At 41.0% G+C, this 51,398-nt stretch carries 33 protein-coding genes; 20 read left to right on the top strand and 13 right to left on the bottom strand.

Features of this window, described 5'->3' with window-relative positions; all coding sequences use genetic code 11:
* Window positions 1-121: 121 nt before the first annotated feature.
* The 3 genes from HMPREF9420_RS04125 to glmM all read left to right on the top strand — a co-directional run bounded on the left by HMPREF9420_RS04125 (window position 122) and on the right by glmM (window position 3,285).
* Entirely contained in the window at window positions 122-1,159 is a 1,038-nt protein-coding gene (locus HMPREF9420_RS04125; protein ID WP_007134195.1) for a DHH family phosphoesterase, read from the top strand.
* Between the two features lie 99 nt (window positions 1,160-1,258).
* The gene (locus HMPREF9420_RS04120) at window positions 1,259-1,885 is read left to right on the top strand and encodes a DUF4827 domain-containing protein (RefSeq protein ID WP_007134194.1); all 627 of its coding nucleotides are present in this window, start codon (window positions 1,259-1,261) and stop codon (window positions 1,883-1,885) included.
* Between the two features lie 11 nt (window positions 1,886-1,896).
* Entirely contained in the window at window positions 1,897-3,285 is a 1,389-nt protein-coding gene (gene glmM / locus HMPREF9420_RS04115; protein ID WP_007134193.1) for a phosphoglucosamine mutase, read from the top strand.
* Between the two features lie 141 nt (window positions 3,286-3,426).
* Here glmM and HMPREF9420_RS04110 read toward each other — a convergent pair whose 3' ends face one another.
* From HMPREF9420_RS04110 to epsC, 12 genes are all read right to left on the bottom strand, one after another.
* Window positions 3,427-3,903 carry a DUF4112 domain-containing protein gene (locus HMPREF9420_RS04110; RefSeq protein ID WP_007134192.1) on the bottom strand — a complete coding sequence of 159 codons (477 nt, stop codon included), beginning with the start codon at window positions 3,901-3,903 and terminating at the stop codon, window positions 3,427-3,429.
* Entirely contained in the window at window positions 3,887-4,633 is a 747-nt protein-coding gene (locus HMPREF9420_RS04105; RefSeq protein ID WP_007134191.1) for a hypothetical protein, read from the bottom strand. Before HMPREF9420_RS04105 ends, HMPREF9420_RS04110 begins: the two co-directional genes overlap by 17 nt.
* Window positions 4,614-5,636 (bottom strand): tRNA epoxyqueuosine(34) reductase QueG, encoded by a 1,023-nt coding sequence (queG, locus tag HMPREF9420_RS04100; RefSeq protein ID WP_007134190.1) that lies wholly within the window; start codon window positions 5,634-5,636, stop codon window positions 4,614-4,616. The genes HMPREF9420_RS04105 and queG overlap by 20 nt, the downstream gene beginning before the upstream one ends.
* The gene (locus tag HMPREF9420_RS04095; protein WP_007134189.1) at window positions 5,614-6,225 is read right to left on the bottom strand and encodes a polysaccharide deacetylase family protein; all 612 of its coding nucleotides are present in this window, start codon (window positions 6,223-6,225) and stop codon (window positions 5,614-5,616) included. Before HMPREF9420_RS04095 ends, queG begins: the two co-directional genes overlap by 23 nt.
* A 22-nt stretch (window positions 6,226-6,247) precedes the next feature.
* Window positions 6,248-9,598 (bottom strand): glycosyltransferase family 117 protein, encoded by a 3,351-nt coding sequence (locus HMPREF9420_RS04090; protein ID WP_007134188.1) that lies wholly within the window; start codon window positions 9,596-9,598, stop codon window positions 6,248-6,250.
* Window positions 9,599-10,451: 853 nt separating this feature from the next.
* Window positions 10,452-11,150 carry a metal ABC transporter ATP-binding protein gene (locus HMPREF9420_RS04085; protein WP_007134186.1) on the bottom strand — a complete coding sequence of 233 codons (699 nt, stop codon included), beginning with the start codon at window positions 11,148-11,150 and terminating at the stop codon, window positions 10,452-10,454.
* The gene (locus HMPREF9420_RS04080; protein ID WP_007134185.1) at window positions 11,147-12,376 is read right to left on the bottom strand and encodes a metal ABC transporter solute-binding protein, Zn/Mn family; all 1,230 of its coding nucleotides are present in this window, start codon (window positions 12,374-12,376) and stop codon (window positions 11,147-11,149) included. Before HMPREF9420_RS04080 ends, HMPREF9420_RS04085 begins: the two co-directional genes overlap by 4 nt.
* Window positions 12,352-13,293, bottom strand: a complete 942-nt coding sequence (locus HMPREF9420_RS04075) for a hypothetical protein (protein WP_007134184.1) — start codon at window positions 13,291-13,293, stop codon at window positions 12,352-12,354. The genes HMPREF9420_RS04080 and HMPREF9420_RS04075 overlap by 25 nt, the downstream gene beginning before the upstream one ends.
* The gene (gene purD, locus HMPREF9420_RS04070) at window positions 13,294-14,562 is read right to left on the bottom strand and encodes a phosphoribosylamine--glycine ligase (protein WP_007134183.1); all 1,269 of its coding nucleotides are present in this window, start codon (window positions 14,560-14,562) and stop codon (window positions 13,294-13,296) included.
* Between the two features lie 9 nt (window positions 14,563-14,571).
* Window positions 14,572-16,749 (bottom strand): S9 family peptidase, encoded by a 2,178-nt coding sequence (locus tag HMPREF9420_RS04065; protein ID WP_007134182.1) that lies wholly within the window; start codon window positions 16,747-16,749, stop codon window positions 14,572-14,574.
* 3 nt (window positions 16,750-16,752) lie between these two features.
* Window positions 16,753-18,246, bottom strand: a complete 1,494-nt coding sequence (locus HMPREF9420_RS04060; protein WP_007134181.1) for a THUMP domain-containing class I SAM-dependent RNA methyltransferase — start codon at window positions 18,244-18,246, stop codon at window positions 16,753-16,755.
* Complete coding sequence (gene epsC / locus HMPREF9420_RS04055) at window positions 18,230-19,171, bottom strand: serine O-acetyltransferase EpsC (RefSeq protein ID WP_007134180.1); 942 nt, start codon at window positions 19,169-19,171, stop codon at window positions 18,230-18,232. The genes HMPREF9420_RS04060 and epsC overlap by 17 nt, the downstream gene beginning before the upstream one ends.
* Before the next feature lie 869 nt (window positions 19,172-20,040).
* Here epsC and HMPREF9420_RS04045 point away from each other — a divergent pair.
* On the top strand, window positions 20,041-20,820 hold the full coding sequence (locus HMPREF9420_RS04045) for a GIN domain-containing protein (protein WP_147625610.1): 780 nt from the start codon (window positions 20,041-20,043) through the stop codon (window positions 20,818-20,820).
* A gap of 110 nt (window positions 20,821-20,930) precedes the next feature.
* Entirely contained in the window at window positions 20,931-21,368 is a 438-nt protein-coding gene (locus tag HMPREF9420_RS04040) for a GatB/YqeY domain-containing protein (RefSeq protein WP_007134176.1), read from the top strand.
* Between the two features lie 94 nt (window positions 21,369-21,462).
* On the opposite strand, the gene HMPREF9420_RS04035 is transcribed toward HMPREF9420_RS04040, so the two are convergent.
* The gene (locus HMPREF9420_RS04035; protein ID WP_147625608.1) at window positions 21,463-21,960 is read right to left on the bottom strand and encodes an RNA-binding protein; all 498 of its coding nucleotides are present in this window, start codon (window positions 21,958-21,960) and stop codon (window positions 21,463-21,465) included.
* A 351-nt stretch (window positions 21,961-22,311) separates the two neighbouring features.
* On the opposite strand from HMPREF9420_RS04035, the gene HMPREF9420_RS04030 reads away from it, so the two are divergent.
* The 15 genes from HMPREF9420_RS04030 to HMPREF9420_RS03960 all read left to right on the top strand — a co-directional run bounded on the left by HMPREF9420_RS04030 (window position 22,312) and on the right by HMPREF9420_RS03960 (window position 51,396).
* Window positions 22,312-23,034 carry a nucleotidyltransferase family protein gene (locus HMPREF9420_RS04030; RefSeq protein WP_007134173.1) on the top strand — a complete coding sequence of 241 codons (723 nt, stop codon included), beginning with the start codon at window positions 22,312-22,314 and terminating at the stop codon, window positions 23,032-23,034.
* On the top strand, window positions 23,031-23,825 hold the full coding sequence (locus HMPREF9420_RS04025) for an ATP-grasp domain-containing protein (protein ID WP_007134172.1): 795 nt from the start codon (window positions 23,031-23,033) through the stop codon (window positions 23,823-23,825). The genes HMPREF9420_RS04030 and HMPREF9420_RS04025 overlap by 4 nt, the downstream gene beginning before the upstream one ends.
* Window positions 23,822-24,742 carry a CDP-alcohol phosphatidyltransferase family protein gene (locus HMPREF9420_RS04020; RefSeq protein WP_007134171.1) on the top strand — a complete coding sequence of 307 codons (921 nt, stop codon included), beginning with the start codon at window positions 23,822-23,824 and terminating at the stop codon, window positions 24,740-24,742. Before HMPREF9420_RS04025 ends, HMPREF9420_RS04020 begins: the two co-directional genes overlap by 4 nt.
* Before the next feature lie 41 nt (window positions 24,743-24,783).
* Window positions 24,784-25,482, top strand: coding sequence for an HAD family hydrolase (locus HMPREF9420_RS04015; protein ID WP_007134170.1), 699 nt, complete (start codon window positions 24,784-24,786; stop codon window positions 25,480-25,482).
* A 31-nt stretch (window positions 25,483-25,513) separates the two neighbouring features.
* Window positions 25,514-28,039, top strand: a complete 2,526-nt coding sequence (locus tag HMPREF9420_RS04010; protein WP_007134169.1) for a DUF5686 family protein — start codon at window positions 25,514-25,516, stop codon at window positions 28,037-28,039.
* A 112-nt stretch (window positions 28,040-28,151) separates the two neighbouring features.
* Window positions 28,152-28,790 (top strand): helix-turn-helix transcriptional regulator, encoded by a 639-nt coding sequence (locus HMPREF9420_RS04005; protein ID WP_007134168.1) that lies wholly within the window; start codon window positions 28,152-28,154, stop codon window positions 28,788-28,790.
* Between the two features lie 777 nt (window positions 28,791-29,567).
* Entirely contained in the window at window positions 29,568-30,578 is a 1,011-nt protein-coding gene (locus HMPREF9420_RS04000) for a LacI family DNA-binding transcriptional regulator (protein ID WP_007134167.1), read from the top strand.
* A 203-nt stretch (window positions 30,579-30,781) separates the two neighbouring features.
* Window positions 30,782-33,931, top strand: a complete 3,150-nt coding sequence (locus tag HMPREF9420_RS03995) for a SusC/RagA family TonB-linked outer membrane protein (protein WP_007134166.1) — start codon at window positions 30,782-30,784, stop codon at window positions 33,929-33,931.
* A 19-nt stretch (window positions 33,932-33,950) separates the two neighbouring features.
* Window positions 33,951-35,663 carry a RagB/SusD family nutrient uptake outer membrane protein gene (locus HMPREF9420_RS03990; protein WP_007134165.1) on the top strand — a complete coding sequence of 571 codons (1,713 nt, stop codon included), beginning with the start codon at window positions 33,951-33,953 and terminating at the stop codon, window positions 35,661-35,663.
* Between the two features lie 43 nt (window positions 35,664-35,706).
* Complete coding sequence (locus tag HMPREF9420_RS03985) at window positions 35,707-37,542, top strand: hypothetical protein (RefSeq protein ID WP_044079085.1); 1,836 nt, start codon at window positions 35,707-35,709, stop codon at window positions 37,540-37,542.
* A gap of 42 nt (window positions 37,543-37,584) precedes the next feature.
* Complete coding sequence (locus HMPREF9420_RS03980) at window positions 37,585-39,267, top strand: hypothetical protein (RefSeq protein ID WP_007134163.1); 1,683 nt, start codon at window positions 37,585-37,587, stop codon at window positions 39,265-39,267.
* 107 nt (window positions 39,268-39,374) lie between these two features.
* A complete protein-coding gene (locus HMPREF9420_RS03975) occupies window positions 39,375-41,105 on the top strand; it encodes a cellulase family glycosylhydrolase (RefSeq protein WP_044078754.1) in 1,731 nt (576 codons plus the stop codon).
* Between the two features lie 619 nt (window positions 41,106-41,724).
* Window positions 41,725-45,843 carry a hybrid sensor histidine kinase/response regulator transcription factor gene (locus HMPREF9420_RS03970; RefSeq protein WP_007134161.1) on the top strand — a complete coding sequence of 1,373 codons (4,119 nt, stop codon included), beginning with the start codon at window positions 41,725-41,727 and terminating at the stop codon, window positions 45,841-45,843.
* 135 nt (window positions 45,844-45,978) lie between these two features.
* The gene (locus tag HMPREF9420_RS03965; RefSeq protein WP_007134159.1) at window positions 45,979-48,924 is read left to right on the top strand and encodes a TIM-barrel domain-containing protein; all 2,946 of its coding nucleotides are present in this window, start codon (window positions 45,979-45,981) and stop codon (window positions 48,922-48,924) included.
* Window positions 48,925-51,396, top strand: coding sequence for a glycoside hydrolase family 2 TIM barrel-domain containing protein (locus HMPREF9420_RS03960; protein ID WP_007134158.1), 2,472 nt, complete (start codon window positions 48,925-48,927; stop codon window positions 51,394-51,396).
* The last annotated feature ends 2 nt before the right edge of the window (window positions 51,397-51,398 follow it).

The raw sequence follows: 51,398 nt of genomic DNA, 5'->3' as shown, positions 1-51,398 counted from the left end.
AAAGTGGTGGTGCAGCGCTGTTGAGATAACAGCGCTGCACCCTTTTTTGCTTTCATCTTTCATTTAACTCATCACATTTTGTGTTGTCTCTCAACCTTTTTTTATTATCTTTGTGCCCATTATGCAATTAGAACTAATCACAGAACAGGAAGTCGAAACCTTGAAGGCAGCTATCCGTGATGCCGAAAATATTATTGTTTTGGGGCATAAAAGTCCTGATGGCGATGCCTTGGGAGCATGTTTAGCCTGGACGGAATATTTGAAACTGTGGGGGAAGACGGCCCATGTCATCGTGCCTGATGCCTTTCCCGATTTTTTGAAATGGCTCCCTGGGACAGATGATGTGTTGCGTTTTGATAAACAAACTGACGAAGTAAAGGCGCTTTGTCAACGTGCCGATTTGATGTTTTGTCTTGATTTTAATGACACGAGTAGACTTGAAGAACTCCAAGAAGTTATAGCGCTTTCAAAGGCAAAACGCGTGCTGATAGATCATCATCTCAATCCAACAATCGACGGCATTGTTACCATTTCTCATCCCGAAGCCAGCAGCACATGCGAACTTGTGTTTCGAGTTATCTGCCAATTGGGTGGCTTTGAGCAGCTCACTCAACAGATTGCGGCTCCGATTTATTGTGGAATGATGACCGATACCGGTGGGTTTACATATAATTCAACGCGTCCGGTAATCTATACAATCATAGGGATGTTGCTCACAACGGGAATAGATAAAGATAAAATTTATCGCAATGTGTTCAACAATTATAGTCAATGGGCCATCAGGTTACGTGGCTTTTTGATGAGCGAACGCCTGTGTGTATTTGATGAATATCATGCCGCCTACTTCACAGTGAGCCGTCGTGACATGAAGAGATTCCATTTTGTGAAAGGTGATTTGGAGGGACTTGTCAATGAACCACTGCGTATAAAGGGACTGAAGTTTTCGGTTTCGTTGCGTGAAGACGACCGACACGATAACCTGATTCTTGTGAGTTTGCGCTCGGTTGATGATTTTCCATGCAACGAAGTGGCTGCCGAGTTTTTCAATGGAGGTGGGCATCTGAATGCCAGTGGAGGCAAATTGCATTGCAGTTTGAAAGAAGCTGAAGTCATCATGCAGCGTGCGCTCTTGAAATATGCCGACCGATTGAAAGCTTAAAAATTGGGAAATATCAATAAAAACTATCATAGAAATCTATCAAAGTGTAAGGAAATTAGTAACTTTGCCACGTTATAAATAAGAACAAAACAGACAGAAATGAAGAAAATAATATATTTATTCGTAGGCCTTATCGGTGTGATTGCGTTTGCATCTTGCAAAGATACTGAAACGTATGCAGACAAAAAGAAGAAAGAACGCGCTGCAATCAACCAGTATATTGCAGACCATAAGGTGAATGTTATTACTGAACAACAGTTTCTTTCACAAGATACGACGACAGATACCACCAAGAATCAGTTTGTGCTTTTCAATAGTTCGGGGGTGTATATGCAAATTGTTCGTCGCGGAAGTGGTGAGGTTTTAGGTCGCAATGCCTCTGCAAATGTGCTGTTAAGATACACAGAAACCAATCTGCTTACAGACTCGGTGATTTCTTCTAACAATATCATGACCTATTCATCTATCCCAGATGTGATGAACGTTAAAATGATTTCGGGTTCGCCCTACGCACAATTTGAATCGGGAGTAATGAAGAGTGTCTATGGAACGGCTACCGTTCCGGCAGGACTTTTGGCTCCGCTTTCTTATATCAAACTTGGCAAATTGTCGGCACAAGGCATTGCAAAAGTGAGACTGATTGTGCCTTCAGCGCAAGGAACTGCTGTTGCTTCGGGAGCTGTTTACCCGTGTTTTTACGAATTAACTTACCAAAAAGGTAGATAAATCTAAATATTATGACTTTAATAAAATCTATCTCCGGCATCCGAGGAACTATCGGAGGACGAGCTGGTGACACATTAAATCCATTAGACATTGTTAAGTTTACATCGGCTTATGCAACCTTTATTCGTCGCAGTAATCAGTCGAAGAGCAACACGATAGTTGTCGGAAGAGACGCTCGTATCTCTGGAGAGATGGTGAAGAATGTAGTTTGTGGTACATTAATGGGCATGGGATATGATGTGCTTAATATAGGACTTGCCACCACGCCTACTACTGAATTGGCTGTTCAAATGAGCCAAGCTGCAGGCGGAATCATCATCACAGCAAGCCACAATCCACGTCATTGGAATGCCTTGAAGCTATTGAATCACAAGGGAGAATTCCTCACAAAAGATAACGGAAACGAGGTGCTTGCGATAGCAGATAAGGAAGATTTCGAGTTTGCCGACGTTGATCATGTAGGTAAATACAAAGAAGAATCTTTCAATCAACGCCATATTGATAGTGTGCTTGCATTGAAATTAGTAGATACTGAGGCTATACGCAAAGCGCACTTTAAGGTAGCTGTGGATGCAATCAACTCGGTTGGAGGAATCATTTTGCCAGAATTGCTTGATGCTTTAGGCGTAGAATACACCTTCCTTAATGGCGAAGCAAATGGTGATTTTGCACATAATCCAGAACCATTAGAGAAAAATCTCAGTGGTATTATGGCCGAAATACGAAAAGGTGGCTATGATTTGGGCATCGTTGTAGACCCAGATGTTGACCGCTTGGCATTCATTTGTGAAGACGGAAAGATGTTTGGTGAGGAGTATACTTTAGTCTCAATAGCCGACTATGTGCTTAGTAACACGCCGGGAAATACCGTATCTAACCTAAGCTCTACACGTGCGCTTCGCGATGTAACAACAAAGCATGGCGGCGTTTATACAGCTGCTGCAGTGGGTGAAGTGAATGTAACAACGAAGATGAAAGAGGCGAATGCCATCATTGGTGGTGAGGGAAATGGGGGAGTAATCTATCCCGAGAGCCACTATGGACGTGATGCTTTGGTGGGTATTGCACTCTTCTTGTCGAGCCTTGCACAGAAGAAATGTAAGGTAAGTGAACTCCGTGCAACCTTCCCTGAATACTTTATCGCCAAGAATCGCATAGATCTTACGCCATCAACTGATGTGGATGCAATCTTGGAAAAGGTGAAAGAGCAGTATGGAAAAGAACCCGATGTGCAGGTAACTGATATAGATGGCGTGAAACTTGACTTTCCTGACAAGTGGGTTCACCTGAGAAAGAGTAACACAGAGCCTATTATCCGCGTGTATAGTGAGGCTTCTACAATGGAAGAAGCTGATGCCTTAGGCAAGAAACTCATGCAAGTGGTTTATGATATGCAGTAGAAAATAATGCACTTTTGACTTGTTTTTATGAATAAGTTTAGGCATTATACATCATAATTAAACAGAAACAGACCTTGTAAGTGAATCATTGTTGCTTACAAGGTCTGTTTGTTTATATAGATTTTCGATAGAATCTTTGCGTTAAGTAAATAGCCAACTGCCTACCTGTTCTGCGAATTTGATTAATGCCCAAAGCAGGATTGCTATACAAACAAGTAGTAGGAATAGGATGATGGCAGACTGAACAGCCTTTTTGTTGACTTGATGAATGATATCTTTATCGTCATTTATGAAGCCATCTATTAATGCCATGTTCTTCTTATTGGACTTATAGAAGAAGTCAATGGCATCTCCTACATAGAAAGGTAGCATGCCAAGGAAGACATCGCGAAGCATATTGTTCAATAAAGCCAATGTCAGCGGAATCGAACGAAGCTTGAATAGGCCAAAGTAAACATGCGAAAGAGAGAACAAGCCGCCGAGAATGTCACCGAAACCACCTGGGATTAATCCGATGACAAAATCGAGATAATATCCATCTGCAAGCTGAGTGACCTTCTTAATATGGTGATATAGCTTGCTGTTTCGTAGTGCTTCTTTTCTAATTTCCTTGCTCATTGTGTGTGTAAAGTCCCTCTTCTTGTGCTAATTCTTCATAGATTTCATCCAACGAATTGAATAAAACATTGAGATTGTTTTCGTTTCCGCATGCCTCTTGGAACAGCAGTATGAGATCTTCTTCGTTTGATTTGAATGCACAATCATTGAGTAACAATTGTATGTTTATCAGCAATATGCGATAGATTGTAGCTTGATTGAAAGTGTGATGGTTTGTTTTTGTTGCTTTTATCCCTGCGGCATAGGCCTTTAAAATCACACGAACCATAATGACAATAGCCTTCTGTTCGTCTATAACAGAAAGCTGCAAACCTCGTGGATAGCCTTTAATGTGTTCATGAAGTGTTGTCATTTTACCTTGCAAAAGCATAGTAAAATTGCGTCTATATTCACTCAAAAGAGCCTGAAAAAGCTTATCTGTTTTGCAAGCAAATCGTAGATATTCTGTTACATTTAAGGCCTTTTCAGCACTTGCTTCCTTGAGCTTCTCCTGCATTTTCTGTTCATCTTGATAATTGAGTAGCGTCAAAGCAGGAAACATCACCGTGAAGAACTGCTGATTAATTTCTTCATAATGTTCGAGCATGGCTTGCTTAACAGCTTGTGGAGAACGTTTGTTCTCCTTATTATTTGCCTCTGTTGAGCCATCTAAAATGCCGTTTGTATAGGCTTCAAAGAATGCTCTTGTCAACGCAGCTACAGCCTTATAACTATTTATTTTTTTGTTCATTGTCCTTTGTTTTCGTGGATAAAGGTAGGTGTTTTCCTTGAGAATAGCAAGCCGCAGCCTTAATATTTCGCATCAATCCCTTATATTTTACCCGCTTAACCGCACTCCCTTTGAAGAGTTTTTGATAATCCTCTTCGCTGAGAATCTCCCATTCTTGTCGCGTCATTTGCATGAGTTCAGCTTTTGGTTGAAGTTCGGGTGTGTCGTTAGGTATGGCAAATTTATTCCACGGACAAGCCTTTAAGCAGGCGTCACAGCCATAGATGGTGTTGCCGATTGAGGCAAAAGCCTCTTCAGAAAGACTTTCTCTATTCTCTATTGTCTGGTAAGAAAGGCACTTCTCGGCATTGATTTCACGACCTTCATCAATCGCTTTTGTTGGACAGGCATCAATACATCGGTGGCAGTTTCCACAGCGATTTTTTGCTGGTTGGTCATAAACAAGCTCTTCATCTACAATGATTTCACCCAAGAAAAACATGCTCCCAGCGTGTGGAATGATAAGCTGATGGTTCTTACCAACCCATCCTAACCCTGCTTTTTCAGCCCAATAGCGTTCTAATATGGGGCCAGTATCAACAAAGATTCGGCACATTTTACGCTCTGATTTGAGGCATTTTAGTGCGTCATTAAAGCCAAATCGTGCGGCCAATTGACGCAGTTTGTTTTTCATTATATCATGATAATCCAAACCAAGGGCATAGGAAGCAAGATGAAATTCATTTTCATTGAACTTATGTTGTGGGGCATAGTTCAATGCAACACAAATGATACTCTTTGCTCCTTCCATTAATAATCGGGGGTCAAGTCGTTTATCTGTGTAGTTAGCCATATACTCCATGTTGGCAAATTTGCCTTCTTTGAGCCAGCGGTTGATATGGTCTGTTGTCGCTTTATCAACGTGTTCAGCACGTGCTATGCCACAAGCAAAAAAGCCGAGGCGCAGTGCTTCGGCTTTGATTTCATTCGTAAGGTCTTGTTTATTCAAAGGTCTTGAACTCATATCCCTGCGATTTTAACCATTCAATTGATTCAGGTAAGGCTGTCTTTAGTTTATCGATACTCTTCAAAGAGTCATGAAACGTGATGATTGAGCCATTCCTTGCATACCTTTTTACGTTTCTTACCACATCTTTTGCAGTCAACCATTTAGAATAATCGCGTGTAACGAGGTCCCACATGATAATCCGATACCTTCTTTTCATCCACCAATAGACTGACATTCTCATCCATCCATGGGGCGGACGGAATAGGTTTGAGTGGATGAGTTCATCGGCTTTATGAGTATTAATGGCGTAGGTGATAGTCCAATGTTTGAAAGATCCTATATGGTTAAAGGTGTGATTACCCACTCGATGACCATCATTGATGATTTGATTATAGAGGTCATGGTATCTCAACACATTCTCTCCAACCATGAAAAAGGTAGCTTTGACATTATATTTCCTAAGCGTTTCAAGGATGAAAGGTGTCGACTCGGGGATAGGACCATCGTCAAACGTGAGATAAACTGCATGTTCGTTAGGGTCCATTCTCCAAGTCGCACCGGGATAAATCCAGCGTAACCATTTCGCAGGTTGCTCTATTATCATCGCTTGTTAGCTTAATTTTGCGTCAATTGTTCTGGTTAGGCAGCACGCCACCCTTACCGCGATACATATTAAACAGACTCTGGAACTGATGTCCTGTGCGTTGAGCGAGCTTCGGATCTATGATACTTGCCACTCTGTTACACTCTTGCATGATTGACATTTCGCGTAGACAGTCACTCATAGACTGGGCAAAATGGTTGCTGTCGAGGCTCAAATACCAATTCATATACTGTGCAGAGTTATTCCAAACGTCGTTAAACAATTCCTTAGCTTTAGCCTTTTGACCCAATATTGCATAGCACTCTGCAAGATCAAGGCTACCACTTACGTAGTTGTTTGGCACATTATAAGCCGGTATTTCAGCTAAACATTTATTCAAAACAGCTAATGCCTGTTTATCTTTATGCTCCATAATGAGTTGTTTTGCCAGCTGAGCAAAGAGACGACGATGGGTATAACACATACGCATTACAGTTTCATCGATATATAGTCCCTTAGTCTTTAAGCCACCAAACTTATAGCGCATCATCAGATTTCGATAGGTTTTGGCTGTGTCAAAGTTAGTCATTCCCTTGACAACCTTACCATCTATATTCGTCGTGAATGGCGTAATGCGGTTTGCAAGGCCTTCTTGTACGAAGTTGTTCCCTAAGTTCATGTAGTTATCTTCACCCACAGTGAGGGCTACATAGATAGGACGCGTCCAGTTACATTGGGCAATCATCTCAAGCATCATTAGGTCGTTCTTGTACAAAGCGTTCTTTCCTGCGAGCGAAATCACCATCTTGTCGGGGATAGAATCAGTCTGCATGAGCATTCCACTACGTCTAACGGCCTGCTTATCTATAGTTACATAGACCGTATCTGTAGGTATAAAGTGCATGTCATTATCCTTAGATCGTACCCAATACTTCATGATATTCTTCAGTTCAAACGGTTCATCTCCGAACTGAGCCTTAGCTTGTTGTGGGTTATCCTTATAGAACTGAAGGATCTGTTTCTTTGCTTCTGGCTGCACAGTGATATAATCATTTGTCCCCGAACAGAAGTCAATACGAGGCCAACTGATTGGAACCGCAGGCGAATTATAGGCAGGTCGCTTCATTTGGTCAATGTACCAGTCGGTAGCGAGATAGCTTAGGTTGCATACTCTGGCATCAGTTCTGACACCTTCTACCTCTTGATTATACCAAAGTGGGAACGTATCATTGTCTCCATTGGTAAAGATGATTGGGAAACCTTTGTCTTGTAAGGTCATCAAATAGTTCTGACCGAAGTCTCGACAAGTATATCTTCCACTACGATCATGGTCATCCCAGGTCTGACTTGCCATCTGAATAGGAACCAACAACGCTAAGATTGAAACGACAGATGCCAGTACCTTTTCATTGATATGTAGGTATTTCTTTAGCAAATCATAGATAGCTGCCACACCAATTCCACACCAAATAGCAAACGCATAGAATGAACCTGCATAAGCATAATCACGTTCTCGTGGCTGCATTGGCGTCTGATTAAGATAGATAACAATAGCCAATCCTGTCATAAAGAATAGGAAGAATACAACCCAGAACTGGCGAATACCTCGTTTTCCACGCCAAGCTTGCCAGAAAAGTCCTATGATTCCCAGAAGGAGTGGAAGACAATAGAACACGTTATGGCCTTTGTTTTTTTGCAAATCGGCTGGAAGTTTACTTTGATCTCCTAAGCGTGCATTGTCAATAAAAGGAATACCAGTAATCCAGTTGCCGTGTTCAAGCTCACCATTACCTTGTATATCATTCTGACGTCCAGCGAAGTTCCACATAAAGTAGCGCCAATACATGAAGTTACATTGGTAAGATAAGAAGAAACGTAGATTCTCTATTTGGCTCGGCATCTTAACCGTCATTGGCTCACCACAGCGATCATACGGCACTTCCGAGCCGTCAACACCGCCCATCCAGTCTTCATACGCTTGGGCATATTTCTGTTCATACATGCGCGGGAATACCATATTCTGCGCAAATACGTATTTATTCTTGTGACTAACAACAAAGTATGAGTCTTTCTCATCAGCGCTTTTCTTTTCCTTTCGAGCATAGATTGGCGCACCTTCACTCATTACTGGTTTGCACATCTTACCGTCGTTTTGCAGTGCAACCTGTGAAGTGTAGGCCTGACCATAGGCTAATGGTCTGTCACCATATTGGTCACGACTGAGATAACTGCCAAGAGTGAAGATGTCTTCTGGCGAGTTTTGGTCCATAGGAGGATTAGCCGTTGAGCGTATAACTATAAGGGCATAGCTCGAATATCCAATCATAAGCATTAACATACACAATAAAGTTGTGTTCTTAATGCGTGCAGTTACGAAGCTGACTCTTTTCTTATTAATCGTTCGTTTGTAGTTTAATACAAACCAAAGTATCGTGAGAACAACTACTCCTATGAATACAGATGACCAGCCATATCCATAGAATGGGATGCCAAGCATAGCCACTGCAGCGGTAAACGAAATGTTACTCAGCTTCTCGTTTCGGTCAGAATAGCTTTCATAAATAGCCCAAAGAACCGTTGCTACAAGTAGAATGATGTAGATAATCTCACCAGTATTGAACGGACATCCAAGCACATTGACAAATAAAAGCTCAAACCATCCGCCCACAGTAATGATTCCTGGCACGACGCCATAAAGCACTGCAGCTACAAGAACGAATGAGAAGAACAGCGCAATCAATGAGCCTTTCAACTCAATATTTGGGAACTTGCGATAACAGAACACAAGAACGATGGCCGGAATACATAGTAAATTCAACAAGTGCACACCGATACTAAGGCCTGTCATATAGGTAATCAGCACGAGCCAGCGGTCACTATGTGGTTCGTCTGCATGGTCTTCCCATTTCAAAATGAGCCAGAATACGATTGCGGTGAAGGCAGATGAGTAGGCATAGACCTCGCCTTCAACGGCTGAAAACCAAAAGGTGTCACTGAAAGTATAAATGAGTGCTCCGACAAGTCCAGCTCCTTCGATGATAATTGTCTTTGCTGTTGTCAGCTCATTCCAGTCTTTCAGTATTAGTTTTCTCGTCAGATGAGTCACCGTCCAAAAGAGAAACATGATCGTTGTGGCACTCAATAGAGCGCTCATGGTGTTGATCATGCGTGCAACTTCTGATGGACTACTTGCAAAATGCGAGAAAAGATTGGCTGTAAGCATAAAGAATGGCGCCCCAGGTGGATGCCCAATTTCAAGCTTATAGCCTGTAGTGATAAACTCAGGACAGTCCCAAAAGCTGGCTGTCGGTTCGATTGTAGAACAATAAACGACTGCGGCAATCAAGAAAGCAAGCCACCCCAGTAAATTGTCTACTAACTTGTACTGTTTCATTTATTTATAGAATGTATTATTTCGAAATAGTAGTGCAAAGATAATACATTTCATGTAAAGTCGTCTTTCCAATGGAGTATAAACTGCTTATATTTCACTTTTTTAAGCGCTTAGTCAGTGAAATGTCAGTGTTGACCATAAGTTTTTGCCTTCTTTCGGGACCTTTTATCCTACTTTTTACAGCTAATATTTTAATTATATGGCTCAAATGATATTTCTTTCTCGTTTTGGTTGTTTTGTTATTGAATTTACATCATCTTCTACTTTTTGTTGATTTATAAGGCAACTAAATACCAATCATTTAACTTTACAATGCCTTTCAAATAGTGACGATATTTTATACGGAGGGACTTTTAATGGATAATGTGTGAGTTTTAGATGAGTTTTATAAGCTATTGAAAATCAAACGAGTATGAACTTTGTCTCTTTTTACAGCCTGTTTTTATGGTGAAATGGTTTGTCATCTGCGTCATATCATCGAGTAATCTAACGCAAATCATGGCGTTGTTTGATGCAAATAACGGAGTGTTTTGATAGAGATTACTGTCCAAAAATGGGTGAAAGGTGTTGCGAAATCATGTAAAATAATCTATGTTTAGACTATTCGCATGATTTACTTTCTATTTTATCAGTGTTCAAGTAATGCTTTTATTGGTATTAATTCTTACAAAAATGACATATAAAGCCCTTGCTTTTGTCCTGTTTTGTCAATAAAATTGCGTTTTCAACACATTTTAATGGTCTCCTCACTTGATTTTATTTGGTTTAGGACGGATTAGTCTTTTGTTCTTAATATCCTTTTATTTACTGAGCGAAGAATATGATTTTAGATTACAATATCTATTATTCGCAATTATATTTTGAGGAAATGTTCCTCCAATTTCTCTTGTGGTAAGTCTGTCGTTTCATGATAATGTAGTCCTTCATTAACGCAAGCGATGTGCTTAACATTATTGAGTATCTCAGCAATATCATGGCTAACCATGACTATTGCACACTGATGATTGATATCAGCTAACATCTCATACATCTGTTCTTGAAAGCGTTTATCAATATAAGTGTTAGGTTCGTCAAGGATAAGTACGTCAGGTTGCTGCACAATGGCACGCGCTAATAGCACTCGTTGCAGTTGGCCTCCACTCAATGTACCTATGGGTTGGTGTCTAAGTGCATTGAGTTCCATTTGTTCTATCGTTTGTTTTGCTTGCTGAAGTTGTTGAGTTGTGTACTTGCCAAATAGCTTTTTCTTGAGTCCAGAGATGACAACATCTTCAACATTTATGGGGAAGTTCTTATCAATATTCGTGTATTGAGGGAGATATCCCATGCAAATATGATCTGTTTTTTGCCCGTTTTTATAGAACGAAATCTGTCCTTCTTTCGGCTTCATCAAGCCAATCATGATTTTGATGAGTGTCGTTTTACCGCCTCCATTGGGTCCAATAATCCCTAAATAATCGTCATCATAGACGGTGAGATTTACGTTTTTGAGTGCAGTTTTCTCGGGATATGCCGCGGTAATATGTTGTAATTTGATGATGGGGTGACTCATTTCAAGGATTTTGCAATGGTTATCATTTGTTGATTCCAATGATAGTTTAGCGGGTCAATAGCCGTAGATGGGAGGTTCAAGTCTTTCGAAATGATCTCCGTATTGCGGTTATTGAACTGCTTTTGGATATATAATGTCTTAATCTTTTGTTGCTTTGCCAAGCGTATAATGCTTTGTAATTGGTTGGCACTTGGCTCGCGTCCCTCTTCCTCTATGGGTATTTGAGTAAGCCGATAGTCGTGAGCGAAGTAGGTTAGGATAGGGTGATAGATCAAGAACGCTTTTGTTTTACCTGCCAAAAGCTTGTTGACTTCTTGGTCTGTTGCATTGATTTTTGTGAGCAATTTATTGAGGTTTGCCCTATAATATGCGCTATCCTTTGCGTTCGTTTGTTTCAAAGCATTGAAGATATTGTATGCAATCTGTCGGGCATTACGGCAACTCATCCATGTATGTGGGTCTATTATACCATTTAAAGTCTTTACCGGCGTGATGCCTACTGACGTGTCAACAATGCGTGTATGAGGTGCATTGGCTTTGAGTTTTGACATCCATGTGCGTTCAAAACCAATCTGTCCAACCTTTATATAGAGTGTACTTTCATCGAGGGCCATCATCTGTTGGGCTGTTGGTTCATAGGTTTCAGGACTCATTCCACCTGGAACCATCGTCACAACTTTATAGCGATTGCCAGCAATTTGCTCTGTAAAGTATCGCAAAGGCTCTATGGTTACAGTGATTTGTTGACTGGTTTTAGGAGACGAAAAGCTGCAAGAGGTCAGTGTAATTGCCGAGAAAGCCAAGATAACATAACGTGCAAACTTTCCTGCTGTGATGCTAACTGTCGAGATAAGCAAGTTGGAACGCATCAAACCTAATACGATAGTGATGGCACTTCCAATAATCGGCAGAAAGGCAAAGAAGCCCATCCATGCGCCCCTTCCAGCCATAAAGCGTTGTGCTTTCTGAAGACTTGCTGGCTTGACATGCAGATATTTCTCTATCCAATCCATGCGTCCCATGTGTCCAATGGCATAGTTGAAGAGTCCGCCCAACACATTTCCTACAGTGGCATATAGTATAAGAGGCCATGGTTTCAGTCCCGCAGCAAGCAAACCTAACATGACTGCTTCGCTACTGAAAGGGAAAAAACTACCTGCAAGAAAGGCAGATAGCAACATACCTAAATAGCCCCAATCAATTAAAAAAGCAATGATGGAATCCATAAATTATAGGCTGTGAGCAGCAATATCAATACAATGACAACGTGGAATGCAATGTTTGTAAACCACGTTCGCGTCAAAGCGAGGAAGTGTCCGAATAATATTGCTGTCGTAATAATCATGATGTGAATAAGAAAACCATAGAGTTGGGGTTGCAAGACGATGAAGATCATCGTGACAACCTGCATCATTATGAATGTCTCATAGAACATTCTGGTCTTTATTTTGTCTTTATAACTGTTGCGAAGGAAATGGATTATACCAGCTAATCCAAGTATGGCAATGAATGAAAATGTAACAATTTGGTGTTCGGTTACTTGATGATAGTAACTGAAATCGTATAGAACAGCGAGATCGGAGAAGTGTGTCCACAACTTCGGAAGGCTGTTGGTGTAGACTGCATAGCCTGTAACAAACCAATAAGGGAATAGTAATCCCAAGATTGAGGCTACGAAAGTGCGTAGGCTAAAGGCTAAAATGAAGCCTATGAGAGCTATCCAAAGGAAGGGAACGAAATAGAGAATCTTTACAAAGAAGATACTCGCAATGCCAATCATCGTAAAGGCATAGAAGATAGAAGCAGCCCCATAACGATTTTGATAGGCTTGAAACAGGAACAGGTAGAAGGCAATAGTACAGAGCGTTACAATCGTTCCATCTGTCGAACTCGTTCGAAAACACACCATCGCAGATAGCAAAAGATACGTGCATGATAGCATACGACTATACACTCTGATGAGCGAATAGCGATTGTTGAGTATTGCAATCATTTCAGTTGCTATGAAAAGGCTGGCTGCTTGCACCCAAAGCCCTTGTTGAATGGTGCCTGCAGCCAATGCAATAACAATGCCATAAACAACTGTTATAGGCAGTGTTAGTCTGCTTGTTGCTATTCTTTCCTGTCTTCTTTTACTTGCCATTTAAAGGTCTTTGCCTATATCTCTTCTAAAATATTTGTCAGTAAACTGAATTTTTTGAGCCTCATTAAAACTCTTTTGCAGGGCTTCGGCTTTATCTTTCCCATAAGATGAAACGGCAATGACACGCCCACCATTCGTTAGAATCTGGCCATCTTTGCTGGCAGTACCACTATGAAAGACGATACTTCCATCTACTTTGTCGATTCCTGTGATAGGATAGCCTTTCTTATATGCTTCAGGATAGCCTCCACTAACAAGCATAACACAGACTGCAGCACGTTCATCGAACGCTATTTCTCTTTGATTTAAGTCACCGGCGGCAACGCCTTCAAAGAGGTCTACGATGTCACTCTTCAGACGAAGCATAACACTTTCTGTCTCGGGATCGCCCATTCTGCAGTTATATTCAATAACCATTGGCTCACCATTAACATTGATGAGGCCGAAGAAAATAAAGCCTTTATAGTCTATTCCTTCGTGAGATAATCCATCAACAGTAGGCTTGATGATTCGTTCTTCAACCTTTTTCATCCAATCTTTGGTTGCAAATGGAACAGGAGAAACACTGCCCATGCCTCCTGTATTCAGTCCAGTGTCGTGCTCACCAATACGTTTATAGTCTTTAGCTTCAGGCAGAATCTTGTAGTGTTTACCATCAGTTAAGATGAAAACGCTGCACTCAATACCTGATAAAAACTCTTCAATGACCACCTGTGCACTGGCATTTCCAAACATTCCTCCAAGCATTTCACGGAGTTCTTTCTTTGCTTCTTCAAGATTAGGGAGTATTAAAACACCTTTTCCTGCACACAAACCATCCGCTTTTAAGACGTAAGGTGGTTGCAAAGTTTCAAGAAATCGTAGTCCCTCTTCAAGGCTGTTACCATCAAATGTCTTATACTTTGCTGTTGGAATATGGTGCCGTTGCATGAAGTTTTTAGCAAAATCCTTACTTCCTTCAAGTACAGCTCCGGCTTTAGATGGGCCAATTACAGGGATGTTTTGCGTGCGTTTATCTTGTTTAAAGTTGTCATAAATCCCTTTAACTAAAGGGTCTTCAGGACCTACAACGACCATATCGACGTGGTGATTAACAGCAAAGTCCTTTAACTTTTCAAAGTCATCAGCTTTGATGTTGACGTTTTCTCCGCAGTCAGCTGTGCCGGCATTGCCCGGAGCAATATACAACTTATCACACTTTTTGCTTTGGGCTATCTTCCATGCTAAGGCATGTTCGCGGCCACCTCCACCCAATAATAATAGTCTCATGATTGGAATCTATTTTAAATAATCAAAGAAATACTGGCTGATTCGTTCGTGCAGATGCACACTCTGATGTCCTCTCATGTTGTGAGGCTCGCCTGGATAGACGAAGAAGTCAGGCTGTGTTCCTGCTGCTATGCATGCCTTCAAGAAAGAAAAAGCATGCTGTGGTACGACAACGGGGTCGTTAAGACCAATGATTATCTCAAGTTTTCCCTTAAGATTCTTAGCTTTTGGCAGCAAGCTACATGCTGCATAACCTTGTGAATTGGCTTCAGGCGTGTCCATATATCGTTCTCCATACATGGCTTCATACCACTTCCAATCGATTACTGGGCCACCCGCTACGCCGACTTTGAATACATCTGGGTAGGTCGTCATAAGGTTAATAGTCATAAAACCACCAAAACTCCAGCCATGTATTCCTAAGCGTTGTGCGTCAACATAAGGCAAAGACTTTAGGAATTTGACTCCTTCCATCTGATCTTTCATTTCTTCTTGGCCCAAATGTCTAAAGGTAACTTGTTCAAATTCCTTGCCTCTGTGCTCGCTTCCTCTATTGTCTAAGATAAAGAGAAGATAGCCGTGTTCGGCCATATAGGTTTCCCATCCACGACTACTATAGTGCCATCGTGCATCAACATTATGGGCATGAGGACCTCCATAGACATAAACAATGGTGGGATATTTCTTGTTTGGATTGAAGTTTAGAGGCTTAACCATTCGATAGTAGAGGTCTGTTACGCCATCAGCTGCCTTAATCGAGCCGCATTCATACGTTGGAACAGTGTAGCCTTGCCATGGATTAGTCGCCATAAAGTAGCTAATTGACTTGCCGTTTGTTGTATTTACAATCGCAATATTACGGGGAATATCCGGTGTTTGATAATTATCAACAATATAATTACCACTTTTACTCAAGCTGCCTGAATGCCATCCTTTCCCATTTACGTCAAGAAGTGTTTGCTTTCCTGACGCAAAGTCAATCGCAAAGAGATTCTTTTGTATTGGGCTACAAGCATTACTTTCGATGAAGATACGTTTGTTCTTGGTATCGAAACCTAAGAGATCAAGGACTACATACTTTCCTTTTGTGAGCTGACGAAGTGCTTTTCCCTCCTTATTATATAGGTAAAGATGCATGTAACCATCCTTTTGGCTCCACAAGATAAACTTGTTGTTGTCCCAAGGAATGAATGTAATCGGATGGAGAGGTTCAACATATTTTGAATCCGTCTCATGGTAAATCTCCGCTATTGGCTGTCCCGTAATCGTGTTATAACTCATCAAACGACAATCGTTTTGGTCGCGATTAAGTTCAAACATGTATAGCGTTTTGTTGTCAGGTGCCCAACTTATATTCGAGAAATAACGGTCAGTGGGATCTCCTGCGGCAAGATATGTAATCTTGTTTGTAGCTAAATCAAACACGCCTACAGTCACTTTGTGAATGGTTTCACCAGCCATGGGATATTTATCTGGGTCTGCTTTGGCCATGCGGCTTTGTCCATTAGAAGGTTTCCAGTCAAGTTCTGGAATGTCAACTTGTGGATAATCGCTCACTATGCTTTGGTCCATACGATAGAAAGCCAATCGAGTGCCATCGTGATTCCAAAAGAGTCCACCCGTAATTCCAAACTCATTGCGGTGCACACTCTGTCCATAAACAATCTCACGACTACCATCTGTGGTCAGCTGATGGTCGTTTCCGTGTGCATCAATGACGTGAAGTTGGTTGTCTTTTACGTAGGCTAACGCTTTCGAAACACTGTTAAAGTCTTGTGCTTGCGCACCTTTTGCCATACTGATATTACCTTTCCATATTGCCTTTTTGTGCTTCCAGTCGAACAACATGCGTTCATTCCCGTCATTAAGCCATACCAATGACTTTCCACTTTCAGGGAAACTAAGGTTATAAAGGTGCCGAAGTTTCATTCCGCTCCACTGATTTAATTCAGAGAGTGTAAACAATTGACTTTCTTTTCCCGTCGATTTATTGACGAGAAAACATTCTTCTGTATCCAAGTGCACAAGCTCATCACCCCACCAAGTGGTGTAACGTGTCTTGGGAACCATGTTATGATAGTTCGTTCCTCCAAAGTTTAAGTCCTCTAAAGTCAAAGGCTTTAATTCTTGTGCATGTACAGTTAATGCAGCAACCATTGTCAATATCAGTGTGAAAATCTTTCTCATGGCTTAATCTTCCTCATCAAAATGTGATCTTCCTTTATTGAATCCGTTTCGTTTACTGCCTTTATCAAATCGTTTGTTTCCTTTTCTTTCGTCACGACCTCCAAAAGAATTACCACGTTTTCCACGTCGGTTCTCATTGTCATGGCTATCGTCATGATCTCTTGTTGTACGCTTTTTGCGTCCTGAGAAGCCATCAATCTCATGCTTGTGGAAAGTGAAATTACGAATATCTCCCTCTTCATTGCTGCTCTCTTCTTCAAGTCGTTTCGTGAAATCCCGATTCTTTTTAAAGCGATGTTTCTGTGCCATCTCTTTCTTTTCTGCAGCAGTTTTCACGATGCCTCCATCTGCTCTGAACTCTTTCATCTTGCCATCGAAGAGCGAATATTTGCGGAATTCACACTCCAAACTACCATTATAAAGAGGTATTTTGATGCTGGGCTTAAGACCAATCTGGTCAAAGCATTCTTCACGATAACTCAAAACCCACGCTTCATTGCCTCCAAACTCGTGCTTTAATCGTTCACCTATCATCTTATAAGTACCCAAAAGGTTTGGTGTTGAGATGCGTTCTCCATAGGGAGGATTAGTGATTATAATACTCTTTTCGGCTGGTTTCTTGAAGTTCTTGAAATCTTGTTGTTCTACGGTTATAAGCTGAGAAAGACCTGCTGCCTTAACATTCAAACGAGCAGTATTAACCGCTTTCATGTCAATGTCATAGCCATAGATGTGATGATTGAATTCTTTCTCTTGCGAATCATCATTATATATCCGGTCAAAGAGGTCCTGATCATAGTCTGGCCACTTCTCAAATGCAAATTCTTTTCTAAATACTCCTGGACTGATATTACGTGCGATGAGCGCTGCTTCGATGAGGATTGTGCCCGAACCACACATGGGATCGATGAAATCAGAATCCCCTTTCCAGCCACTCATGAGTATCATTCCAGCGGCAAGAACTTCATTTAATGGCGCCTCTACACTCTCTTGGCGATATCCTCTGCGATGAAGGCTCTCACCACTTGAGTCAAGACTTAGCGTTGCTTTATCCTCAGCGATGTGTATATTGAGTCGAATGTCAGGGTTACTCACACTGATATTCGGTCTGATTCCAGTCTTTTCACGGAATTGATCAACAATGGCGTCCTTCACTTTATATGTGACAAAGCGCGAGTTTCTGAATTCTTCTGAGTAGACAACTGAATCAACACTGAAGGTCTTTCCCTTCTCAATATATTTACTCCAGTCTATTTTCTTCACCTCATCATACATATCTTCAGCCGAGCGGGCTTTGAAATGAGCGATTGGTTTGAGGATTCTTATGGCCGTATGTAGTTGGAAATTGGCGCGATACATCATCTCTTTATCTCCTGTAAACGACACCATTCGACGTCCAGTCTGTACATTATTGGCACCCAGTTGGGTGAGCTCTTGAGCCAAAACGGGTTCAAGTCCCATGAAAGTCTTGGCAATGAGTTCAAATTCCTGTTCCATTGTTGTATTGAATATCTATTATATCTTTCTTTATTTTCTTATATTTCTTAGTCTTGGGGCGCATATCTTCCATCACCCATGTATTCGCTCCGATGACACAACTCTTACCAATGGTGATGCGACCCAGCACAGTTGCATTTGAATATACCACCACATTATCCTCTAAAATGGGGTGACGTGCGATGCCTTTTATTGGCTTTCCATCTTTATCTAAGGGGAAACTCTTGGCCCCAAGTGTTACCCCTTGGTAGAGCTTTACATGCTTTCCGATAATACAAGTGGCACCAATGACAACACCAGTACCATGGTCTATCGTGAAGTATTCACCGATTTTAGCACCTGGATGAATGTCAATTCCAGTCTCAGAATGAGCCATTTCGGTAATCATTCTCGGTATCAACGGCACGTGCATCTCATAAAGTTCGTGTGCAATTCGATAGTTTGTCAGCGCCTTAATGACGGGATAGCACGAGATAATCTCAGCATAACTATCGGCAGCGGGGTCTCCGTTATAGGCTGCTTCAACATCGGTGGCCAGCAGATTACGGATGTGTGGCAACATGGAAACAAGCTTTATAGAGATTGTTTCAGCCTGTTTTCGCAGCTCGATAAACTTGTTATCATCGGGTTTCTCACACATATCACCGAAGCAAAGACCTGCCAAAACCTGCTCGTAAAGCAGCTTTTGCATACGTTCTGCATTGACTCCAATGTGATATTTGATGGTTTGTGTGTTGACAGATGACTTTCCATAGTATCCAGGAAAGATGATTGCACGTGACAATTCAACGATTTCTTCAAGCGCTTTGCCTGAAGGTAACGGATAACCGTCATGATGATGATGGCACAAACCTTTCAAAGTGTCGGTCTCCGACAGTTCTTTTACGGTCTGTGTCAGTACATGAGTCGGCTCTATATTGCTCATTTCGTTTGTTGTCTCAATATATATTATGTGCAAAGATAGTAAAAAAGTGAAGAAGACAAAACGAAAGTTGAAGTTTTTACACGATTATTTTGAAAAACTTTTCAACGAGGATGGTCATTTGTCTTGCCTCTTTTCATGGTGGCTATTCTATGGACAAATGAAACCAAGTGTGGGGCAATATTTTCTTAGAGAATAATCATCAAGGTGCAAAGTCTATATTTCTTTTGGCTTGTTGGTCGTTGTTTGTTTATGAAAGGCTATGTGTTGATATGTTGATTTATTTCAACTTGAATTTAAATTTGATTCAGTATGTTACATTCTTTGCTATGGAACAGGCAGTGAATGTTACTCTTTCTTCTAATGAATGGAAACAACCTGTTTCTCAGGCTCTTACTAAGTGGTGATTCAACACAGAGCTCTTGCGTTGTGATTTGTGTCATATTGTCGTGTAATTTGATAGCTTTTACGGCGTAAAATCATAGTCGTTACAAGGTGAATTGTGTGAGTTTGCGATAAGAAGTGTGTGGATTGATGCGTTTGTTTTATTTTTGTCATGAATTAAGATGATTCTGACGGCTGGGTTTTTGAAGTGTTTTCTTGAATAAACCTGAATGAGGCTGCAATATATTTTCTTGTTTTCTTGCCTATTAATTCAATGAAATTGAACTTTGTTTTATAGGATATTGTTTCGGAAGAAAATTCGTTCTGTATATGAATAAAAGCTCATTCTGTTTGTCAGGTGATTGTAGCTGTGTTTTATTTTTTCTTTATTGGTTATTTGAATTAATATTTATTTTTTCTTGTTTTCCTGCAACTTTTCTTATTTTTGTTGCGTCTAAGTGGTATAATTAATAATTAAAATGATGATTATGAAACGTATCTTCTTATTAACATTCAGTCTTTTCTGCCTCCTTACAATGGCGAGTTGTGGCATTACGTCAAACGATATACGCAGGATGGAGGGTAAATCCACGGGGCAACAAATTACGCGTTTGATTAAAAATAAATATTTTTCAAAGATTGAAACGGGTTTAGTTGGTGATGTCATCTATACGCAATCAGATTCCTTAAGCATTCGAATTGTGGGCTCGAAAGCTGCAGTTGAGGCTACAAGGGTAGATTTTAAAGGCGATAAACTCGTTATAACAACAGTCGGATCTAATAGTTTTAAGTTGTTTGGTAATGCTGGTCAAGGCGTCAAGGTCTATCTAAGTAGCCCCAATCTTGTGGAGGTTGAGAACGAAGGTGTAGGCGATTTTAAGGCAAAAAAGATTGATACCGACCAACTGAAAGCTTCTCTTGAGGGGACTGGAAGCCTACAAATTGATACCTTGATCTGCGATAATTTCAAAGGAGAAGTCGATGGAACGGGCAGCTTAAAAGTTGGGTATCTCGAAGCCATGTCAGTCAAAGCGTCTCTTGATGGCACGGGAGATATCAAGATGTTTATGGTCAAAGTGCCGAGTGCAGTGCTATCGCTTGATGGCACAGGAGATATCCGTGTTCGTGTGAAAGATTGCGGAACGGTCACTACAACCATAGATGGTACGGGCGATGTCGTATTGAAAGGCACGTGCAAACATTGGATTCAGCATAATGATACGCGTGGTGAGAGGACAAAAGAGCTTTTTAATGTCAACATCAAATAAAACTACTGTTTAACTATCTTCATAGTAAAAATTGTGTGTTTTCATTGATAATTTCCTATCTTTGCAATCATTGTAAGGTGCAATGATTGCAAAATTAAATATTAAAGTGTATGTATAACGAGGAAATTAACAAGATGATCATGACTTCAATGAAGTCAGGTGAGAAAGAAAAAGCAGCCGTTTATCGTCTTCTAAAAAGTGAATTCCTGAAGTTTAGTACGGCAAAAGATGCCAAAACCTTAGACGATTCAGCAGAGATTCAGATAATCCGTAAGATGGTAAAAGAGCGCAAAGAGTCTGAAAAAGTGTATGCTGACGCAGGTAGAAATGACTTGGCTGAGAATGAGAAGAATGAGTATTTGATTCTTGAAGCCTTACTTCCTGCAGCACCAAAAGACGAAGAAATCGAAGCATTTATCGTCGCTTCATACCCTGAAGGCATTGAACAAAAGCAGATGGGAAACGTGATTAAAGAAGTGAAAGCTAAGTGGAGTGCTGCCGATGGAAAGACAGTTTCAGAGCTTGTTCGTAAGCATTTGAAGCATTAAATCATATTGATTAAAGTTTGAACTTTAGGATTTGACTTGTTGAATAAAGGCAATCCTAAAGTTCAAATCTTATTTTTCAGCCCTCAGGAACTTGTTAATTATTGGCAGCTTCAGTCATGGTTGCCAAGAATTCTGCAACTTTTTGGCTTTGATCTTCACCGAAAGTGTTGCGTTTACTGAAGTTCAATATCGTCTCTTTACCTTTGGTAACGAAGGCCATTTTTGTTCCGTTGTCGTTGATTCCGATTTGTTGAATGCCCAAAAGTGGGATGTGTTCGTTTCTGTCTACATAGGAATCGGGGGCATTAAGCTGGGTACCTGTGAGATTACGTGTTGCAGGAATCAAGAAAAATTCATTCGAATTATAAGCGATAAGCACAGGGATGCGCACTTCAACAGCGCTATATGTTCTTGTACATTCTAAGAATTCATACTGCTGAATATCAAGAGCTGGGTAGATTTGTCTAAATAGTTGTCGTGCGGCTACAGCATAACTACCTTTTGCACCGAGTCCTTTTGTCTTCATATATATCATAGCTCCCACACCAACGAGAAACCATAAAATAATAATAACGAGCATAGTTGTGTTCATAAGCGTAATGTTTAATGATTGATATTAATAGTTGTTGAATAATGAGGGCAAAGATAATGTTTTTTCTATGAGGCTGCAATAGCAAATGAAAAGATTTTCTTTGCGCATTGCTATTGGCTTAGTTGCAAGGTAGAATCGCATAGGGGATAATGTTTTAGGCGATGTTTTAGCATTGTGTTTATAGTAGATGACAATACTTTTTGTTTGATGACAGGTTGAATTTTTATTGCCTTCATTCCGTTGTTTTCGTCATTTCCAGCGTTCAAAAAACAAAATATAAAATAAAAGTTTTCTCAGTTTCATATATAATATGTATTTTTGCAGCATATAAGAAGTATTAAACAAGAGGAAATGAATTATGCAATTATAGCCGCAGGTGAAGGTTCTCGGCTTGCACAAGAAGGGATTGTGACTCCTAAACCCTTGGTAAAGGTTAACAATGAACGGCTGATTGATCGTTTGATTCATATCTTTATAGACCATGATGCCGACCAAATCTCGGTGATATGTAACGCCTTAACATCGGATGTAAGCCGTCATTTGATGCACATAGAAGAGGATGGTCTCGAAGGAAGACCTATCCCTTTGAACTTCATTGTGAAGACAACGCCAAGCTCAATGCATAGTTTTTATGAGTTAAGTAAAGTCATGAAACCGGCTCCTTTCGTTCTAACAACTGTTGATACGATATTCAAAGAAGAGGAGTTTGACGCATTTCTCCATGCTTTTCAGCAGCAGTTGGCAGACGGAGAAGATGGAGTGATGGGGGTTACTGACTTTATTGACGATGAGAAACCACTTTATGTGGAAACGGATGAGGCTATGAACATCACGGCTTTCCTTGATAACAACGTTGAAGGAACATGCAAATTTATTTCTGGAGGCATATATGGCTTGGCGTCAAATGCCTTTCAAACACTTCAAGAATGTATGCAACGAGATGAAAGTCGCATGCGAAACTTTCAGCGAGGGCTAATTCGTGATGGTCGAAAATTAAAGGCTTTTCGCTTCTCTAAGATAATGGATGTCGACCATGCAGATGATATTCGTAAGGCCGAAGCATTTTTAAGATGAAAATAGTAGGTATAAAACGCGACGCAATCTTCTCGCCTAATTCAGTCGAAAAAGACCGAATGATTTTGCAACAAGTGCTTGATGGGCTCGGAGATTCAATCAAAATGATTGATGAAAAGATGCTGTCGAGCGAAGAAAATGCCGATGTTTACATCTCGATGGCACGTCATTCGACGACACTTGAGCTTTTGAAAGAGAAGGAGAAAGAAGGTGCTTTGGTCATCAATTCGGCCTATAGTGTGGAGCGATGTGAACGCGGTTGGCTCAACGAAGCTATGAGAATAGAGGGGCTTCCCATTCCCGATTCAGAAGGAAAAGAGGGTTATTGGCTGAAAAGAGGAGACATGTCAGCTCAAAGTAAGGCTGATATTGTCTATTGTAAAGACCGTGCAGCGCTGGCCAATCAACAGGCCTCATTTGTTATTCGCGGTGTAACGAATTGGATAGTTCAGGCACATATCCCAGGCGATCTCGTCAAATTCTATGGTGTTAGCGGTGGTTTCTTCCGATATTATTATCCGAATGATGATGGAATATCTAAGTTTGGAGATGAAAAATGGAATGGAGAAGCACATCATTATGACTTTGATGTTGATGCTTTACAAGCCATTGCAGAACGTGTTTCAATGCTTACGGGTGTGGAAGTCTATGGAGGTGACGCCATTGTTACAGCCTCAGGAGCATTCTATATCATTGATTTCAACGACTGGCCCAGCTTTTCACGCTGTCGAAATGAAGCATCTGAGGCCATCATTCATTATATAAAGAACAAAATAAACAGTCAGATATGAGTAATTTCAAAGCCTTATTGCAGGCTTCTTTCAAGTCCAACGATACAGAAGAATGGTTAGATGTGCACTTCACTCGACCCATAGGACTCGTCTTCGCCTTGCTATGGAATCGGTTAAATGTACATCCTAACGCGATAACTATACTCTCAATATTCCTTGGAGCAACGGCAGGTTGCATGTTTTATTATACCGATTTGCAACATAATCTGATAGGGATGGTGTTGCTGATGCTGGCAAATTTCTGTGACTCTACAGACGGACAGATGGCTCGTTTGTCGGGAAAGAAAACACTCATTGGGCGTATGCTCGATGGCTTTTCAGGCGATGTGTGGTTCTTTTTCATTTATGTTGCGATAGCTTTACGCTTATATCATCAACAGATTCCATTCACAGACGTACATTGGGGCATAGGAAGTTGGGTGTTATGTAGCGTTGCTGGATTTCTATGTCATGCTCCTCAAAGCTCTCTTTCCGATTATTATAGGCAGATACATCTATTCTTTTTAAAGGGAAAGGAAGGCAGTGAACTCGATAGTTACCAAAAACAAACAGAGATCTTAAAGGCACTTCCCAAGCACGGGGCATTCTGGGATCGACTCTTTTACAGTAATTATGCGAAGTATTGTCATAGCCAAGAGAAGCGAACTCCAGCCTTTCAGAAGTTCTTTATGAAGTGGAATGCAAGCTCAAAAGACGACGAATTGCGTCGCCGTTTCCTTGCCGGCTCACGCCCATTGATGAAGTATACCAACCTGCTTACATTCAATTTGCGCGCTATTGTCTGTTATATCGCGTGTCTAACGAATGAAGTTTGGGTGTATCCGCTATTTGAAATCATCATCATGAGTGCCATGTATGTTCACATGCACCATGAACATGAGCAGCTATGTGAGCAACTTTACAAGGAGATGGCATAGTGTTTTTATCTTAATATAATGTTTCTTTGCAGTTAACGACAATGATAAAAGGTTATATTTTCGATTATGGCGCAACGTTAGATACGGCAGGTCAGCATTGGGGAAAAGTGCTTTGGCATGCTTATGAGCGTCAAAACGTGCCCATAAGTGAATCCGATTTCCGAGACGCTTACGTCTATGGAGAGCGCACTTTAGGTAGTTCTCCTTTGATAAAGCACGATTATACGTTTCGTAAAACCTTAGAAATTAAGTTGCGTTTAGAGTTTGAATATCTCTGCAAAAAAGGGCTTTTGGACATTGATGAAACGTCATTCAATCGTTTACATCAGGTGCTTTTAGAAGATGTCTACGCCCAAGTTGTGAAGACAACAGCGCATAGTCGTGATGTGTTGGAGCGTCTTCATGAGCGTTATCCAATGGTACTTGTGAGCAATTTTTATGGCAATGTAGGTGTTGTTTTGAAAGAGTTTGGACTCGATTATCTGTTTAATGATATTATAGAGAGTGCCGCAGTAGGGATTAGAAAGCCTGATCCGAGGATCTATAAGCTTGGTGTTGAGCGACTAAACTTACGTGCCGAAGAGGTCGCAGTCGTAGGAGATAGCTTCTATAAAGACATTGAACCGGCTCATAAAATCGGTTGTCATACCATTTGGTTTAAGGGAGAAGACTGGACCAATCAGCAGTATGATGAAACGCTTCCCAATCAAATTATCACAGATATTGCCCAACTTCTTTAGCTAACGACAATATAAATAAGGTAATAAAGATATGATTTTCAGGAGATATATATTCGTTCTTTTAGTGCTTTTTGCTGCATCTTTTTCTGCAATGGCACAGATTCGAGGCGTTGTAATAGATGCACAGACTGGGGATACCATATTATATCCGAGTGCAACTTATAAGGGACATCAAATCGCAGTGAGTGGAGATGCACGCGGACAATTTACAATTGACCGTCACGATGGATGGTTATTAACGATTAGTGCCGTAGGATATCAGAGCAAAGAATATACAATCAAGGAAGGCTCTGCAGCCTTTTTGAATGTTAAACTCAAACCCGACACGCGCACGTTGAAAGGCGTTGTTGTCAAGAGTAGGCGCAATCGGTATAGCCGAAAGGATAATCCTGCGGTCGAATTAATGCGTCGTGTCATTGCCGCAAAGAAGAAAACAGACCTCAACAACCATGACTTCTATCAATATAATAAGTATCAAAAGATAACTGTTGCAGTCAATGATATTCATCCTTCGGATTTAGATAGTGGCTTTTTTGCCAAGAAACAATGGCTCATTGACCAAATAGAAACGAGTCCTTACAATCATAAACTGATTCTCCCTCTATCGGTTGACGAGACCGTCACCCAACACTTATATCGCAAAGACCCAAAAAGTGAGAAGGATATCATTATGGGGCAACAGTCGACGGGTATCAATCAATTCTTGGAAACGGGAGATATCATCAACACGATGCTCAAAGATGTCTTCACCGATGTAGACCTTTATGACAATCAAGTGCGGCTATTGCAGCATCCATTCACAAGTCCTATCGGCAAGGATGCTATCTCTTTCTATCGTTATTATATAGAAGACACGGTCTATGTTGACCAGAATCTCTGTTATCATTTGCAGTTCTTACCCAACAATCAGCAAGACTTTGGCTTCCGAGGTGACTTATATATCCTGGCAGACTCAACACTTCACCTCAAGAAATGCGTGCTGTCAATTCCCAAACGCAGTGATGTTAACTTTATAGACGACCTTACTTTGACGCAAGAATACACCAAATTGCCAAACGGAGAGTGGGTGTTGAGCGTAGATGATATGGTGGTTGAACTGAAGGTTGCTAAGTTCTTGTCGAAAGCTTTGGTAGTACGCACGACACGATTAAGTGATTATGCCTTCGACAAACTGCCCAAACAACTCTTCAAAGGCAAGGCTTCTACTCGACGAGAAGCCAATGCTATGATGCGCGATGAAGCCTTTTGGAATCAATATCGCACGGTAGAACTCACGAAGAGTGAAGACGGAATGTCGGCCTTTATCCATCGAATCGAACAACTTAATGGCTTTAAGTATGTTTTGTTTGCAGGCAAAGCATTGGTCGAAAACTTTGTAGAAACAGGCGATATGTATCATCCCAGCAAGGTAGATATAGGTCCTGTCAACACAATGCTTACTTCTAACTTCATTGACGGGCTTCGAACACGTGTGAGTGCACAGACAACTGCCAACCTCAATAAACACTGGTTCCTTTCCGGTTACTATGCACATGGATGGAGAAGTCGACGTAATTATTATAAAGGTGAACTCACTTATTCATTCAATAAGAAAGACTATTTGCCACGAGAGTTCCCAAAACGCACGCTGACTTTTACCTCTACCTATGATATTATGTCGCCTTCTGATAAGTTCATGCATACAGATAAGGATAATGTTTTCACGGCTTTGAAGTGGGCAAAGGTAGATAAGATGATGTTTTATAACCGCCAGCAGCTTCAGTTTGAATGGGAGTCAGAAGGTGGATTGCGGTCTATCGTTGGCGTAAAGACTGAAGAAGATAAGCCCGCGGGAGCCTTGTTATTCTCTGTTGACCATCTTCGCACTACCGAATTTAACGTGAATTTCCAGTTTGCTCCGGGCAGAACATACATCAATACGAAGCAACGTCGCATACCAGTAAACTTAGATGCTCCTGTGTTTACCCTCGGTCATACAATGGGAGTGAAGCTACTTGGAGGCCAATATCATTATAATCTTACGGAAGCGGGTATCTTTAAACGCTTCTGGATGAATTCATGGGGAAAGATAGATGCCTATGCTAAGGCCGGGATTCAATGGAATAAAGTGCCTTATCCATTGCTAATCATGCCGGCAGCGAACTTAAGTTACATCACACAAGACGAGACTTTCAACATGATTAATAACATGGAGTTCCTCAATGACCGTTATGCGAGCCTGCATGTAAGCTGGGATTTGAACGGAAAACTATTCAATCGAATACCTCTTTTGAAGAAACTTAAGTGGCGAGAGTACCTTGGTGTGAAGACACTTTGGGGGAAATTGAGCGATAAGAACAATCCAAACTTGTTGGCAAATAGCGGAGATCCTGCCGTGTGGGCTTTCCCCACAGGCAGTTATGTCATGGATCCTAAGCGCCCATACGTAGAACTTATTGCTGGAATCCACAATATTTTCAAACTGCTTCACGTGGAGTTTGTTCACCGATGCAACTATAATTCGTTGCCAACGGCTAAGAAAAACGGAGTGAGATTCATGCTGCGTGTGACCTTCTAAGCAATAGATGAGGCTGATGATTGACAGAGTTTTGGATACAATCATCAGCTTTTTTGGTTTCAATTTTTGCCTTTTCATGATTTTATGTATCTTTGTAGGAAATAGGATTTGAATGGAAATACTTTTAGCCGATAGGCAAGATATTACGCGAGCTGGCTTAATGTATGTCATCGAAAGCTTCAATGGAATCACCACACGCTATATAGAAGACAAAGCCGAACTGCTCGTTGCGCTGCAACATGATGCCAATCGTGTCGTGGTTCTTGACTATACACTCTTTGATATCAATGATTCTGCTGAACTGATGATATTGAGTGAGCGCTATACCAAGGTGCGTTGGGTGCTGTTCTGTGAAGATTTGAGTGTTGATTTCGTACATGTTCTTGTGTCGTCTTCCCCTCGTTTTAGCATCTTACTTAAAGAATGTAATCTTCAAGAGATTAGAGTTGGCCTCGATTATGCCATTCATGACCGCCGATTTATATGCCAACGAATGGCCGAAATGCTACTTGCGCCAGCACAACCTCAATTGGAACACGTGAAACTGACGCCTACTGAAACCGAGATTCTAAAGGATATAGCACTCGGAATGACTACGCGTGAGATAGCAGAAAAGCGTTTTTCCAGCTTTCATACCGTCAATACGCATCGTAAAAACATTTTTCGTAAGCTTGGAGTAAACACGATTCATGAGGCTACGAAATATGCCTTGCGGGCTGGGTTGATAGATTCTGCAGAATATTATATTTGATAATAGGGCCTTACGCCATTCTCTTTTGACCTCAATATAAAAGTTTTGATATTATTTTACAATAGCTTGCTCAGGATTAAGCTATTCAAAACCAAATGTTTTTCATTTCAGAATACGGCAGTTTTACAGCGGTTTAGTAAGATGCTGACTATCAAAGTGATAGGTGAAATCATGGAAAATACAATGAAAAATATTATGGTAATAATTGTAGTTCCTATGGTTTTATGTAGTAATATGGCTTGAATTATCGTGTAATTTGTGGGTGTTTACGATGTGATAACAGGCGTTTCGTGAGATGATATGAGTCAGTTTATATCATGTTATCCGTCTTTTGAAGGAAAAGTTTATTTGATTTCATACCAGAAAGGCTAAGGTTTCGTTTCCTCTTATTCTAATTGCCTTCTTCTCAACTCCTCTTTTTTAGGCTATATTTCTTTACAATTTATGTCGTAAAACATTTCATTATTTGTCTGTTTTTCTTTTTGTGAGGTGAAAGAAACGCATGACTTTTCGTCCTTAGTTTAATAATGTGATACCACGTTTTGATGGTGTTGCTAAGCAAATTGTTACAATCTTATGAGGAAATGTGCCATGTTTTTTGCGTTTATATTTGCCGTTTTGTTATCTTTTAAGCAGTTTTTCAAATAAAAATAGGAGTTATTTTGCATTGTGATTACTTATTTTATTGCAGATGTTTATTGTCATTTTTCATTTTTTTTGTATCTTTGTCATCAAGCAAAATGAATAAATCTTTTTCAAAAACATAATGATTTTGTCATGAAGCCACATAGAACCTCATTGAAAGATTTAGCGCAAGCATTGGGTGTTAGCATAGCTACGGTGTCACGTGCACTGCGTGGTAGTCATGAAGTAGGGGAGGAGATGCGACAGAAAGTGAAGGCTTTGGCCAAGCAAATGAACTATCGTCCGAATCCTTTTGCACAGAGTCTACGCAAAGAAGCGGCGCGTGTGATTGGGGTGATTGTGCCCAATCTCGTCACACATTATTATGCTTCAGTGCTTGATGGCATTGAAGATTACGCCTCACGCCATGGTTATTCTGTTGTCAGTGCAAATAGTCATGAAAGCCATCTGCGTGAAGAGCGGGCGGTAGAGAACTTTCTTTCTTTGCACGTTGATGGCATTATAGCCTGTCTTGCGCAAGATACGGTCGAGTATGAACACTATCTTCAGCTTTATGATATGGGCATTCCTGTGGTCTTTTTCGCCCGAACTTGCTTACCGGAGAAGTTCTCTCAGGTTGTTGGTAATGGTGCAGAGGCGGCACAAGAAGCCACAGTTCATCTCATTGAACGAGGCTGTCGGCGCATAGCTTTCATAGGAGGGCCAAACCATCTTGACATGGTAAAGCGCCGCAAACACGGCTATCTTGAAGCCTTACGAGAGTATCGTTTGCCGATAGATCGTGACTTGGTGTGTTGTGGAAAGATTGATTTCGACGAGGCACGGCAGTCAACTTTGCAGTTGCTTCAACGTGAAAATCGCCCTGATGCCATTCTAGCGTTCAATGATATCCTTACTTATGCGGCCTTTGATGCTATCAAAACATGTGGTCTTCAAATACCGAATGACGTGGCAATTATTGGCTTTACAGATGGCGACTCGGCTGCTTTTGTGACACCAAAGCTTAGTGCTATCATGGACCAGGCACATGAACAGGGCTCTAAAAGCTGTGAATTGTTGCTTCGACATCTTGCAGGTGACAAGCACATTTATAAGGAAATAGTTCCTATGATCCTTAAAATCAGGGAGAGTTCTGAGAAATAATATGTGTCCATCTATGCCTAATTAACAAAACATACTACTTGAAGAAACATTTTATACACGACTAATTACGTTTAGTTTACACCTTGAAAACATCAACTATAAAGTGCTTTTAAGATTCTAACTAACTTTGCATACAATAAACCTAAAGAAGAATAGATAAACAACAAATTAACAATCAATTTTAAACCTAATACAAATTAGCTATGAGAAGATCGTTTCTTAGTCAAAGCAAAACAATCTTTTGCAAAGCTGTTTTAACAGTTTTCATGCTGTTATCAGTGTCAAATCTCTGTGCTAAAACCATCACAGGAAAGGTCATTTCGACTTCCGATAATGAACCTTTAATGGGTGCGACGGTTGTAGTGCAAGGCAAACAAGGCGGTACAGTGACCGACCTTGATGGAGTATTTACCATAGAAGCCGCAGAAGGACAGACGTTAGTGGTCAGTTATATCGGCTATGTGACAAAACGCGTAAAGATTAATGATGGGCAATTGGTCATCAAATTAGATGAAGAAGCCAACTCTTTGAACGACGTTGTCGTAATTGGTTATGGCGTACAAAAAAAGAAACTTGTCACAGGAGCCAATATAAACGTGAAGGGAGATGACATTGCCAAGCTCAACACTTCTAATCCTTTGCAGGCTCTTCAAGGCCAAACTCCTGGTATGACTATTATCTCAGAGAGCGGTCAACCGGGTTCAGGCATGAAGGTAAACATACGTGGTATGGGAACGATTAACGGCAGTGATCCTCTTTATATCATTGATGGCATTCGTGGAGATATAGCATCTTTGAATCCCGCGGATATCGAAAGTATAGATGTTTTGAAAGATGCGGCATCGGCAGCTATATATGGTTCTCAGTCAGCTAATGGCGTTGTACTCATTACAACGAAAAGCGGTAAGGAAGGAAGAGCCGTAGTAAGCTTTGACGGATATGTCGGATGGCAGAATAAACCGCGTTCGATAAAGATGCTAAATGCAAAGGAATATATGACAATCCTTGACGAACAAGCAGTGAACTCTGGTAAATTACCCTATGATTGGAGTGCCTTCAAGAGTATTTATCATGAAGATGGCAGCATCGTTGACACTGATTGGGTGGGACAGATGTTTAAGAAGAATGCGAAGACTGGCTCATATAATATAGGTGTTACAGGTGGAAGTAAGTCTGGAAACTATGCAATGACGTTAGGATATATGAATCAAGAGGGCATTGTTGGTGGTAAAGATGTCAGCAACTATGAGCGATATAACTTCCGTGTTAATTCAGATTGGGCCGTTAAACCATGGTTGAAAGTGGGCGAACAAGTTAGTTTTATCTATACGAAAAGCCGTGGAATAGCCGTTGGAGGCGCCTATGATAATAACTTAAGAGGGGCATTCGGTATGCCTCCTATAGTGCCTTTGTATGGTAAGAACAATTATAAGAGCCCCTACTTGAATACAAAATTCATGGATTGGCAAGACGTTCAAGGACTCGGAAACCCTTATGGTTTGATGATGACTAATACCAATAATGAAAACAATGCGGCTCGTTTTAGCGCCAATGTTTACGCAGATGCCGAGATCATTAAGAATCTTCGGTTTCGCACAGTGTTAGGATATGAGTACTATAGTGAGGACTATCGCCACTTCACTCCACTCTATGAATTTAGTGATTTTTCTCGTAACATCAATCAAACTCATGTTTCTCAGAGTGCAGGACACAATCAACAGTTGACTTGGACGAATACGTTGAGTTATAATTGGAAGTGGAATGACCATTCATTCAATGCGCTGTTAGGAACAGAAGCCTATCAATTTTTCGGCGTAGGAGTTAGTGGTAATCAAGGAAAACTAAAGGGAGGATTTGATGATTGGCGGCATGCTTATGTGAGTAATGGCTCTGCTTCAACTCCCGAAGAAGGGCTTGGAGCAAGTGGTGCGCCTGCTTTGGATCAGCGAATGTTCTCATATTTCGGCAGAATTGGATGGAACTGGAAGGAGACTTACATGTTTAATGCAACGTTACGTGCCGATGCTTCCAGTAAGTTTGCTAAGGGAAACCGATGGGGTTACTTCCCTTCCATGAGTGCAGGTTGGTTAGTTTCTAACGAGAAGTTCTGGCAACCATTGGCCAAGGTGCTTGATTATTTCAAGCTTCGTGTTAGTTGGGGGCAAGTGGGTAACCAAAATATAGGAGACCTTATGTTTGTATCGCCAATCACAACAAGTTGTGTTTATTATCTGTTTGGCAACAAATATGGAGCTGCAGCACAAGCCCCTTACTATGGAGCTTATGAAAGTCGTCTGGCAAATGAAAAGGTTCGGTGGGAAACTTCAGAACAGATTGACTTGGGATTTGATACGCGTGCGCTTGGCGGAAGACTGAATATAAACTTTGATTGGTATTATAAAAAGACGAAAGATTGGTTAGTTGTAGCTCCAATTCTGGCCACAGCAGGAACAGGTGCACCTTATATTAATGGTGGAAATGTAAAGAATACCGGTGTAGAATTAGGCTTAGGATGGAATGATCACATAGGAAAGGACTTCCATTATTATGTCAATTTGAATGGTGCTTACAATCATAATGAGGTGGGAAACATACCTACAGAAGATGGAATTATTCATGGAACAGATGGTAACGGACAGCTATATGACAACTCAACTGAATTTTATCGTTCAAGTAATGGACGCCCAATAGGTTACTTTTGGGGTTATAAGACGGCGGGAGTATTCCAGAATCAGCAGGACATTCGTAATTGGATAGCCGCAGGTAATGGCATCTTACAGAATGATGTGAAGCCCGGCGACTTGAAATATTATGATGTTGACCACAACGGAATCATCAATGATGCCGATAAAGTGAATCTCGGTAACGGCATGCCAGACTTTACTTATGGCTTCTCTCTTGGCTTTGATTATAAAGGTTTCGACCTAAACGTGACGGCAAATGGTATGATTGGTAATGACATTGTACAGACTTATCGCAATGTTGGGGAAAAAACCGCGAACTATACAACTGAAGTTTTGAGCCGATGGACAGGCGAAGGAACGAGTAATCGCTATCCACGTGTAACGGAAATTAATGTTAACTGGCAGTTCTCTGATTTGTTTATACATGATGGAAGCTTTCTGCGTATTAGCAATATTACCTTGGGTTATGACTTTGTTCGACTTATGAAGACAAAACTTTTCAGTCAAGCTCGCTTGTATTTACAGGTTCAGAATGCCTTCACCTTTACCAAATATAATGGTATGGACCCTGAAATTGGTTATGGAATCAATGGTTGGGCCTCTGGAATTGACCTCGGATATTATCCTCGTCCGCGTACCGTTTTGGTGGGATTAAATCTTAAGTTCTAATTAATAACAAGTATTTTATATGAAAACAAATATATTAATACTTTCTGTTTCCAGTTTATTCGTTGCAGGAACACTATCTTCTTGTACTGAAAGTTGGCTTGATGTTGCATCTAAAACAGAAAGTAATTCCTCCAATTATTATAAGAGTCAAGATGATGGTTTGCGTTCTTTATACGCATGTTATGATGGTTGGCAGCGTACAGTTTCAGGCGGACCAGACTTTACGCTCTATCAACTTACTGAGACAATGAGTGATGAATGTTTCGGTGGAACAGGCAATACAGATGGTCGAAACACGCAAATCTTGGATCGTTTTGATATGAATGAGGCGCCCTCTTATACTGATATGCACAATAAGTTGTGGGGACTTTACTATGCAGCTGTATTCCGTTGCAATGAATTTATCGACAAAGCAGAAGGTATTTCGTGGGATGATACACGTGCAAAAGATACATATCTTGGTGAAACACATGCTATTCGAGCTATTTGTTACTTTGATATGGTGCGCACATGGGAACGTATTCCGTTGTTGATTCATGCTACAAAAGATAATGTTCCGCAAGCAAATCCTGACTCAGTTTATTCACTTATTGTCAAAGACTTAACCTATGCAGCCGACAAAATCCCTGCAGATGCCTATCCAAAAGCTGATGCTGCCACAAATGATGGACACATAACACGTTATGCAGCCATGGGAATGTTGGCGCGAGTCTATCTGTTTTATGATGGTGTTTATAACAATAATGAAGGTAAACCCATGCCGGGTGGACTCACAAAGGCCAAAGCTTTAGCCTATTGTGAAGCCATTATACAAAGTGGAGAGTATGGCTTAGTGAATCGTTTCAAAGACCTTTGGCCAGCTTCTTCTGATGATAAGACCGGTAACTACATTGATCATTGGGTGGATAAATCGTCATATGTTGGCGTAGGTAATAAGGAAACGGTTCTCTCTTTGAAGTTTAACTATACGGGAGATTACGATGGTAACGAAGATGGTAACCGCTTTGTAGTGATGCTTGGCCTACGAACGAATGGCGATGTATATAATCGTTATGGACAAGGATGGGGCGCATTAACGGTTAATCCGAAACAAGCTGCGGTCTATGGACAAGGAGATTCGCGTCGACAAGCATCCATAATAGACTGTCAGCAGCTGCAAAACTATGAACAGAAATACATAGCTGACCAGCGAGAATATACGGGTTATGCCATTAAAAAGTATACCCCTTTGAGCAAAAATATGACAAATAGTGACGGAACGACATCGCTTGTATCTTACCTTCAAGGTGATATGGCGGGAGACTTTATGATTTCTCAGTATCAAGATTGGGTGCTTCTGCGTTATGCCGACGTGCTTTTGATGGCTTCAGAATTAGGGAGTAGTCACGCGCAAGACTATCTTAATGAGGTCAGAAAGCGTGCATACACTCAGTCAGATGGCTCACTCAACGGCAACTATACAATGATTTCAGCCACGAAAGAAAACATTTGGCGTGAGCGTCAAAAGGAGTTTGCCTTTGAAGGCATTAGATATTGGGATGAACTTCGACAGGGATTGTCTGTTGCATCGAATCAAATTGCTGAACATAATACCGTGCTATTAAGTGGTGGAGTGAAGGAAAAGGTCAACATAGATGCTCTAAATATCGTGAAGAAACGTGGCTTCTGTCAGATTCCTCTCACTCAAATTACCTTGAGTAATGGCGTGTTAAAACAGAACGCCGGATGGTAATAGACTGGTTATTTCAAAGATTTTATAGTTAAGAATGAAGTTTATGAAAACAAAACAATACTTATATCTGCTGATTACTTCAGTCATTATGCTCCTTCAAACGAGTTGTTCTCCCGACTCATTTAGCTTGGGTGATAAAGATTTATCAGCTGATGATCTCGTCGAAGGCATAGCTTATGAGATAAAACATGACGCTTCTAACCCCAATATTATCATCGTAAAGAGCTTGCTTCCTAATCGTTATTCGGTGACAATAGATACTCCTCAAGGACGTTATCAGAGTGATGAAGTGACGTTGAAGATGCCTTTCAAGGGGACGTATAAAGTCAGAATGGGAGCCGAAACGCGTGGAGGCTTCGTATGGGGACCTTACACTGAGTTTACGGTTAATACCTTTTTTGCAGGCTTTGTCAATGATCCTTTGTGGACAATGATTAGTGGTGGAGTAGGTCATTCCAAGCGATGGAAACTCGATATCGATGCAAACAAGATTACGAAACATTCTGATTTATGGGCAGGTCCTTTGGGTTTCTGGGGCACAGATGACAATTGGAATAGTGTAATGTTAGGCCAAGAGCTTGATGGAGACACCTGGAGTTGGATACCAGATATAGCAAGTAACGGATGGGTTATGAAGGCTATGGACCATGGTTACATGGAGTTTGATTTGAAAGATGGTGCTCATGTCACGATCTATGATGCCGAATCAGGGAAGACAATGAAAGGAACTTACATGTTAGATCCCGAGAAACATACCATTACTTTCACTGATGTTAAGTTACTTCACAATGCAGAACACGATGGTGTTGTAACCAATTGGAGTAGTAATCTATCACTCTTTGGCTTGGATAATGACCGACTTCAGATAGCTGTTTTGCGTGATAACTCTTCAGAAGGTCCATGTAAATTGTGTTACAATTTCGTATCACAGGAATACTGGGATAACTGGAAACCCAACGCGAAACCTGTCAATGATAATGTTAAACCTACGCTTGTTGAGGGCTGGAAAAACTTGCTTGAGAACACCACGAACCGCGAAATAACTTACAAGTTGGCTAAAGATGATGAGGGAAAAGCCTTTGATTACTGTAATCTTGACGGCACAACGAAGAATCTTTCCCTTGCTCCTGTCTCAGGGTTAGAGGATGCTAAGCTCGTAATGTATTTTGGAAAGGATGCTAACTCACGCACTTATGTCTATACTTCTCCAAGTGGTAGTCAAGTGAAAGGAACCTACACACTTTCTGATGAGGGTGTCTTTACATTCTCAAATGGCTTAGGAAATACTCCTTTATCAGCTGATTTTAATATGTCAACCAATGCTGATCATACGCTAAGAGTGCTCTCGGTATCTACTGATAACTATTCTGGCGCACTGAAAGATTTATGGCTTGGTAAGTCTTGTATAGATGATCAAGGTCATGTTTTCCAATATCAGGGCTATCATTGGGTGGCACAAAATAATGCAAATGCAGCTATAAAACGTTATGTCGGCACGCTTTATGTTTTTGATTCTGGCTATAATTCTAAGGCCAGTAACCCTGTATTTATCACAGGAGACGGTGATTATACGTTCACATTAAATGGGTCTCAAACCAACGCTTATGGTGTTTACTTAGATATTCCAAAGCTTTTTAAAGACCATCATCAATGTGATGTGAAGATTATCAGCATCAAAGTCGATGGTCATGATATTGCTTTCAGCGATGCAACGATTAATCGTGGTACTGCTGATAACGACCATTCAACAGCTCGTCGCTATATTGTTAATCCATGGGGAGCAACAAAGAACGACTGCGTTCATTACAATTTTTCGCATACATTGGCTGTAAAGGTACACATTTCTTATGATTGTGGGTCAAATGTTATGGAGCCTTAACGACATAAAACAATCGATTTTGACAAATTAAATGTAAGGATTATGAAAATTAAACATATCGTTAGCCTCGTGGTTATGACGCTGTTCTTCACATTATTCTCATGTAGTAACAATGAAGATCTTACAATAGCAACAGGTAAAGTCATCAAAACGGTTGAGACGGGGGATGCAACAGTGACAGCTGTTTCGGCCATAGTAAAAGGTAAAGTAACTGACCTTTCACGGATGGATGCTGCTTCTTACAACGTGGGAGTAGTCTATGGAACGCGTGAGGACCCAACAACCACTGGACAAAGGGTCGTGGGAACTATCGATTCTTTAGGGGTAGTGACAACACGTTTGCAAGGACTTTCTAAAGGCATTACCTATTATTATGCCACTTATGTGACGCTCGAAGGTCAGTTAACTACCTTTGGTGACGTGAAGAGTTTTGTATCAACAGACGCTAAAATAACGACAGATGACGCCACAAATATAATGCCAACAAAGGCTACACTCGCTGCTTCTATGCATGAACTTGATGGTATCATGGTTGAAGGACAAACCGAAATACGGTGTGGTTTCAAACTTTCAACTTCACAAAATGATGTCAAACAAGGTGTTGATTATGCTATTTCGTCAGTAAAAAATAAGTTTTCTTATGACCTTTCGGGCCTTATTCCTGGCCACACCTATTATTATATACCTTACTTTTATTTAGGGGATGGGGTGGTTTATGGTGAAGTTAAGCACTTCAAAACACGTCCACAAGAGATGGAATACGTTGATCTTGGCTTATCAGTACTATGGGCAAAGTGTAATATTGGAGCTGAAAAGGAACAAGAAATAGGTGTACTCACCGCCTTTGGTGACCCAACTGGACTCATGCAGAGTGATTTCTTGCCCGACTATCCTATAGTGAACGACATATCTTCAACGGCAAACGACATCGCTACTCAAGCCGATATTGATGGTAATTCAATGGTGAAGTCTTCAATGCCAACCGCAAATCAGGTGAAAGAATTGGTCGAAAAGACGACTCAAAAGGAGGAAACCGTCGGTGGAGTGAAAGGAATCCGTTTCAAAGCAGCTAATGGTAATAGCATCTTTATGCCTTATACAGGCTATCGTAAAGGTCAGGTTGTTACCCCTTCTGATGCAGAAGGGCTATATTGGACAGGCAGTCACTACGATATTGTCAATGATTATAGCCACACCTTAAAGCTTTCCGCAGGCTCAGCATCTTGTGGTTTATCTACACGTAACCTTGGTTTGGCCGTTCGTTCGGTACGGAAAACTACGGGATTACACCCTCTTTCCAATCGACTTGTTGTCGGAGACCTCGAAAACAATGGCCGAATCAGAATAGAACTCTATAATGAATATAGGGCAACAAAGAACACTCCGGCTGTTAATCCAGCTCAAATCAAGTTCTCTAAAAACATGGTTGTCACCTTTAATATTATGGGAATAGCCGGTAATCTTAAGCCTACTGCGGCAACTTCTCATATCGCTGGACTCGAATTCGCAGATGAATCATGGGCTGTAAATCATTGGAGTAGCCTCTCAGGGGACAAATATGACGCTACAATCCATGGTGATGGCACCTATAAAGTGTGGATGGAGACCACCTCTAATGCTGCTGGTGCAAAGGTCTTCTGCATAGATATAAAAAATCTTGCAACCGATTTGATTGATAGTTCGAAGTTAAAAGTTAACGTCATCAGTGTTGATTTTGACCGTTAATAGCGGGATAAGCACTTCTCTTCTCAAAGGGTATATGCCATCCCCCCTGTGCATCCGGCGAGAGAGAAGGTTTTCTTCCGACAATGATTAGAAAAAAAATAAAGATAATGAAAAGAATAAATCTCTTATTGTTCCTATTGCTTCCTATCACTCTTTGGGCTTTAGCTTCTTGCTCTAAGGAAGACAATGTCACTCCTTTAGACGCTACGTTTACGTTATCTAAAGCCGAACTACAGTTTGCAAAGTCAGGAGGTGAGACCTTACTTTATGTTCGTGGAAGTGAAAAGCCTGTTGTTTCATCTTCTGAAACATGGCTAAAAGTAACCCCTTTAGCGTCAACTTCGAAGGTTGTTTATAAATATCAGGTTGTCGTTGATTCCAATTCTACTTATAACGACCGTAAAACAACACTCTCTGTCAATGTTGGTGGTGAGACAAAGCAAGTCAATGTGTCTCAAATGTCAACTGAAGGCTTGGTAATTAAGTCAGAAAAGACCATGAACATTGATGCCAATGGTGGAGTAATCTTGGTCAAACTTCAAGCCAACAACCCACTAACGATGACCTTATCTGCTGATTGGCTGAGCGAAATACCTTTGACTCGAGCGAATATGAAGGATGAAACTCACCAATTTCAAGTGGCAAAGAACTTTGGTTCTGCACGCACTTCAACTGTTAGTTTCACACTTTCCCATGGCGATGTGAGCCTTACTGAGTCAGTGACTATCAATCAACATGCTGGTACATACGCAGGGGGAATGACACACTCTGCCAAAGAACTCGCTGCATTGATGGTTCCCGGGTGGAACTTAGGCAATACTTTTGAAGCCGGAGATGCTGCAAACAATTTTACGAATCAAGGTGGACTTTCAAGTGAAACGGCTTGGCAAGCAACGAAAACCACACAAAAAGTTATTGACGAAGTAAAGAAACAAGGTTTTAAAAGCGTACGTTTACCTGTCTCATGGGTAATGGGGCATCTCACAGATAAAGCCAAAATGTCGATTGACGAAGCTTGGATGGCGCGTGTGAAAGAAGTCGTTAACTACTGTCTTGCCGATGGTCTCTATGTCATTATTAACGATCATTGGGACGGAGGCTGGCTCGAAATAGATGGTTTTAGTAGGTCTCGCGATAATTTTCAAGTCGTAGATGAGACTACAATCACTGAAAAGACGAAGCAGCTCAAGGCACTTTGGACGAACATAGCACAGGCTTTCAAAGACTATGACGAGCATGTTGTCTTCGCAGGTCTTAATGAACCCTTCCAGGAATATAAGCTTTTCAATGGTCATCACCAAGAACTTACGCCGATATTGCAGCGTTATAATCAGGCTTTTGTAGACGCTGTGCGTGCTACCGGAGGTAATAATACATCACGTGTACTTGTTGTTCAGGGACCAGCTACAAACATTCAGTCTACTTGCAACTATCTACAAATGCCACAAGATACAAAGACTGACCGACTAATGGTTGAGGTTCATTACTATGATCCGTGGAACTTCACAAGCGGAGCAGTGTCTACTTGGAATGATAAAAATAGCATAAAGGAAGACTTTGACAAATTAAAGACAGCGTTTATTGACCGAAATATCCCTGTAATTATAGGCGAATGTGGTGCTGGTTGGCAAAAGAATGAAGCCTCGTTTAACGCTACTTTAAAGTCTTGGTACGCTACAGTCTTCGAGTATGCAGTACGTCGTGGCATCGTGCCTTTTGCCTGGGATATCAATGTTTCCAATTATCCTAATATCTCAATCATAGACCGTCATCAATTGAATGTATGGAATAAACCGGCTATGGAGGGAATAAACGCGGGCGTAGCTGCGGCAAAATAAGAGGACATTTTATATTCATGCTGTTGTCGTTTCTTTTCTCTCAGAAGTCAAAGAAAGTCTGTTGACAACAGCTTCTCAATTCATCGATGTTCCTCATCAGGGTGATTCACATTAAGATTAGCCCCTGATGAGGACATCTTCTTTTTATTGCTGATGCTGAAAAGGTGCCAATACGCAAAACAATATACGTCAAATTACACGATAATCTCTATCATTTTATGCTGTGGTTAACGTCATATTACCCTGTGTTTTGATGTGTTTTAAAAAACACTAAGCAGGGAGTCATGTTGTCATAACTAAAAAACAAGATAATACAACGGTTGAGACGATGCGTAAAATGCTAGTTTTATGGCTATTGTTTGCTCTTTGAAGATAGGTTAAGGCCTTATAAAAGAGTTGACTTTCTTTATCATCTTGTATGGTTTTAACTTCTGAAATGATTTATGGTTATTCATTGCTCGAGGAACGGATTGCAGTAGTTTATCCCATCACTAATAGCTGGTTTGCTATAGCGTAAAAACATACTTGAGCGTCATCCCATGAAAAAAGTCAGATGAAAGTTTGGGATTGCGTTCAAAAAACATTACTTTTGTATTAATCTAAATCTACTATTTATCACATGAAACGTCTGTTATTGTCGCTTTTGTTGGTGTTAATGCTATCGTTTATGAAGGCATTTGCACTTCAAACCCCATTGACATTCTATCGTCTTGGCATTCGAGATGGTTTATCAAATAGCCAAATCAACTGCGTTTTTAGGGATTCAAAAGGCTATATATGGTTTGGAACAGCATCGGGATTAGACCGCTTTGACGGCTTTAGATTTAGCAATTTCTTTCATAAAGCAGAAGATAAAACCTCGTTGCTCAATGATGTTGTCAACGAGATTCAAGAAGATGCAGCCTCTGATTTATGGGTAAGTACAGGGTCAGGTTATTGCAGATTTATTCGTAAACAGGGTGTTTTTGACATTCAACTTCAAGCGTGGATGCAGGCAAGAGGAATGAAAGGAGTACCTTACTACATGAAGATTGATAAACAAAAGAACATGTGGTTGGGAGTCAGAAAGCATGGTGTTTACTACTATGATATACGAAAGAAGAAAGCCTTTTTATTTTCTTTGCAAGACAAAGGGCGTCGAGTGATTCAAGAATCAGTTGTTACAGACATCGCCGAAGATAACGGATGCGCTGTTCTTATCTATGATGATGGAACGCTTGTTAAGGCAGATGGCGTGAAACGCCGCGTGGTTAGGGTGGATAAAACGTTGAAAATAGCGTCACGTGGAAAGTTCTTTGATTACAGAATCTTTGTTGATAAAACGCACAACCTTTGGCTAACGTTCGCGGGAAAGACAAAGGTTTGGAGTGCAAGTGACCATCGATGGTATGATTCTGCAGATGCATTTCTGGTTGCAAAAGGATATAAATTACAGACAAAGAACATTGTAGTGAAGTGCTTAAACAACGATGAAACAGGACGTCTTTGGATAGCAACCGATCATGATGGACTGCTTTGTTTGGATCCCATTAGCCATCGTTCAGATGTTTATCAATATGAAAAAGGGCAGTCAACAAGTATCCCCGATAACACCATCACAAGTTTTTGTTTAGACAACAGGGGTGGACTTTGGCTTGGATCCTATAAGAATGGCGCTGCTTATTGTTCGACTGCAGATGCACGTTTCAAGCTAATTGCTTTGGGAGATGTGTGTTCTATTGTTGAAGACCAACGTGGAAACCTTTGGTGTGGGACTAATGATTGCGGCATTGTTGCATACAACCCAGCAACTGGGAGCATACGTTCTTTTCGGTCGAATGAAACTGGTTTGGGTAACGATATTGTCATAAGTAGTACTGTTGGCAAGGATGGTGCCTTGTGGTTTGGTTCATTTAACGGGGGACTTACATGCTATAAGGATGGACGATTCAAGGCTTACAGGGCATCGGCAAATGGAAAAGGCTTGGTCAATGACAATGTTTGGGTCTTGAAGACAGAAGAAAATGGCAATATAGTGATTGCTACTTTGGGCGGAGGATTACAGCTGTTGAATCCACAAACAGGGCAATTTACGACCTATACAACGCATAACTCACCGCTTGTTTCAAACTTCTTATCGTCAATAGCCTTTGATTTGACAGGCAATATCCTAATGGGACATGCGCAGGAATATTCGATTTTGGATGCAAAAACGCATAAAATAAGGAGGCTTATTCGCCCAAAGTCTCATAAGTTTTTATCGGTATCATCCATTAATCAGATATTTGTTGACTCACGAGGACTATTGTGGAATGCAGGTTCTTCAGGTCTTTCGGTCTATGATTCTCAGTCAGATAGTCTTATGACTATACCTTTATTTGCCGATCGGAAAGCAGGTACAGCTTATGCAATTGCAGAGGATTTGTCGCATACTTTATGGGTAACGACCGACCAAGGAGTTTCACATTTGGTTGCAGATAAGGATGAAGGACGATGGAACTTCTTTGTAACCAATTATACAGATGTTGATGGTTTGCAAGACAGACAATTCAATAGTCGCGCCATTTTGTTGTGTAAAAATGGAACAATTGTCGTCGGAGGGCAAGATGGAATTAATCTACTTACACCACAATCAGAGTCAAAGTTTGATGTGACAGCAAAGGCTTTATTTTCTGGTTTGCTTGTGTTCAATCAGCCAGTAAGGGTGGGTGACGACTATAACGGGCATATAATTCTTGATGAAGAGTTACATGATGGGGGAAAACTAAAACTGAATCATGACGAGAATGCATTTACAATTCAGTTGTCTTCTGATGCAGTTTGTTTGCCCAATCGATGTCGTTTTCTTTATCGTTTGAAAGGCTTTGATGACAAATGGCTACAGACTACTGACGGACAACCAGCCGTAACGTTTACCAATCTGACGTCGGGTAGCTACACACTTGAAGTGAAAGTGGTTAATGCAGACGGCACTCAAAGTAGCGAAGTCAGTCGATTGAAGATTTTGATTCGCCCTCCTTTCTACCTATCGGCATGGGCTTATGCGTGCTATTTTGTGTTATTTTGTCTGTTGTTTTATGTCATAAACCGCATACTTCTTAGGCGGGCGAATGACCGAATGAGAATAGAACAAGTGACAAGAGAAGCCGAACAAGCGCGTCGTCTCGATAAGATGAAACTTGATTTCTTTGCAAATATCAGTCATGAATTGCGTGCTCCTTTATCATTAATCCTATCTCCTTTGTCGGTGTTGATTAGTCAAGAGCATGACAAAGTGAAGAAAACAAAGCTGCAATTGATATCACGTAATGCCACGCGTTTGCTGGGATTGGTCAATCAAGTGCTCGACTTCAGGAAGATAGATGAGGATTGTCAGCAGATGAAACTTGTGACAGGAGATGTTGTTTTGTTTGTGCGTGATATCTGTAATACGTTCCTTCAGTTAATGGGACAACACAAGTCATTGACCTTTTATTCATCTGTGGATGAACAGATGATGTCATTTGATGCAGAGAAACTTCGCAGAATCATGGAAAATCTGCTTTCGAATGCCTATAAATACACGCCTGATGGGGGTAGGATTGACGTCGCCTTACGTGTCATAATGCAAGGAAAAGAGTTGCAAGCAGAAGGCAAACAGCTTGAAATCAAGGTTAGTGATACAGGTGTTGGCATTGAGGATGAGGCAAAAGCACATGTCTTTGAGCGTTTCTATCAGGCTTTCCATGAAGGTAAAATCGTTGCCAGTGGGAGTGGTATTGGCTTGAGTATAGTGAAGAAGTTTGTCGAAATGCATGGCGGAAAGGTTTCTGTTACCGATAATCCCGGTGGTGGAACCGTGTTTATTTGCTTAATTCCTTTGCGTAAGGAAGAAGGAGTGCCGATGTTAATACCTTCTAATGCTGAAAGCGAAGAGGTTGATATGCAGAATCAACTGCAACACGATGTGCATGAAAAGGTGTTCGATGACGAGGTGAAGTCAATGCAATTAAGAGCGGAAGGAACTCGGAAAGTAGACTTACTTATCGTTGATGATTCAGAAGATTACTTAGCGTTTATGGCGGAAGTACTATCACAATACTACCATGTTCGTGTGGCACATCATGGTAAAGAGGCTTTGGAGGACATAAAAGTTCAGCGTCCTGATGTTATTTTAAGTGATGTAATGATGCCTGAGATGGACGGGAATATGCTCTGCAAAACATTGAAAGGCGACAGAAATACATGCGATATACCATTCATTATGCTTACGGCGCGTGTGGCAGATGCCCATAAATTGGAGGGCTTGGCACTTGGAGCAGACGATTATATCACAAAGCCTTTTAGCATAGAACTATTGATTCTCCGTATTAATAACCTCATAAAGTGGCATAATGGGACAAAGAATAAGCTTGTAGATCCTAAGATTAAGCAGGTGAAAATTACGTCAATGGACGAAAAAATGGTGAAAGATGCAACAGAATATGTTGAGAACAACTTGTCAAATGCAGACATAAGTGTTGAAAGTTTGAGTGCTTCATTGGCCATGTCTCGTGTGCAATTATATAAGCGTTTGTTATCAATTACAGGATTGACGCCGTCAGAATTCATTCGGAATATACGCTTACGGCACGCTGAACAGTTACTAAGACAGAGCCAAAGAAGTGTGAGTGAGATTGCTTATCAAGTGGGATTTAACAATCCTCGCTATTTTTCTCGTTACTTTTCTGAGATGTATGGTGTCACACCTTCAGTGTACAAGCAACGCTATGGTAAATAGTTAACATTGTATATGCGTATTGGAAACATTATGGTAGGCTTCACATCAGTTTCAAACATGCTATATAAACAAAGTGAATGGCAGGCTTCTTTCACAATAAAGTATCTTTGCATTATGAACAAAATAAATTAAAACATGAAATCCGCAAAGACTCTTTTGATTGTTTTTTTAGCTTTATGCTGTGGTAAGATGACTGCAGCTGACTTTACACGTGATGGCAATTACGTGACAATTCCAGTGAAATCTCCTGTTGTATCGGGTGCAAAGATGCTCCGTTTACAGGTTGTTGGTGAGAAGATTATTCGTGTTCAAGCGACTAATGAGCTGTCGTTTAAGCCGAAAAAGAGCTTGATCATTGTTCCACAAACTGCTAATCCATATTATCAAGTGACGGAGAAAGCAGGAAAAGTAATTGTTTCTACTGCTGCAATGAAGGCTATAGTTGAAGCAAAGACGGGCCGCATTGCCTTTTATTCTCATGATGGTAAGCCTTTATTGTCAGAGAGTAAATCAGGTGGAAAGACTATTGTTCCGTTCAAAGTTCCATCTCGTGAGATTGGCGCTGATAGCCATTTATCTGAAGAACAGCTTCAAGGTGTTAGCTGGCATGCCTTGTTTGATAGTCCAAAAGATGAGGCTTTCTATGGTCTTGGGCAGCATCAGGCAGAGGAATTAAACATGAAAGGGAAGAATGAAGAGCTTTATCAATACAACACAAAGGTTAGTATTCCCTTTGTGATTAGTAACAAAAACTATGGTATTTTGTGGGATAGCTACAGCTTTTGTCGCTTTGGAAATCCTGAAGATTACATGCAATTGAATCGTGCTTTCACTTTATATAATAAGGAAGGAAAGCGTGGTTCGCTTACAGGTACATACATAGAAAAAGATGGAAAGCGTCTTGTTCGTAATGAAGACAGCATCTATTATGAATTCGCTTTACCCGAATTGGCGAGGAAGAAGGCTGGAACGGACGTTGGAGTGGCTAATCTTCCGACATCATTTAAGTTGAATGGTGCTCATGTTACCTATGAAGGATATCTCGAAGCGCCTGTAGAGAATGTCTATCGCTTTATGCTTTACTATGCAGGATATATGAAAGTGTATCTTGATGGCAAGGAAGTTGTGCCTGAAAGATGGCGAACTGCATGGAATCCCAATAGCAATAAGTTCACCTTTCCAATGAAAAAAGGTCACAAAGCGAAACTCTTGATTGACTGGTTTCCCGATGGAGATGTTAGTTATTGCGGTCTTCGTGTGGCGTCACCTCGTAGTGAAGATGAGCAGAATAAACTTAGTATATGGAGTGAAATGACTCCAGACATGGACTATTATGTTATTACTGGTAACACGATTGACGACATCATATCAGGTTATCGAACGTTAACTGGCAAGGCAAATGTATATCCAAAGTGGGCTTTAGGCTATTGGCAGAGCCGCGAACGCTATACAAATAGCAACGAGATTGAAGCCACTTTAAGTGAGTTTCGCAGGCGAAACATCCCGATAGATAACATTGTTCAAGACTGGAATTACTGGCGAACGGACTCATGGGGAGACCATACTTTTGATGCAACTCGATATCCAAACCCTCAACAAATGCTTGATAGTGTGCATGCACTTCATGGCAGATTTATGATTTCTGTATGGCCAAAGTTCTATTGTTCTGTTAAGAATTACAAGGAGTTGGAACGTCAAGGTTGGATCTATCAGCAGGCAGTTCAGGACTCAATCTATGACTGGTTAGGTTATATGGGGTCTTTTTATGATGCTTATAGTGACGGAGCTCGTAAGATGTTTTGGCGTCAGATGAATGATAATCTCTATCAAAAGTATAAGTTTGGTATTGATGCTTGGTGGATGGATGCAAGCGAACCAAACGTTCGTGACTGTACTCCTATGTGGTATCGAAAGGCACTTTGCGGCCCAACGGCATTAGGAAGTAGCACTGAATACTTTAATGCTTATTCTATAGTTAATGCTGATGCAATCTATAATGGGCAGCGAAGTGTGAACCCGAATCAGCGTGTTTTTTTGCTGACAAGAAGTGGATTTGCAGGCGAACAGCGTTATAGCACAGCCACATGGAGCGGAGATATTGCCACAAGGTGGGAGGATATGCGTGCTCAAATGACTGCCGGCATGAACTATAGTATTAGTGGTTTGCCGTTCTGGGGCATGGATCAAGGAGGCTTTTGCGTGGAGAATCGTTATGTAAAGGCACAGCAGTTATTTGATAAAACAGGTGAAGAGAATGCGGACTTAAAGGAGTGGCGCGAGCTACAAACACGCTGGAATCAGTTCGGTTGCTTTATACCTATCTACCGTTCTCATGGACAATGGCCTCTGAGAGAAGTGTGGAATATTGCTCCCGACAATCATCCTGCCTATCAAACCATTGTTGCTTACGACCGACTTCGTTATCGAATGATGCCTTATCTTTATAGTATGGCAGGTGCAGTGCATTTTAATGATTACACGATGATGCGTCCTTTAGTGATGGATTTCAATGGTGATGCACGCGTTTATGATATCAAAGACCAGTGGATGTTTGGCCCTTCGTTCATGGCTTGCCCTGTAGGTACATACCAAGCACGTACACGTGAGGTTTATTTACCAAAGCAACGAGGATGGTATAACCTTTATACGAACGAGTATTATGCAGGCGGACAGACGATCACTGCCGATGCTCCATACGAAAAAATACCTGTATTCGTGCCCGAAGGTGCTATCATTCCGTTTGGTCCTGCAATGGAATGGAGTGATGAAAAGCCTGCAGAGCTGATCACCTTATATATATATGGTGGGAAGAATGGGCAGTTTACACTCTATGAAGACGAAGGAACAAACTATAATTATGAGCGTGGAAAGTATGCTACTATACCTTTCTCTTATGATGATAAAATACAAACGCTCACGATCGGAAAGCGAGAAGGTAGCTTCGATGGCATGCTTCAATCGCGTCGGTTCAAGGTTGTCTATCGTCATCCAGGTGTGAAAGTACAGGATTTAGATATTGATGGAGTCGATGGAATGACTGTTAACTACTCCGGAAATGCGATGAAAATTAAACTCAAATAAATGAAAATTAAAATCTTAACAACACTCATTGGATTGCTTTTTGCCTTGAATGGCATGGCATCTGAACGTAAATTGTTTGATGATCATTGGCGTTTTGCTTTGCAAGACTCTGCAACAATGTCATCACCTAACTTTAATGACAATGCATGGAGACGTTTATCGTTGCCCCATGACTGGGCAATTGAAGGGGATTTTCAAGCTACTAATCCATCAGGAGCCACTGGTGGCGCGCTTCCTGGAGGTATAGCATGGTATCGAAAGCATTTTGATATACCAACTTTTGACCGAAACAAACATTATTTTATAGACTTTGATGGGGTCTATATGAATGCTTCTGTCTATCTGAATGGCCACTTATTGGGCACACGTCCTTATGGTTTTATTAGTTATCGCTATGAGATGACCCCTTATCTTAAAGCAAAAGATAATGTGATTGCTGTCAGAGTAGACAATAGTGAGCAGCCAAATTGCCGATGGTATAGTGGTTGTGGCATCTATAGGCATGTCTATTTGGTTAGTTCCAACACCCTACATGTAGCACATTGGGGTACATTTGTCACTGCAACAACCGATGGAAAGGTATCTGCAGAAATAAAAGTGGATAATCAATCTCAGCGTCGCGAAGTGGTCACGTTACGCAATACAATACTTGATTCGTCTAAGAAAGTCGTCTCAACAACCACAGATAAGCAGACAATCCAGGCTGATGCACAGGCTACATTCAATGTAAATATGTTGGTTAACGGCCCAAAACTCTGGTCAATAGAACAGCCGAATCTTTACGTTCTGCGTACAGAAGTCATGCGAGGTAACCGTGTTGTCGACACCTATGAAACTACTTTTGGTTTCCGTTCGTTTCATTTCGATGCGCAAACTGGCTTTTGGTTGAATGGAAAGAATATGAAAATAAACGGCGTTTGCAATCATCATGATCTTGGTTGCTTAGGAGCTGCCGTGCATCGTGATGCAATCTATCGCCAGTTAAAGATGCTTAAGGACATGGGATGTAACGCAATACGTTGTTCTCACAATCCTCCCGCACCTGAACTTCTTGAACTTTGTGACTCAATGGGCTTTATTGTGATGGATGAAAGCTTTGATATGTGGCATCGAAAGAAAACAAAATACGACTATTCTCGTTACTTTGATGCGTGGTTTGAGCGTGATCTTAGCGACATGGTGAAGCGAGATCGCAACCATCCAAGTATCTTGATATGGAGTATTGGCAATGAAGTCTTGGAACAATGGAACTCTGCTGATGCCGATCAACTAACGCCAGAACAAGCCAATCTCATTCTAAATGCCGGCCATGCCATTACTCATGACAGTACAGACAATGGCACTTTGAATGTCAATTCCCAGTTAACCAAGCGCATGGTTGATATCGTTAAGCAACTTGATCCGACGCGACCTGTGACGGCAGGATGCAATGAACCCTCGCCCGATAACCTCTTGTTTAAGAGTAACGCCTTAGACTTGATAGGGTATAATTACCATATAGAGAACATCAAAGACGTACCAAAGAACTTCCCGAATAAGCCTTTTATCATGACCGAATCGGTCTCTGCCTTGCAGACAACGGGCTATTATATGATGCCGAGTGACTCTGTTCGTCGTGCACCTCAAGAGTGGTGGCTGCCTTATACCAATCCTTCCTTCATGTGTAGTGCCTATGATAACATGCACGCTGCATGGAGTAGTACGCACGAAAGCACTTGGGATGTCGTCAAGAAAAATGACTTCGTGGGCGGCCAGTTTATATGGACAGGATGGGATTACTTGGGTGAGCCCACGCCTTATGGCTTCCCAGCTCGCAGTAGCTATTTTGGCATCATCGATCTTGCAGGCTTTCCCAAGGACGTTTACTACATGTATCAAAGCGAATGGACGCAAAAGCCTGTGTTACATCTATTCCCTCACTGGAACTGGTTAGACGGACAACAGATTGATATGTGGTGTTATTTCAACCAGGCTGATGCTGTTGAGCTCTTCATTAATGGCATAAGTCAGGGCATTCAGCATAAGAAACCGCATAAATATCATGTGAAGTGGCGTGTCAATTACGAACCAGGAACAGTCATGGTTGTGGCATATAATCAAGGAAAGGCTGTGCGCCAAACGGAGATTTCCACTGCAGGAGCACCCGATCACATACGATTACGTGCTGAAAATAGCACTTGCAAGCCTGGTGGATTGGCTTTTGTTGAAGCCGAAGTTGTTGATAAAGATGGGCGCAGATGCCCTTGGGCAGACAATCAACTCTATTTCGAGACAGAAGGAAATGGCGAGATTGTAGGCGTAGATAATGGCAGTCAGTTTTCTATGGAGCGTTTCAAGGCAAACCAACGTAAGGCATTTTTTGGACGTTGTCTTGTTGTTGTAAAGATGGATTCACCTGCAAGTAAACTGAAACTAAAGGCTCGTGGCATAGACTTAAAGGCTGATGCAATTACAATTGAAAGTGCAAAATAATC

This window comes from Segatella salivae DSM 15606 (assembly GCF_000185845.1).
In the GTDB taxonomy this organism is placed as follows: Bacteria; Bacteroidota; Bacteroidia; order Bacteroidales; family Bacteroidaceae; genus Prevotella; species Prevotella salivae.
Note: the sequence above shows the minus strand (reverse complement) of the source record. Positions and strands in the feature narration are given on the sequence as shown.

Coding starts and splice junctions, on each gene's coding strand:
- HMPREF9420_RS04090 (WP_007134188.1), bottom strand. CDS start 9,598: ATGAAACAGTACAAGTTAGTAGACAATTTACTGGGGTGGCTTGCTTTC.
- HMPREF9420_RS04105 (WP_007134191.1), bottom strand. CDS start 4,633: ATGAACAAAAAAATAAATAGTTATAAGGCTGTAGCTGCGTTGACAAGA.
- HMPREF9420_RS04040 (WP_007134176.1), top strand. CDS start 20,931: ATGTATAACGAGGAAATTAACAAGATGATCATGACTTCAATGAAGTCA.
- HMPREF9420_RS04045 (WP_147625610.1), top strand. CDS start 20,041: ATGAAACGTATCTTCTTATTAACATTCAGTCTTTTCTGCCTCCTTACA.
- HMPREF9420_RS04085 (WP_007134186.1), bottom strand. CDS start 11,150: ATGAGTCACCCCATCATCAAATTACAACATATTACCGCGGCATATCCC.
- HMPREF9420_RS04035 (WP_147625608.1), bottom strand. CDS start 21,960: ATGAACACAACTATGCTCGTTATTATTATTTTATGGTTTCTCGTTGGT.
- HMPREF9420_RS04065 (WP_007134182.1), bottom strand. CDS start 16,749: ATGAGAAAGATTTTCACACTGATATTGACAATGGTTGCTGCATTAACT.
- HMPREF9420_RS03975 (WP_044078754.1), top strand. CDS start 39,375: ATGAAAAGAATAAATCTCTTATTGTTCCTATTGCTTCCTATCACTCTT.
- HMPREF9420_RS04080 (WP_007134185.1), bottom strand. CDS start 12,376: ATGGATTCCATCATTGCTTTTTTAATTGATTGGGGCTATTTAGGTATG.
- epsC (WP_007134180.1), bottom strand. CDS start 19,171: ATGAGCAATATAGAGCCGACTCATGTACTGACACAGACCGTAAAAGAA.
- HMPREF9420_RS04125 (WP_007134195.1), top strand. CDS start 122: ATGCAATTAGAACTAATCACAGAACAGGAAGTCGAAACCTTGAAGGCA.
- HMPREF9420_RS03980 (WP_007134163.1), top strand. CDS start 37,585: ATGAAAATTAAACATATCGTTAGCCTCGTGGTTATGACGCTGTTCTTC.
- purD (WP_007134183.1), bottom strand. CDS start 14,562: ATGAGACTATTATTATTGGGTGGAGGTGGCCGCGAACATGCCTTAGCA.
- HMPREF9420_RS03990 (WP_007134165.1), top strand. CDS start 33,951: ATGAAAACAAATATATTAATACTTTCTGTTTCCAGTTTATTCGTTGCA.
- HMPREF9420_RS04120 (WP_007134194.1), top strand. CDS start 1,259: ATGAAGAAAATAATATATTTATTCGTAGGCCTTATCGGTGTGATTGCG.
- queG (WP_007134190.1), bottom strand. CDS start 5,636: ATGAGTTCAAGACCTTTGAATAAACAAGACCTTACGAATGAAATCAAA.
- HMPREF9420_RS03995 (WP_007134166.1), top strand. CDS start 30,782: ATGAGAAGATCGTTTCTTAGTCAAAGCAAAACAATCTTTTGCAAAGCT.
- HMPREF9420_RS03970 (WP_007134161.1), top strand. CDS start 41,725: ATGAAACGTCTGTTATTGTCGCTTTTGTTGGTGTTAATGCTATCGTTT.
- HMPREF9420_RS04005 (WP_007134168.1), top strand. CDS start 28,152: ATGGAAATACTTTTAGCCGATAGGCAAGATATTACGCGAGCTGGCTTA.
- HMPREF9420_RS04110 (WP_007134192.1), bottom strand. CDS start 3,903: ATGAGCAAGGAAATTAGAAAAGAAGCACTACGAAACAGCAAGCTATAT.
- HMPREF9420_RS04060 (WP_007134181.1), bottom strand. CDS start 18,246: ATGGAACAGGAATTTGAACTCATTGCCAAGACTTTCATGGGACTTGAA.
- glmM (WP_007134193.1), top strand. CDS start 1,897: ATGACTTTAATAAAATCTATCTCCGGCATCCGAGGAACTATCGGAGGA.
- HMPREF9420_RS03985 (WP_044079085.1), top strand. CDS start 35,707: ATGAAAACAAAACAATACTTATATCTGCTGATTACTTCAGTCATTATG.
- HMPREF9420_RS03960 (WP_007134158.1), top strand. CDS start 48,925: ATGAAAATTAAAATCTTAACAACACTCATTGGATTGCTTTTTGCCTTG.
- HMPREF9420_RS04000 (WP_007134167.1), top strand. CDS start 29,568: ATGAAGCCACATAGAACCTCATTGAAAGATTTAGCGCAAGCATTGGGT.
- HMPREF9420_RS03965 (WP_007134159.1), top strand. CDS start 45,979: ATGAAATCCGCAAAGACTCTTTTGATTGTTTTTTTAGCTTTATGCTGT.
- HMPREF9420_RS04025 (WP_007134172.1), top strand. CDS start 23,031: ATGAAAATAGTAGGTATAAAACGCGACGCAATCTTCTCGCCTAATTCA.
- HMPREF9420_RS04075 (WP_007134184.1), bottom strand. CDS start 13,293: ATGGCAAGTAAAAGAAGACAGGAAAGAATAGCAACAAGCAGACTAACA.
- HMPREF9420_RS04030 (WP_007134173.1), top strand. CDS start 22,312: ATGAATTATGCAATTATAGCCGCAGGTGAAGGTTCTCGGCTTGCACAA.
- HMPREF9420_RS04015 (WP_007134170.1), top strand. CDS start 24,784: ATGATAAAAGGTTATATTTTCGATTATGGCGCAACGTTAGATACGGCA.
- HMPREF9420_RS04010 (WP_007134169.1), top strand. CDS start 25,514: ATGATTTTCAGGAGATATATATTCGTTCTTTTAGTGCTTTTTGCTGCA.
- HMPREF9420_RS04095 (WP_007134189.1), bottom strand. CDS start 6,225: ATGATAATAGAGCAACCTGCGAAATGGTTACGCTGGATTTATCCCGGT.
- HMPREF9420_RS04020 (WP_007134171.1), top strand. CDS start 23,822: ATGAGTAATTTCAAAGCCTTATTGCAGGCTTCTTTCAAGTCCAACGAT.